The 57121-nt window shown below is 66.5% G+C and carries 51 protein-coding genes (1 of these 51 running past the window's edge); 27 read left to right on the top strand and 24 right to left on the bottom strand.

Annotated features, from left to right (window positions below):
• Both rplM and zapE read right to left on the bottom strand, forming a co-directional pair.
• A protein-coding gene (gene rplM / locus ACGTN6_RS12455) for a 50S ribosomal protein L13 (RefSeq protein WP_394591970.1) crosses the window boundary here: on the bottom strand, positions 1–158 show its 5' portion. 271 nt of this gene lie to the left of the window's left edge; only the first 158 of its 429 coding nucleotides appear in the window; it begins with the start codon at positions 156–158; its stop codon lies off the left edge, out of view.
• Positions 159–485: 327 nt separating this feature from the next.
• Positions 486–1652, bottom strand: coding sequence for a cell division protein ZapE (zapE, locus tag ACGTN6_RS12450; protein WP_394591968.1), 1167 nt, complete (start codon positions 1650–1652; stop codon positions 486–488).
• Positions 1653–1856: 204 nt separating this feature from the next.
• Between zapE and ACGTN6_RS12445 the strand changes: the two genes are divergently transcribed.
• A complete protein-coding gene (locus ACGTN6_RS12445) occupies positions 1857–2276 on the top strand; it encodes a Z-ring associated ZapG family protein (RefSeq protein ID WP_394591967.1) in 420 nt (139 codons plus the stop codon).
• A gap of 83 nt (positions 2277–2359) precedes the next feature.
• On the opposite strand, the gene ACGTN6_RS12440 is transcribed toward ACGTN6_RS12445, so the two are convergent.
• Positions 2360–3121, bottom strand: a complete 762-nt coding sequence (locus ACGTN6_RS12440) for a Nif3-like dinuclear metal center hexameric protein (protein WP_394591966.1) — start codon at positions 3119–3121, stop codon at positions 2360–2362.
• Between the two features lie 98 nt (positions 3122–3219).
• On the opposite strand from ACGTN6_RS12440, the gene ACGTN6_RS12435 reads away from it, so the two are divergent.
• Positions 3220–4440, top strand: a complete 1221-nt coding sequence (locus tag ACGTN6_RS12435; RefSeq protein WP_394591964.1) for a Do family serine endopeptidase — start codon at positions 3220–3222, stop codon at positions 4438–4440.
• A 95-nt stretch (positions 4441–4535) separates the two neighbouring features.
• On the opposite strand, the gene hisD is transcribed toward ACGTN6_RS12435, so the two are convergent.
• The 9 genes from hisD to ACGTN6_RS12390 all read right to left on the bottom strand — a co-directional run bounded on the left by hisD (position 4536) and on the right by ACGTN6_RS12390 (position 11401).
• Positions 4536–5858, bottom strand: coding sequence for a histidinol dehydrogenase (gene hisD / locus ACGTN6_RS12430; protein WP_394591962.1), 1323 nt, complete (start codon positions 5856–5858; stop codon positions 4536–4538).
• Positions 5859–5889: 31 nt separating this feature from the next.
• Positions 5890–6543: an ATP phosphoribosyltransferase gene (gene hisG, locus ACGTN6_RS12425; protein ID WP_394591960.1), complete on the bottom strand. Its 654-nt coding sequence runs from the start codon at positions 6541–6543 to the stop codon at positions 5890–5892.
• Positions 6544–6562: 19 nt separating this feature from the next.
• Positions 6563–7825, bottom strand: coding sequence for a UDP-N-acetylglucosamine 1-carboxyvinyltransferase (murA, locus tag ACGTN6_RS12420; RefSeq protein ID WP_394591958.1), 1263 nt, complete (start codon positions 7823–7825; stop codon positions 6563–6565).
• Between the two features lie 13 nt (positions 7826–7838).
• Entirely contained in the window at positions 7839–8093 is a 255-nt protein-coding gene (locus ACGTN6_RS12415; RefSeq protein WP_394591957.1) for a BolA family protein, read from the bottom strand.
• Between the two features lie 196 nt (positions 8094–8289).
• Positions 8290–8628: an STAS domain-containing protein gene (locus tag ACGTN6_RS12410; RefSeq protein ID WP_394591955.1), complete on the bottom strand. Its 339-nt coding sequence runs from the start codon at positions 8626–8628 to the stop codon at positions 8290–8292.
• Positions 8625–9281 (bottom strand): MlaC/ttg2D family ABC transporter substrate-binding protein, encoded by a 657-nt coding sequence (locus ACGTN6_RS12405; RefSeq protein ID WP_394591953.1) that lies wholly within the window; start codon positions 9279–9281, stop codon positions 8625–8627. The genes ACGTN6_RS12410 and ACGTN6_RS12405 overlap by 4 nt, the downstream gene beginning before the upstream one ends.
• Positions 9282–9286: 5 nt before the next feature.
• Complete coding sequence (gene mlaD / locus ACGTN6_RS12400) at positions 9287–9751, bottom strand: outer membrane lipid asymmetry maintenance protein MlaD (RefSeq protein ID WP_394591951.1); 465 nt, start codon at positions 9749–9751, stop codon at positions 9287–9289.
• A 58-nt stretch (positions 9752–9809) separates the two neighbouring features.
• Positions 9810–10592: a lipid asymmetry maintenance ABC transporter permease subunit MlaE gene (mlaE, locus tag ACGTN6_RS12395; protein WP_394591949.1), complete on the bottom strand. Its 783-nt coding sequence runs from the start codon at positions 10590–10592 to the stop codon at positions 9810–9812.
• On the bottom strand, positions 10589–11401 hold the full coding sequence (locus ACGTN6_RS12390; protein ID WP_394591947.1) for an ATP-binding cassette domain-containing protein: 813 nt from the start codon (positions 11399–11401) through the stop codon (positions 10589–10591). The genes mlaE and ACGTN6_RS12390 overlap by 4 nt, the downstream gene beginning before the upstream one ends.
• A gap of 234 nt (positions 11402–11635) precedes the next feature.
• On the opposite strand from ACGTN6_RS12390, the gene ACGTN6_RS12385 reads away from it, so the two are divergent.
• The 10 genes from ACGTN6_RS12385 (at position 11636) to ACGTN6_RS12340 (ending at position 18711) form a co-directional block, all read left to right on the top strand.
• Entirely contained in the window at positions 11636–12622 is a 987-nt protein-coding gene (locus ACGTN6_RS12385; protein WP_394591945.1) for a KpsF/GutQ family sugar-phosphate isomerase, read from the top strand.
• A 14-nt stretch (positions 12623–12636) separates the two neighbouring features.
• Positions 12637–13194 carry a KdsC family phosphatase gene (locus tag ACGTN6_RS12380; RefSeq protein WP_394591943.1) on the top strand — a complete coding sequence of 186 codons (558 nt, stop codon included), beginning with the start codon at positions 12637–12639 and terminating at the stop codon, positions 13192–13194.
• Between the two features lie 4 nt (positions 13195–13198).
• A complete protein-coding gene (gene lptC / locus ACGTN6_RS12375) occupies positions 13199–13783 on the top strand; it encodes an LPS export ABC transporter periplasmic protein LptC (RefSeq protein WP_394591941.1) in 585 nt (194 codons plus the stop codon).
• Positions 13780–14310: a lipopolysaccharide transport periplasmic protein LptA gene (lptA, locus tag ACGTN6_RS12370; protein ID WP_394591939.1), complete on the top strand. Its 531-nt coding sequence runs from the start codon at positions 13780–13782 to the stop codon at positions 14308–14310. Before lptC ends, lptA begins: the two co-directional genes overlap by 4 nt.
• Complete coding sequence (lptB, locus tag ACGTN6_RS12365) at positions 14307–15032, top strand: LPS export ABC transporter ATP-binding protein (RefSeq protein ID WP_394591937.1); 726 nt, start codon at positions 14307–14309, stop codon at positions 15030–15032. Before lptA ends, lptB begins: the two co-directional genes overlap by 4 nt.
• A 153-nt stretch (positions 15033–15185) precedes the next feature.
• Positions 15186–16586, top strand: coding sequence for an RNA polymerase factor sigma-54 (locus tag ACGTN6_RS12360; RefSeq protein WP_394591935.1), 1401 nt, complete (start codon positions 15186–15188; stop codon positions 16584–16586).
• 112 nt (positions 16587–16698) lie between these two features.
• Positions 16699–17010: a ribosome hibernation-promoting factor, HPF/YfiA family gene (gene hpf, locus ACGTN6_RS12355; protein ID WP_183389724.1), complete on the top strand. Its 312-nt coding sequence runs from the start codon at positions 16699–16701 to the stop codon at positions 17008–17010.
• Positions 17011–17016: 6 nt separating this feature from the next.
• On the top strand, positions 17017–17502 hold the full coding sequence (locus ACGTN6_RS12350) for a PTS sugar transporter subunit IIA (RefSeq protein WP_394591933.1): 486 nt from the start codon (positions 17017–17019) through the stop codon (positions 17500–17502).
• 32 nt (positions 17503–17534) lie between these two features.
• Positions 17535–18437 carry an RNase adapter RapZ gene (gene rapZ, locus ACGTN6_RS12345; RefSeq protein WP_183389726.1) on the top strand — a complete coding sequence of 301 codons (903 nt, stop codon included), beginning with the start codon at positions 17535–17537 and terminating at the stop codon, positions 18435–18437.
• Positions 18438–18441: 4 nt separating this feature from the next.
• Complete coding sequence (locus ACGTN6_RS12340; protein ID WP_394591930.1) at positions 18442–18711, top strand: HPr family phosphocarrier protein; 270 nt, start codon at positions 18442–18444, stop codon at positions 18709–18711.
• A gap of 216 nt (positions 18712–18927) precedes the next feature.
• Here ACGTN6_RS12340 and pmbA read toward each other — a convergent pair whose 3' ends face one another.
• A complete protein-coding gene (gene pmbA / locus ACGTN6_RS12335; protein ID WP_394591928.1) occupies positions 18928–20268 on the bottom strand; it encodes a metalloprotease PmbA in 1341 nt (446 codons plus the stop codon).
• A gap of 127 nt (positions 20269–20395) precedes the next feature.
• Here pmbA and yjgA point away from each other — a divergent pair, with 127 nt between their 5' ends.
• Entirely contained in the window at positions 20396–20899 is a 504-nt protein-coding gene (yjgA, locus tag ACGTN6_RS12330) for a ribosome biogenesis factor YjgA (RefSeq protein WP_394591926.1), read from the top strand.
• 140 nt (positions 20900–21039) lie between these two features.
• Here the strand turns inward: yjgA and tldD are convergent, their stop codons facing one another.
• The 7 genes from tldD to ACGTN6_RS12295 all read right to left on the bottom strand — a co-directional run bounded on the left by tldD (position 21040) and on the right by ACGTN6_RS12295 (position 31263).
• The gene (gene tldD, locus ACGTN6_RS12325) at positions 21040–22494 is read right to left on the bottom strand and encodes a metalloprotease TldD (protein ID WP_394591925.1); all 1455 of its coding nucleotides are present in this window, start codon (positions 22492–22494) and stop codon (positions 21040–21042) included.
• Positions 22491–26348 (bottom strand): YhdP family phospholipid transporter, encoded by a 3858-nt coding sequence (locus tag ACGTN6_RS12320; RefSeq protein WP_394591923.1) that lies wholly within the window; start codon positions 26346–26348, stop codon positions 22491–22493. The genes tldD and ACGTN6_RS12320 overlap by 4 nt, the downstream gene beginning before the upstream one ends.
• A gap of 4 nt (positions 26349–26352) precedes the next feature.
• Complete coding sequence (rng, locus tag ACGTN6_RS12315; RefSeq protein ID WP_394591921.1) at positions 26353–27816, bottom strand: ribonuclease G; 1464 nt, start codon at positions 27814–27816, stop codon at positions 26353–26355.
• Between the two features lie 68 nt (positions 27817–27884).
• Positions 27885–28481: a Maf family protein gene (locus ACGTN6_RS12310; RefSeq protein WP_394591920.1), complete on the bottom strand. Its 597-nt coding sequence runs from the start codon at positions 28479–28481 to the stop codon at positions 27885–27887.
• 14 nt (positions 28482–28495) lie between these two features.
• Positions 28496–28984, bottom strand: coding sequence for a rod shape-determining protein MreD (gene mreD / locus ACGTN6_RS12305; protein WP_394591918.1), 489 nt, complete (start codon positions 28982–28984; stop codon positions 28496–28498).
• On the bottom strand, positions 28984–29862 hold the full coding sequence (gene mreC, locus ACGTN6_RS12300; RefSeq protein WP_394591916.1) for a rod shape-determining protein MreC: 879 nt from the start codon (positions 29860–29862) through the stop codon (positions 28984–28986). The genes mreD and mreC overlap by 1 nt, the downstream gene beginning before the upstream one ends.
• 363 nt (positions 29863–30225) lie before the next feature.
• Positions 30226–31263: a rod shape-determining protein gene (locus ACGTN6_RS12295; protein WP_016854442.1), complete on the bottom strand. Its 1038-nt coding sequence runs from the start codon at positions 31261–31263 to the stop codon at positions 30226–30228.
• A 159-nt stretch (positions 31264–31422) separates the two neighbouring features.
• On the opposite strand from ACGTN6_RS12295, the gene gatC reads away from it, so the two are divergent.
• From gatC to ACGTN6_RS12270, 5 genes are all read left to right on the top strand, one after another.
• A complete protein-coding gene (gatC, locus tag ACGTN6_RS12290) occupies positions 31423–31710 on the top strand; it encodes an Asp-tRNA(Asn)/Glu-tRNA(Gln) amidotransferase subunit GatC (protein ID WP_394591913.1) in 288 nt (95 codons plus the stop codon).
• A 51-nt stretch (positions 31711–31761) separates the two neighbouring features.
• Positions 31762–33222 (top strand): Asp-tRNA(Asn)/Glu-tRNA(Gln) amidotransferase subunit GatA, encoded by a 1461-nt coding sequence (gene gatA / locus ACGTN6_RS12285; RefSeq protein WP_394591912.1) that lies wholly within the window; start codon positions 31762–31764, stop codon positions 33220–33222.
• On the top strand, positions 33222–34688 hold the full coding sequence (gene gatB / locus ACGTN6_RS12280) for an Asp-tRNA(Asn)/Glu-tRNA(Gln) amidotransferase subunit GatB (RefSeq protein ID WP_394591910.1): 1467 nt from the start codon (positions 33222–33224) through the stop codon (positions 34686–34688). The genes gatA and gatB overlap by 1 nt, the downstream gene beginning before the upstream one ends.
• 52 nt (positions 34689–34740) lie before the next feature.
• Complete coding sequence (locus ACGTN6_RS12275; RefSeq protein ID WP_394591908.1) at positions 34741–35292, top strand: cupin domain-containing protein; 552 nt, start codon at positions 34741–34743, stop codon at positions 35290–35292.
• Positions 35293–35440: 148 nt separating this feature from the next.
• Positions 35441–35650, top strand: a complete 210-nt coding sequence (locus ACGTN6_RS12270; protein WP_183389367.1) for a tautomerase family protein — start codon at positions 35441–35443, stop codon at positions 35648–35650.
• Between the two features lie 99 nt (positions 35651–35749).
• On the opposite strand, the gene ACGTN6_RS12265 is transcribed toward ACGTN6_RS12270, so the two are convergent.
• Genes ACGTN6_RS12265 through ACGTN6_RS12255 form a run of 3 tightly spaced genes read right to left on the bottom strand, consistent with a single transcriptional unit; the run spans position 35750 to position 39476 of the window.
• Positions 35750–37261, bottom strand: coding sequence for an aldehyde dehydrogenase (locus ACGTN6_RS12265; RefSeq protein WP_394591906.1), 1512 nt, complete (start codon positions 37259–37261; stop codon positions 35750–35752).
• Positions 37258–38661 carry an aspartate aminotransferase family protein gene (locus ACGTN6_RS12260; RefSeq protein ID WP_394591904.1) on the bottom strand — a complete coding sequence of 468 codons (1404 nt, stop codon included), beginning with the start codon at positions 38659–38661 and terminating at the stop codon, positions 37258–37260. The genes ACGTN6_RS12265 and ACGTN6_RS12260 overlap by 4 nt, the downstream gene beginning before the upstream one ends.
• Positions 38662–38702: 41 nt before the next feature.
• The gene (locus ACGTN6_RS12255) at positions 38703–39476 is read right to left on the bottom strand and encodes a gamma-glutamyl-gamma-aminobutyrate hydrolase family protein (RefSeq protein WP_394591902.1); all 774 of its coding nucleotides are present in this window, start codon (positions 39474–39476) and stop codon (positions 38703–38705) included.
• Between the two features lie 259 nt (positions 39477–39735).
• Between ACGTN6_RS12255 and ACGTN6_RS12250 the strand changes: the two genes are divergently transcribed.
• Both ACGTN6_RS12250 and ACGTN6_RS12245 read left to right on the top strand, forming a co-directional pair.
• Entirely contained in the window at positions 39736–41112 is a 1377-nt protein-coding gene (locus ACGTN6_RS12250; RefSeq protein ID WP_394591900.1) for a glutamine synthetase family protein, read from the top strand.
• A gap of 230 nt (positions 41113–41342) precedes the next feature.
• On the top strand, positions 41343–42833 hold the full coding sequence (locus ACGTN6_RS12245) for a Na+/H+ antiporter NhaC family protein (RefSeq protein WP_394591898.1): 1491 nt from the start codon (positions 41343–41345) through the stop codon (positions 42831–42833).
• A 56-nt stretch (positions 42834–42889) separates the two neighbouring features.
• On the opposite strand, the gene ACGTN6_RS12240 is transcribed toward ACGTN6_RS12245, so the two are convergent.
• Positions 42890–43951, bottom strand: coding sequence for a substrate-binding domain-containing protein (locus ACGTN6_RS12240; RefSeq protein WP_394591896.1), 1062 nt, complete (start codon positions 43949–43951; stop codon positions 42890–42892).
• 130 nt (positions 43952–44081) lie between these two features.
• Here ACGTN6_RS12240 and ACGTN6_RS12235 point away from each other — a divergent pair, with 130 nt between their 5' ends.
• The 7 genes from ACGTN6_RS12235 to ACGTN6_RS12205 form a co-directional block, all read left to right on the top strand.
• A complete protein-coding gene (locus ACGTN6_RS12235; RefSeq protein WP_394591894.1) occupies positions 44082–44576 on the top strand; it encodes a formate dehydrogenase subunit gamma in 495 nt (164 codons plus the stop codon).
• Entirely contained in the window at positions 44573–46129 is a 1557-nt protein-coding gene (locus ACGTN6_RS12230; RefSeq protein ID WP_394591892.1) for a formate dehydrogenase beta subunit, read from the top strand. Before ACGTN6_RS12235 ends, ACGTN6_RS12230 begins: the two co-directional genes overlap by 4 nt.
• Positions 46126–48999, top strand: coding sequence for a formate dehydrogenase subunit alpha (gene fdhF / locus ACGTN6_RS12225; RefSeq protein ID WP_394591890.1), 2874 nt, complete (start codon positions 46126–46128; stop codon positions 48997–48999). Before ACGTN6_RS12230 ends, fdhF begins: the two co-directional genes overlap by 4 nt.
• Positions 48996–49838 carry a formate dehydrogenase accessory sulfurtransferase FdhD gene (gene fdhD, locus ACGTN6_RS12220; protein ID WP_394591888.1) on the top strand — a complete coding sequence of 281 codons (843 nt, stop codon included), beginning with the start codon at positions 48996–48998 and terminating at the stop codon, positions 49836–49838. The genes fdhF and fdhD overlap by 4 nt, the downstream gene beginning before the upstream one ends.
• Positions 49839–49848: 10 nt before the next feature.
• Entirely contained in the window at positions 49849–50091 is a 243-nt protein-coding gene (locus tag ACGTN6_RS12215) for a formate dehydrogenase subunit delta (RefSeq protein ID WP_394591886.1), read from the top strand.
• Between the two features lie 237 nt (positions 50092–50328).
• A complete protein-coding gene (locus ACGTN6_RS12210; protein WP_394591884.1) occupies positions 50329–51318 on the top strand; it encodes a helix-turn-helix transcriptional regulator in 990 nt (329 codons plus the stop codon).
• A 211-nt stretch (positions 51319–51529) separates the two neighbouring features.
• A partial coding sequence (locus tag ACGTN6_RS12205) for an MBG domain-containing protein (protein WP_394591882.1) occupies positions 51530–57121 on the top strand: 5592 nt, incomplete at its 3' end.

Genomic DNA, 57121 nt, shown 5'->3' with positions numbered 1-57121 from the left:
TAGTCGCCGGTGTCAACGTGCGGGGTGTATTCCGGCTTGTGCTTGCCACGCAGGCGGCGAGCGATCTCGGTGGCCAGACGGCCCAGAGTCTTGTCCGCAGCGTCGACGACGTACCAGTCGCGCTGGACGGACTGCGGCTTGGCAGTAAACGTCTTCATGGGTGAATCACCAAATCGATGTATTGGGTCTTGCCCGCCTCGGCGGTTCGGACCATCCCTATTCTTCTTGGTTGTCATCCGGGGACAACAACGGTCGAGCGCGCGAATTCTACACGCCCTACTCCGCCAGGACAATGCTTTCCGCCCCAAGGCAGGAATCCCTTGCACAAAAACGCTCAAGCCAACATCTGAAAAGTCGAAAAGTCAGCGAGCGAAGGCTAGACAAGGCAAAAATCAGCGAGAAGCCGGAGTTTACTGGCCGTAAATGAGGACTTCGAGCTGATTTTTAACGCCGTATAGCCGAGCGCAGCGACTTTCGTGCACCGGCTAGGGCTTGTGCGGCAGTGCCAGGTACTCATGCGACTGCATCTCCTGCAGCCGCGACAGGGTGCGCTGGAACTCGAATTCCAGCTTGCCGTCGCGATAGAGCCGCTCGGCCGGGGCCTCGGCGGACATCAGCAGCTTGACGCCGCGGTCGTAGAATTCGTCGACCATGTTGATGAAGCGCCGGGCCTGGTCGTCACTCTTGCCGTCCATGCACGGCACGTTGGAGACCAGCACGCTGTGGTATTCGCGGGCCAGTTCGATGTAGTCGTTCTGGCTACGAGGCCCGTCGCACAGCTCGCGAAACTCGAACCACACCACGTCGTCATGCAGCCGCCGACTGTGCAGTACCCGGTGATTGATCTCGATCGGCGCCTCGGCTTCGCCCTCCTGACCGGCGATCTCGCGAAAGCTGCGCGCCAGCTCGGTCTCTGCAGCCTCGTCCAGCGGAGCATGGAAGATCTCGGCGCGCTCCAGGGCTCTCAGCCGATAGTCGATGCCGGAATCGACATTGACCACCTCGCAGTGCCGTTCGAGCAGGTCGATGGCAGGCAGGAAACGCGCGCGCTGCAGGCCGTCCTTGTAGAGCTCGGCCGGCACGATATTGGACGTCGTCACCAGCACCACGCCGCGGGCAAACAATGCCTCCAGCAGATTGGCCAGGATCATGGCGTCGGTGATGTCCTTGACGAAGAACTCGTCGAAGCAGATCACCCGGGCCTCGGCGGCGAACTTGTCGGCCACCAGCGTCAGAGGATTACGCTCGCCCTTGTAGTGTTCGAGCTCGTTGTGCACCCGCTGCATGAAGCGATGGAAATGGGTGCGCATCTTCTCGGGAAACGGCAAGGCCTCGAAGAAGGTGTCCACGAGATAGGTCTTGCCCCGGCCCACGCCGCCCCAGAAGTAAAGCCCGGCCACCTCGGGCAACACCGGCTCGGCAGGCTTATCCTGCCTGCCGAACAGCCCCGCCACTCGCGACTTCAGCCCCTTGCCCGTACTCGAGGCCCGAGGGGTGGGGCACGGGCGGTCAACCAGCTCTTCGAACAGGCGCTGGAGATGCGCCACGGCCTGCTCCTGGGCGGGATCATACTGGAAGTCGTCGCGCTCGAGGTCGGCACGATAGCGACCCATCGGTGTGGTCGGCGCGGCGCGTTCTGAGGCAGTCGGCATCCTGTGACTCTCGCTCATGGACATGGGGGGCGATGGTCCTCGGCATCCGGTGAAAGGGAGGATTATACGCGCCGACACGGCACTTGGCATCGCCGGCCGGTCGTTGACCCCGCCGTCCGCCTCGGCCCTATAATGGGCGCGCCGGTTCGCCCGGTGATGTTGCCGGCGTGGACGTCGGGCCGATCGATCGCTCAGGAGAATGATGTGGAACTAAGCAATATCAATTGGATGCTGGGCGCTGCCTGCCTGCTGGCCGGCATCGGCCTCGGCGTATTGGGCTATCACCTGCTGAACGCCGGCGCACGCAATGCACAAAAGCTGCGCCAGCGCCTCGCCGAACGCGACCGCCAGTTGACCGAACTACGTGACGGCGTCGGGGAACATTTCGAGCGCCTCGGCAATCTCGCTGAAGGCCTGCAGCAAGAAGTCAGCGAGGCCAGGACACGCCTGGACGTCGGCGCACCACGACGCCCCGAACTCGACCCGAGCCCGGCGGTAGCACCAAGCGACAGCGACAATGACGTCGCCGCCCCACGCGACTATGCCGACGGCAATCGCGGCACCCTGTCCGAAGATTTCGGCCTCAAGTCCGGCGACGCCGCTCCCCAGCCGCCACGCTACTGAGGTGCCGCCTGCTCTAGAAATGCCGACGCCGCCCGCTGCCTAGCCGGCCACGGGCGGCGTCGACGTGTCCGCCCCCAAATCCGTCAGGCGGGATTGTCGATATCCACGAAGCGATGCTCGATCCCGTACTCATCGGCCAGCCGCGCACCCAACGCCTGTACACCGTACCGCTCCGTGGCATGGTGGCCCGCCGCCAGGTAATGAATGCCTAGCTCGCGGGCCAGATGCGTGGTGCGCTCCGAGATTTCACCCGAGATGAAGGCATCAGCACCGGCCGCCGCAGCCTGGGCGATCATGTCCTGGGCGCCGCCAGTGCACCAGGCCACACGACGAATCTCGCCGCCCTCCGGCGCCTCGACCAGCAGCGGCGCGCGCCCCAAACGCTCACCGACGTGCTCGGCCAGCGCCGCAGCCCCCATCGGCGCGTGCGGCGCACCGAGCCAGATCAACCCTTCGCCGAGTTCGCCGTCGGCACAACCGTCGGCGGTGAACCCCAGCCGCTCGCCGAGGGTGGCGTTGTTGCCCAGCTCGGCATGAGCATCCAGCGGCAGATGATAGGCCAACAGGCCGATATCATGGCGCAACAGGGTCGCCAGCCGCCGGCGCTTCATGCCGGTGATGGCAACCGGCTCGTTCTTCCAGAAGTAACCGTGGTGCACCAGCAACAGGTCGGCCTCCCAGGCCACCGCCTCGTCGAGCAGCGCCTGGCAAGCGGTGACGCCGCTCATCACCCGGACGACGCGCTCACGGCCTGCGACCTGCAATCCATTGAGGGTGTAGTCCTTGAAACGCTCGGGCGACAGCAGCCGATCACAGGCCGCCACCAGTTCCGCGGATGTCGTCATGAAGCCTCCGGACGGTTGACGCATGCAATGTTACAATCCGTGCATTCTAACCGGCGTCCTGCCACCCCGCGACCACGCATCAGAAGGAAGCCCGCCGCATGCGACGCGCCCTCCCCTATCTCTGGCCCATCCTGATCGGCCTGCTGCTGGCCATCGCGCTGCTGAACGCCTTTCCACGGCTCATGGGTCGCCAGGCGGCCCCGCCCGAAAGCCCACCTCCCGAGGCCACCCCCACGGCGCAGACAGTCGAGCGCCCAGCGCCCACTCTGCGCGAAGCCCCTCCTCTGGAGCGAGGCCAGGGCAAGGTCAGCTATGCCAAGGCAGTGGATCAGGCCGCCCCGGCAGTGGTCAACGTCTACTCCTCACGGGTAGTGGAACGCGACAGCCATCCGCTGATGTCGGACCCCTTCTTCCGCCAGTTCTTCGGTGACGATGCGCCCAGCCGGCAGCGCATGTTGTCCAGCCTGGGGTCCGGGGTCATCGTCAGCGAAGACGGCTACGTGCTGACCAACCACCACGTGATCCGCGGCGCCGATCAGATCCAGGTGGCGCTGCGCGATGGCCGCGAAACCCTGGCCGAAGTAGTCGGTACCGACCCCGAGAGCGATCTCGCAGTGCTGCGCATCAATCTCGACGACCTGCCGGTCATCGAGCTTGCCGACTCAGACCAAGCGGCCATCGGCGATGTCGCGCTGGCCATCGGCAACCCCTTCGGGGTCGGCCAGACCGTGACCATGGGCATCATCGGCGCGACCGGCCGCAGCCACTTGGGGCTCAACGCCTACGAAGACTTCATCCAGACCGACGCCGCCATCAATCCAGGGAACTCCGGTGGCGCCTTGATCAACCCGGAAGGCGCCCTGGTGGGCATCAACACCGCCATCTTCTCCCGCTCCGGGGGCTCTCAAGGCATCGGCTTTGCCATTCCGGCCAACCTGGCGCGCAACATTCTCGAGGAGATCGTCACCCAGGGCCGGGTGGTTCGCGGCTGGCTGGGCATCGAGGCCCAGGAGCTCAATCCCGAACTCGCCGCCTCCTTCGGCCTCGAGGCGCCCACTGGAGTCATCATCGCCGGCGTCGTGCCGGGCGGCCCCGCGGACGCCGCTGGCCTGCAGCCGGGCGACGTACTGCTCGAGGTAGACGGCCGGCCCATCCTCGATCCGCGGCAGACCATGGGCGACATCGCCGAGGTGACGCCGGGAAACGACCTGCCGGTCACGGTGGTGCGCGGCGGCGAGACCCGCCAGGTCAGGCTAAAGGTCGCCGAACGCCCCACGCCATCGCGCCCCCTGTCGGTCGAGGAGAACGAGTCGCCCTGAGCGCGCCCTTCCACTCTTCCATTCGCAACGAACGCGGCCCCGTCAATGACGGGGCCGCGTTCGTTCATGCGCCTGGCAAGGTCGAGAGAGAAATCTCAGTCGCGGATGCGATACTCTGCGCTGCGGGCATGCGCGGTCAGCGACTCACCCCGCGCCATCACCGAGGCCGTGCGACCCAGCGCCGAGGCGCCTTCGGCAGAGCAGCCGATCAGCGAGGAACGCTTCTGGAAGTCGTAGACGCCCAGCGGCGACGAGAAGCGCGCCGTTCCCGAGGTCGGCAGCACATGGTTGGGGCCAGCACAGTAATCGCCCAGCGCCTCGGCGGTATAGCGCCCCATGAAGACCGCGCCAGCGTGGCGCACCTCGGGCAGCCACGCCTCGGGATCGGCCACCGACAGCTCCAGGTGCTCCGGGGCGATGCGATTGAGCAGCGCGACCGCCTCGCCGCGATCGCGGCAGCGGATCAGCGCGCCGCGCTCGGAAAGCGACGTTCGGATGATCGCCTCGCGCTCCATGGTCGGCAGCTGACGCGCCATCGACTCGGCGACCGCCTCCAGGTGGGCATCGTCCCAGCTCACCAGGATCGACTGGGCGTCCTCGTCGTGCTCGGCCTGGGAAAACAGGTCCATGGCTAGCCAGTCGGGGGCGGTACCGCCGTCGGAAACCACCAGGATTTCCGACGGCCCGGCGATCATGTCGATGCCGACCTGGCCGAACACCGCCCGCTTGGCGGTAGCGACGTAGATGTTGCCGGGGCCGACAATCTTGTCCACCCGCGGCACCGTTTCGGTACCGTAGGCGAGCGCGGCCACCGCCTGGGCACCGCCAATGGTGAAAACGTGATCGACGCCGGCCAGGTGGGCGGCAGCCAGCACCAGCTCGTTGAGCACACCGTCCGGGGTCGGCACTACCATGACGATCTCGCGCACGCCGGCCACGTGGGCGGGCAGCGCGTTCATCAGCACCGAAGAGGGATAGGCAGCCTTGCCGCCCGGCACGTAGATGCCGGCCCGATCCAGCGGCGTGACCTGCTGGCCGAGCACGGTGCCATCGGCCTCGGTGTAGGACCAAGACTCGGACTTCTGGTGCTCGTGATAGCGACGCACTCGCTCGGCGGCCGTGGCCAGCGCCTCGCGCTGGGCCTCAGGCAGCCCCTCGAAGGCCTGGCGCAGGCGCTCGGGCCCCAGGGTCAGCTCGGCCATACTCGACGCCGAAAGGCGGTCGAAGCGATTGCTGGCCTCGACCACGGCGGCATCGCCGCGGGTCTTCACGGCCTCGAGAATGTCGGCGACGCGGCGCTGGACCTCGTCATCGGACACGCCCTCCCAGGCCAACAGGGCATCGAGGCGCGCCTCGAAGTCGGCGTCCGCGGTGGACAGACGCGCGATTTCGAGGCCGCCGGCGGAAGCTTCACTCATCACTATTCCTTCCTCCAGGGGGTACGGCCGTTCAGGCCAGCGCCTCGCTGCGACGCCCCTCCACCGCCTCGCGAAGGCGGGCGATCAGCGGCTTGAGACGCTCGTGCTTCATGGTCATGGCCGCCTTGTTGACCACCAGCCGGGTGGTGATCGGCGCGATCAGTTCGCGCGGTTCCATACCGTTGGCGCGCAGGGTGTTGCCGGTATCGACGATGTCGACGATCTCGTCGGCCAGGTTCATCAGCGGTGCCAGCTCCATGGCGCCGTAGAGCTTGATGACCTCGGCCTGGATGCCCTGCTCGGCATAGTAGCGCTTGGCGACGTTGACGAACTTGGTGGCTACCCGCCGACGTGCGTGGGCCGGCTCGGCGCCGCTCACCCCTGCCGTCATCAGCTTGCAGCCGGCGATCTCCAGGTCCAGCGGCTCGTAGAGTCCCTCGGCACCGTGCTCGAGCAGCACATCCTTGCCGGCCACGCCCACATCGGCCGCGCCGAGCTGAACGTAGGTGGGCACGTCGGTGGCGCGGATCACTACCAACTTGACGTCCGGCAGGTTGGTGTCGAACAGCAGCTTGCGGCTGGCCCCCAGATCTTCGGCGGGGGTGATGCCGGCCTCGGCCAGCAGCGGCAAGGTCTCGTCGAGAATACGGCCCTTGGAGAGGGCCAGAATCAGTTGCTTGCTCATGGTCTCGCCTGTTGTCGGCTCAGCCCGGAATGCGCCGTATCTTGGCCCCCAGCAGCTGCAGTTTTTCCTCGATGCACTCGTAGCCGCGATCGATGTGATAGATCCGATCGACCAGGGTCTCGCCTTCGGCCATCATCGCCGCGATCACCAGCGACGCCGAGGCGCGCAGGTCGGTGGCCATGACCGGCGCCCCGGACAGGCTCTCGACCCCGGTAATCACCGCGGTGTTGCCCTCCAGCGCGATGCGGGCACCCATGCGATTGAGCTCCTGAACGTGCATGAAGCGGTTCTCGAAGATGGTCTCGACCACCCGAGCGGTGCCTTCCGCTACGGCATTCAGGGCCACGAACTGGGCCTGCATGTCGGTAGGAAAGGCCGGATAGGGCGCGGTACGCACGTTGACTGCCTTCGGACGCTGGCCATGCATGTCCAGCGCGATCCAGCCCTCGCCGGTGGTCACGCTGGCACCGGCCTCCTCCAACTTGGCCAACACCGCCTCGAGGATGTCGGCGCGGGTGTTGCGCACCTTCACCTTGCCTCGCGACAGCGCCGCGGCCACCAGGAAGGTGCCGGTCTCGATGCGATCAGGCATCACGTCATGCTCGGCGCCGTGCAACCGCTCGACGCCCTCGACCACGATAGTGTCGCTGCCGTGGCCACGGATCCGCGCGCCCATCTTGATCAGGCACTCGGCCAGGTCGACCACTTCCGGCTCGCGGGCGGCATTCTCCAGAACCGTGGTGCCATCGGCCAGCGCCGCGGCCATCAGCAGATTCTCGGTGCCGGTGACGGTGACGGTGTCGAAGAAGATGGTTGCCCCCTTGAGGCGACCGTCGACGCGGGCACGGATGTAACCGCCTTCAACGCGGATGTCGGCGCCCATGGCCTCGAGGCCGCGGATATGCAGATCGACCGGCCGGGAGCCAATGGCACAGCCGCCGGGCAGCGACACGTCGGCCTGACCGAAATGCGCCAGCAACGGGCCAAGCACCAGTATCGAGGCACGCATCTTTTTGACCAGCTCGTAGGGGGCGTGACAGTCCGTCACCTGAGCGCCGTTGAGCTGGATACTCATGCGCTCGCCCATCACCGGCTGCACGCCCATGTGGCCTAGCAGTTCCAGCGTCGTGGTGATGTCCTGCAGGTGCGGCAGGTTGCCGATGGTCACCGGCTCGTCGGCCAGCAGGGTGGCGCAGAGAATCGGCAGGGCGGCGTTCTTGGCACCGCTGGCCCAGACTTCGCCATCGACGGGGCCATTGCCGGTAATGATCAACTTGTCCATGATGCCTCGGGCCTCAGACCCCCTGATTCTCGGCGGCGCTCTGCCACTGTTCGGGGGTGTAGGTCTTGATGGTCACGGCATGCAGCGCGCCGGAAGCGATCTCGTCGGACAGCGCGCCATAGATCAACTGCTGGCGCTTGACCCGGGACAGTCCTTCGAAGACCTCGCCGACGGCGACCACCTGGAAGTCGCAGCCCTCACCCTGGATATGGAATTCGCAGCCATCGAGTCGGCTCTCGAGCAGCGCCTTGACCTCTGTGGGATGCATCGAACCCTCGCTTGAATTGGTTGATCCGTGAAAGCGCCACCGCACTGCGATGGCGGGACGAACAGGCCGACCATGGTAATGAAAAGCGACGCCGTTGGCGACGTGCGCGTTGGCGACGTGCGCGTTGGCGACGTGCGCGTTGGCGACGTGCGTGTGGTGAAGGGTGCACGAGGGACACCCCCTCGCGCCGCACGCGCTAGGCTTCGGCCGGCACTTCCACCGGCAGTAGGCTGTCGAGGCCGGCCACCTGGGTCAGGCGGGCCAGCGGCATGGAGAGCCGAACCGCCTCGAGTTCGAGCTGACTCGCCCGGCTTTGACGCGTCCATTCCAGCAGCACGCTGATCGCCGCGCTGCTCACCCGATCAACCCCGCCAAGATCGAAGATCACCTGGCTGCCCGGCGAGCACTCAGCCAGCCAGCGCCTACCGGCCGCAGCCATCTCCGCAGCGCCGTCGAAGTCGACTTCGCCGGACACCGCCAGCACTGTGCCCTCGGCCTCCAGGCGATTGGTGCCGTTCTCCAGCAACAGGCTCATCCCTCGCCGCCCTGCTCCAGCTCCTCGACGGCAAGTTCCGGGGCCCAGCCGTCTATCACGGCGTCGTAGTCGCGATTCCGATCACGCATGGCCTCGTCGAACTGATTGCGGAAGGTCAGCCCCAGATTGATGCCGTTGACGATGACGTTGACCACCCGCCACTGCCCGTCATCCAGGCGTAGGGTATAGCTCACCGGATAGACGGTGCCGTCGTTGGCTACCACTTCCATGGCCACGCTGGCCTGGTCCTCGTAGCGCGAGGCTTCCTGGTTGTCGAGTACGCGCACCTCTTGATAGTCGAACGTCACCAGCCCTTTGGCATAAGTATCGATCAGCGTCTGACGGAAGGTGTCGACGAAACGCGAACGCTGCGCGGGGGTGGCATTGCGGAAATAGCGCCCCATGACGCTGGCGCCGATGTAGCGAAAATCGGCCACGTCCGCAAGGCTTTCATCAACGATCACCTCGAGCTCGTCGGGGTGCTCTCTGAAATAAGTATCACGACCTTCGATGCGCCCCATCAATTGGTTGACGCTGTCGCGAATCATTTGCTCGGGCGACTGTGCCTGAGCCAGTGCCGGCAGTGCCGTCGCCCAAAGGGCCAGGATCGTCAGGATCCCGGCCAGGCGGGGGAATAGCGTCGTCGCTCTCATCGTCTTCACTCCTTGACCATGTTGGACACGAATTGCTGGATCAACTCCTCCAGCACCAGGGCGGACTGGGTGTCGCGGATACGATCGCCATCGGCCAGCATCTCGGGCGCGCCGCCTACCGACAGCCCCACATACTGCTCGCCGAGCAGCCCCGAGGTGAGAATCGCCGCGGTGCTGTCCTCGGGCAGCGCTTCTTCCAGGTCGGCGTCCAGCCTCATGACCACTCGGGCGTCATACCATTCCGGGTCGAGCTCGATACTCTCGACCCGCCCTACGGTAACCCCGGCCATGGTGACTCGGGCCCGGGGCTTGAGCCCTCCCACATTGGCGAAGTTGGCCTCCAGGCGAAAGTCACCGCCGGGAGGCTCGAGGCTCAAACCGCTGACCCTCAAGGCGAGGAACAGCAGCCCCAGGATGCCGGCCAGCATGAACAGGCCAACTCCTAGCTCCATCGTCTTGCTGCGTTTCATTCCATGTCTCCACAAGTCCACGACGGCCCGCAGCCGCCGACGTTACCCTGTTCGCTGCTCAGGAAAGTCCACCGAACATCAGGGCGGTCAGCACGAAGTCCAGGCCCAGCACCGCCAGCGAGGCGTACACCACAGTACGGGTCGTGGCCCGAGCGATGCCTTCCGAGGTCGGCACCAAGGCATAGCCCTGGTAGACCGCAATCCAGGTCGCCACCAGTGCGAACACCAGGCTCTTGATCAGGCCGTTGAGCACGTCATCGGCAAAATCCACGCTGGCCTGCATGTTGCCCCAGTAAGAGCCTTCGAAGACACCCAGCCACTTCACTCCCACCAGCTCGCCGCCCCAGATGCCGATCACGCCGAAGCCGATGGTCAACAGCGGCAGAGCCACGAAGCCCGCCCAGAGGCGCGGTGCGACCACCCGACGCAGCGGGTCGACACCGATCATTTCCATGCTGGTGAGCTGCTCGGTGGCCTTCATCAAGCCGATCTCGGCGGTCAGCGCCGACCCGGCACGGCCGGCGAACAGCAGCGCCGCCACCACCGGTGCCAACTCGCGCAACAGCGACAGCGCGACCATCTGGCCCAGCGCATCCTCGGCACCGAAATCAACCAGAATGGTATAGCCCTGCAGCCCCAGCACCATGCCGATGAACAGGCCCGAAACCAGCACGATGGCCAACGACATCACGCCCACAAAATGCATCTGGCGCAGCCACAGCCGCACCCCTTCGGCGCTGGGCACGCCGACGGCCGACTGGACGAGCAGGATGGCCGCCTGGCCAAGCCCCTCGGTGACGTTGCAGCCCATGCGCCCCAGGCGCTGGAGCAGAGCGATCATCGTGGCCCTCCCGTGCCCAGCAGGTCGTCATAGAAGTCCATGGCGGGATAGTGAAAAGGCACCGGGCCATCCGGCTCGCCATGGATGAACTGGCTGACTCGCGGGTCGCGATCCACGTCGAGCCCCTGCGGCGTCCCCTGGGCCATCACCCGGCCGTCGGCAATCACATAGACATAGTCGGCGATGGACAGCGTCTCCTTGATGTCATGAGACACCACCACGGCGGTCAGCCCGAGCGCGTCGTTGAGGCGCCGGATCAGCTGAACCAGCACGCCCATGGAGATGGGATCCTGACCAACGAAAGGCTCGTCGTAGAGGATCAGTTCCGGATCGAGGGCGATCGCCCGCGCCAGGGCCACGCGCCGCGCCATGCCGCCGGAGAGCTCCGATGGCATCAGCGTGCGTGCACCGCGCAGGCCCACCGCCTGGAGCTTCATCAACACCAGGTCGCGGATCATCGACTCGGGCAGATCGGTATGCACGCGCAGCGGAAAAGCCACGTTTTCGAACACATCGAGATCCGAGAACAACGCCCCGCTCTGGAACAGCATGCCCATCCGTCGACGCAGTCGGAACAGCGCCTTGCGCGACAATGCATGCACTTCCTCTCCGGCGATCCACACACGTCCCGCATCGGGAGTGAGCTGCCCACCGATCAACTTGAGCAGGGTCGTCTTGCCGGTACCACTGGGCCCCATGATGGCGGTGATCTTGCCACGCGGCACCACCATGTCGAGGCCGCGGAAGATTTCCGTCTCTCCGCGGGCGAAGCGCAGGCCCTCCACTTCAATGAGGGGGGAATCGGTCATCCGTTGGTATTCCTCCGAGATTATCGAACATCGTATCCTAACCGGGCGTCACGGCGCCAGCGCCACGCCATGCCGGCTTGCGTCAGAGGCGCGCAACGGGTTCAATAGTCGCCGTTTCATCATCGCCACCATCTCGACCGGGCGGAAATCTCGCCGATCCGATCGCAGCCACCGGCACGCCCCATGTCTACCCGCCCCTTGAGCCCAGCCCAGCAACAGGCAACAATCACTGCCATGACAGACGAACTCCCCTCCTCCAGCGTCCTGCTGGCCAGCGCCGAACGCACCCTGCGGCTGGAGCAACAAGCCATCGGTGCGCTCATCGAACGCCTGGACGGCGACTTCGAGCGCGCCTGCGAACTGATCCTGGCTTGCCGCGGCCGAGTCGTGGTCACCGGCATGGGCAAGTCCGGCCATGTCGGCGGCAAGATCGCCGCCACCCTCGCCAGCACCGGCACCCCGGCCTTCTTCGTACATCCCGGCGAAGCCAGCCACGGCGATCTGGGCATGATCACCCGAGGCGACGTGGTGCTGGCGCTGTCCAATTCCGGCGAGACCGCCGAAGTCACCGCCCTGCTACCGCTGCTCAAGCGCCTCGGCACCCCATTGATCAGCATGACCGGGCGCGCGGGCTCGACGCTGGCCCGCCACGCCGAGGCCCACCTGGATGCCGGTGTCGAGCGCGAAGCATGCCCGCTTGACCTGGCGCCTACCTCCTCTACCACGGCGGCCCTGGCCCTGGGCGACGCCCTGGCCGTGGCGCTGCTGGAGTGTCGCGGCTTCACCGCCGAAGACTTCGCCCTATCGCACCCCGGCGGCAGCCTTGGCAAGCGCCTGTTGCTGAGGGTCTCGGACCTGATGCACCAGGGCGACCGCCTGCCACGCGTCGCCCTCGGCAGCCCGCTGCGCGATGCCCTGCTGGAGATCACTCGTCAAGGCCTCGGCTTCACCTGCGTGATCGCCCCATCGGGGCGCCTGGCGGGCGTCTACACCGACGGCGACCTGCGTCGCACCCTGGACCAGCACAGCGACCTGTCCGAACTGACGGTGGACCAGGTCATGACCATCCCCGGCAAGCGAGTCTCACCCGACACTCTCGCCGCCGAGGCGGTTCGCCTCATGGAAGACAACCGCATCACCGCCCTGGCCGTAGTGGATGAAGACGGCCACCCGGTGGGTGCTCTGCACATGCACGACCTGCTGGCCAGCGGCGTGATCTGACCCAAGGAGACCCCATGACCCTCGACGCCCCTTTGATGGACCCGCAACTGGTCGACCGACTGCGCCACGTGCGGCTGCTGGCCATGGACGTGGACGGCGTGCTGACCGACGGCCGCCTCTACTTCCAGTCCGACGGCGGCGAGATCAAGGCCTTCCATACCCTGGACGGCCATGGCATCAAGCTGGTGCAGCGCGCCGGCATCCAGGTGGCGCTGATCACCGGCCGCGACTCCCCGATGGTCAGCCGGCGGGCCGCCGCACTGGGAATCCAGCATCTCCATCAGGGCGTAGAGCATAAGCTGCCGGTGCTTCGCCAGCTGTGCCAACGGCTCGGACTGACCCTCGCCCAGACCGCCTATTGCGGCGACGACATGCCCGACGTGGCTGCCATCCGCCAGGCCGGCGTCGGCATCAGCGTCCCCGGCGCGCCGAGCTACATTCGCCAGCAGGCCGACTGGGTCACCGGGCGCGAAGGCGGTTTCGGCGCCGTGCGCGAAATCTGCGATACCCTGCTGCAGACCCAGGGCCACTGGGACGCCGTGCTCGACACCTATCTCCACGGCCAGGCCTGAGGCAATGCGCCTGCCTCGCCCCGGTTTCCGCACCTGGCTGTTCCTGCTGCTGCTCGCCCTGGGCGGTGGCCTGGCGCTGCTCGACCAGCGTCCGGAACCTCCCCGCGGCCCGGTGCCCCAGGACGAGGCTGGCGAGCCCGACTACTACCTGGAGGACGTTCACCTGACGCGCTTCGATGTCCAGGGCCGCCCCCATCAGCAGTTGACGACGCCGCGCCTGGTCCACACCCCCTCTGACGACGTCACCCGCCTGGTCACCCCGGACGCCCGACTGCACGACGACGCTGGCCGCCTGTGGCTGGCAGCGGCCGAGCGTGGACGCCTAGATGCTGGTGGCAATCCGCTGATCCTGGAGGGGCAGGTCCGTCTGACCGCTCCCGAGGAACGCTGGCGACTCGAGACCGAACGTCTTCACTACGACGCCGATGCCGGACACGCCTGGAGCGATACCCCGGCGCGGCTGAGCCAGCCTCCCCAGTGGATGCGCGGCGAGCGCTTCGACGCCTGGCTCGATGACAACCGCGCCCGACTGACCGACAATGTGCGCGGCCACCACCCGCCGGACATCCAGGAGGATCCCGAGCCATGACGCGACCGCCTTTCGCTTCGCTGCTGGTCCTGACGCTACTTGCCACCACGCTGGCCACTTCTGCGGCACAGGCCCTCGAGGGCGATGCCAGCGCCCCCATCCAGGTAGAAGCCGATCGCCTGGACCTCGACGACCGGGCCGGCACCGCCGTCTATCAGGGCGACGTGAACATTCAGCAAGGCAGCATGCAGTTGACCGGCGATCGCGTCGAGATCCAGCGCAACGCCGCCGGCCAGCTGACTTCCGCCACCGCCACCGGCCAGCGCGCCTACCTGGAGCAGAAGCCCGCCCCCGACCAGCCACTGGTCCGGGCCTGGGGGCGCACGGTGGTCTACCACGTGGCCGAACGCCGCATCGAATTGATCGACCAGGCCGAGCTTCACCAGGGCGGGGACACCTTCGACGGCGGCTACCTGGAGTACTTCCTCGACCGCCGGGTCGTTCAGGCCCGCGCCGATGCCGAGGGCGTCGACGAGCGCCAGCGAGTGCGCATGACCCTGGAGCCGGAACAGCAGGACGGCCAATGAAGACCCTGAGCGCCCATCATCTGGCCAAGAGCTACAAGCGTCGCCGCGTGGTCCATGACATCAGCCTGGAGATCCGCCAGGGTCACATCGTCGGCCTGCTGGGCCCCAACGGCGCCGGCAAGACCACCTCCTTCTACATGATCGTCGGCCTGGTACGGGCCGACGCGGGGCAGGTCTCCATCGACGACCACGACCTCTCGGGCAGCGCCATGCACGAGCGGGCACGAGCCGGTATCGGCTACCTGCCCCAGGAAGCCTCGATCTTCCGCAAACTGTCGGTTGCCGACAACATCATGGCGATCCTCGAAACCCGCCGCGATCTCGGCCGTCCCCAGCGCCGCGAACGCCTCGAACAACTGCTCGAGGACTTCCACGTCACCCATATTCGCGACAACCTGGGCATGAGCCTGTCCGGCGGCGAGCGGCGACGGGTGGAGATCGCCCGAGCCCTGGCCACCGAACCTGACTTCATCCTGCTCGACGAGCCCTTCGCCGGCGTCGACCCCATCTCGGTAGGCGAGATCAAGGGCATCATTCGCCAGCTCAAGGCCCGTGAGATCGGGGTGCTGATCACCGATCACAACGTCCGCGAGACACTGGACATCTGCGACGGCGCCTACATCGTCGGCGACGGCCAGATCATCGCCAAGGGCGACACCGAACAGATCCTGGCCAACCAGCGCGTACGCGACGTCTACCTCGGCCAGGACTTCCGACTCTAAGCTCAACAGCTTCGCAAGTCACTGATATAGCGTCGCCAAGCGACGACGGGCATGCCAATTGCCATTGGCATGCTAATTGCTTCATCAACACTTGCATGGCGCCATCCGGGGCACTAGGGTAGGAAACTCTTCGCCGGAGGAGTGGAACCATCCATGGCCATGAAGGCATCCCTGCAACTGCGCGTCGGCACCCAACTGACCATGACGCCCCAGCTGCAACAAGCGATCGGCCTGTTGCAGCTCTCGACCCTCGACCTCCGTCAGGAAATCCAGCAGGCGCTGGAAGCCAATCCCATGCTGGAGCTCGAGGACGATTTCGGCGAACAGGCGGTCGGCGAGACCCCGGAAGACGACTGGTCCGACGAGATTCCCGCGGAACTCTCCGTGGACAGCGACTGGTCGGACACCTTCCAGGATGCCGGCGGCAGCGGCGAAGCCCCCGACTTCGAGCGTCAGGCCGCCGGCCAGAGCCTGCAAAGCCATCTCGGCTGGCAGTTGGCCATGAGCGACCTCGATGAGCGCGAGACACGCATCGCCGAGAGCCTGATCGACGCGGTCAACGCCGACGGCTATCTGGATCAGCCGCTGGACGAGCTGCGTGACGGCCTGCGTGCCCAGGGCCTGGCAGGGCTCGCCACCCGCGAGGTAGAAGCGGTGCTGATGCGCCTGCAGCAGTTCGAGCCCACCGGGGTCTTTGCCCGGGATCTACGCGAGTGCCTGATGCTGCAGCTCGCCACGCTACCCGATGACACGCCACTACTTCCCCAGGCCAGGCGTCTGGTGCGTCAATTCCTGGAGGCCCTGGCCGGTAACGATCGTCGCCTGCTCAAGCGACGCCTGGGGCTCGACGACGACGCCCTCGACCGTGTCATCACCCTGATTCGCGGCCTCGATCCACGACCGGGCAGCGCCTATGCGGGCGACGACAACGACTACGTGATTCCCGACCTGGTCGCTCGCCACACGCCACAGGGCTGGCGCATCGAACTCAACCCCGAGGCCATGCCGCGGCTGCGTATCCAGCCCGACTATGCCGCCCTGATCCGCCGCGCCGACAAGAGCGACGACAACCAGTTCCTCAAGGACCATCTCCAGGAGGCTCGCTGGCTGATCAAGAGCCTGACCAGCCGCAACGACACCCTGCTCAGGGTCGGACGCGAGGTGATGACCCGCCAGATCGACTTCCTCGAACAGGGCGAGGAGGCGATGAAGCCGCTTATCCTGGCCGACATTGCCCAGGCGGTGGAGATGCACGAATCGACCATCTCGCGAGTGACCACCCAGAAGTTCATCCATACCCCGCGCGGCGTATTCGAGCTCAAGTATTTCTTCTCGAGCCAGGTCGGAGACGGCGAGGATGCCCACTCCAGCACCGCCATCCGCGCCCGTATTCGCAAACTGATCCAGGACGAGCCGTCGCGCAAGCCACTGTCCGACAGCAAGCTGGTCGAACTGCTCGCCGAGGAAGGCATCGAGGTGGCCAGGCGTACCGTCGCCAAGTACCGCGAGGCAATGCAGATCCCCTCGTCCAGCCGGCGAAAGCGTCTCGGCTGATACCACGGGGAGACTCCCCAGAAGGGCGTGGAAAAGCGCCTGGCGCGGGGGGTTTGCACGGCACCAAAAAGGGTTACAATCGGATCACCACCCAAGGAGCAAGGAGCGTGTCATGCAAGTCAACCTCACCGGCCACCATGTGGAACTGACCGATCCCCTGCGTGACTACGTGCAGGAGAAGCTCACGCGCCTCGAGCGCCATTACGACAACATCACCACCGTGCAGGTCACGCTCTCCGTCGAAAAGGAACGTCAGCAGGCCGCCTGCACCCTGCATGCCGCCGGTGCCGATCTACACGCCGAGGCGATGGACGGCGACATGTACGCTGCCATCGACGCCCTTGCCGACAAGCTGGACCGCCAGTTGGTCAAGCACAAGGAAAAAACCCAGGCCCGCGCCCAGGGCGCCGCAAGCGTCCGCTGAGCTGCCATGTCTCTCGAAGCCATCCTGCCCCCGGAGCGCACCCTGTTCGGTGTGCCCGGGGGAAGCAAGAAGAGGGTGCTGGAATTCTTCAGCACCTTCATTGCCCAGAACACTCCGAGCCTCGACAGCCAGGAGGTCTTCAGCCGGCTGATCGGTCGTGAGCGCCTCGGCAGTACCGGTATTGGACATGGGGTCGCCATCCCCCATTCCCGCAACCCGCACTGCAAGGCCCCCATCGCCGGCTTTCTCAAGCTCGCCGAACCGGTCGACTTCGATGCCATCGACGGCGAGCCCGTTGACCTGGTATTCGTCCTGTTGGTCCCTGAAGAGGCCGATGATGCTCATCTCGCCCTGCTCGGCCAGGTGGCCAGCGTGATGAACGACGCCGAAACTCGCAGCGCACTACGCCGGGCCGACAGTCAGCGAGCGCTCCACGACTGCCTTCTTGAGGCCATTCGACGACAGGCCCCGGCCGCCAACGGGCGCAGCTGAGCCCCGCGTCCGCCCCGACCAGGAGATCCGTCATGCAACTCGTCATCATCAGCGGACGCTCCGGCTCCGGCAAGTCGATTGCCCTGCAAGCCCTGGAAGATCTCGGCTTCTATGCCATCGACAACCTGCCGGCCATGCTGCTGGGCCCGCTGGTAGACGAACTCAGCAGCGGCCAATCTCTGCGCAGCGCCATCGCGGTAAGCATCGACGCCCGCAACCTGCCCCACGCCCTGGAGCGATTTCCGTCGCTGCTCGAGGACGTTCGCGCCCGCAACATCCATTGCCAGGTCATCTACCTGACCACCGACGCCCGGATTCTTCTGGAACGCTATTCCGCTACCCGTCGCCGCCATCCCCTGACCCGGGACAGCGAGATGACGCTGGCCGAAGCGATCGATAGAGAAGAGGAAGCGCTGACCGAGATCCGCGACCTTGCCGACCTCTTGATTGATACTTCACGACTCTCGGTACACGATCTGCGCGGTCGCATCACCGACCAGGTCGCCGGTCATCGTCGCGAAGGCCTGACGCTGACAGTGGAGTCGTTCGGCTTCAAGCGCGGCGTGCCCCTGGATGCCGACATCGTGTTCGATGCCCGCTGCCTGCCCAATCCCTACTGGGACCCGCGCCTGCGCGATGCCACCGGTCGCGACGCCAGCGTCATCGACTTCCTCGAGGGCTATCCGATAGTCGACGAGATGGCCGACGACATCCTGGCCTGGGTCGAACGCTGGTTGCCTCGCTATCGCGCCAGCCAGCGCAGCTACCTGACGGTGGCGATCGGCTGTACCGGCGGACAGCATCGTTCCACCTACCTGGCCGAGCGTCTGGCCCACCGTCTGGCCGCGACTCATGCCGGCGTGCGGCTCCGCCACCGCGAGCTGAGCCTGCAACTCACCCTTCCCGCCCCGAACGACGACGCCGAGGACCGCTAGTCACGTGCCCAGACGCAAGCTGACCCTGATCAACAAGCGCGGCCTGCACGCCCGCGCCGCCACCCGCCTGGTACAGTGTTGCCAACCCTTCGTGTCGCAAGTCACCGTCTACCACGGTGAGCAGCAAGCCGATGCAGCCAACATCATGGCACTGCTGATGCTCGCCGCCCCCTGCGGCACCGAGCTGACACTGGAAGCCGACGGAGAAGATGGCGAGGCAGTGCTCGATGCGCTGGAAGAACTGTTCGAGGCACGCTTCGACGAAGAGGCCTGAGAGCTGGAAGCTGGAAGCTGGAAGCTGGAAGCTGGAAGCTGGAAGCTGGAAGCTGGAAGCTGGAAGCTGGAAGCTGGAAGCTGGAAGCTGGAAGCTGGAAGGCAGCGTATAACGAACCGCCCCTATGGCAAGTGCCTAGGGGCGGTTTTTCTTCGAGCTTCCAGCTTACGCCCGCGGAGCGGGCGATCTTCCGGCTTATAGCGGGCGAAGCCCGGCTTACCCGCCCGCGACCGTCATCTCGTCGATCAGCCAGCTGCCGGTATGGATGCTGCCCCGGGTATCGGTATCGTCACCGACTCCCACCAATCCCTTGAACATCGCTTCCAGGTTGCCGGCAATGGTGAACTCCTCCACCGGATGTTGGATGCGTCCGTTCTCCACCCAGAAGCCCGCCGCACCACGCGAGTAATCACCGGTGACGCCGTTGACGCCCTGCCCCATCAGTTCCGTGACCAGAACCCCGCGATCCATGCGCGCTAGCAGTGCCTGCTGCGACTCGAGCGGTGCGGTGAGACGCAGGTTGCGCGCGCCGCCGGCATTGCCGGTGGTATCCATGCCCAGCCGCCGTGCGCTGTAGGCGGACAGTAGGTAGCTCACCAGCTGTCCCTGATTGATGAAGACGTTGTCGCGGGTTTGCACGCCGTCGCCGTCGAAGGGGCTGCTTGCCATACCCCCGATCAGCATCGGCTTCTCCTGCAGCGAGAACCACTCCGGAAATAGCGTATCGCCTAGCCGGTCGCAGAGAAACGAGGACTGCCGGTAGAGCGCACCGCCGGCGATGGCCCCGAGCAAGTGGCCGACCAACCCCGACGCCAGGCTCGGATCGAACAGCACCGGCATTCGACCAGTGGCCGGGCGCTGCGCGCCGAGACGGCGCAAGGTACGCTGCGCGGCGCTCTCGCCCACCGCCTCGGGGGCCAGCAGCTCGCGAGCATCGCGGGCGCTCGTGTAGTCGTAGTCGCGCTGCATGCCATGCTCGTCTTCGGCGATCAGCATGCAGGACAGCGAGTGGCGGCTGCCGCGCTGGCTGCCGAGGAAACCGTGGCTGTTGGCATAGACCCGTACGCCCTCGCCGCTGGACAGCCCGGCACCATCGGAGCTCTTGATGCCGGCCATGCCTCGGCCGGCGGCCTCGCAGGCTAGCGCAATATCGATCGCCTGCTCGGTGGAAAGCGCCCAGGGATGGTGGACGTCGAGGTCCGGCAGCTCGCGTGCCATCAGCTCGGCCGGAGCGAGCCCGGAAGCGGAATCCTCCCCGGTGTGGCGGGCGATTGCCAGGGCCTTCTCGACCACGTCCTTGATCGAGGCCTCGGAGGCGTCAGTGGATGAGGCACTCCCCTTGCGCTGTCCGACGTAGACGGTCACCGCGATACCTTGATCCCGTGACAGCTCGACGGTTTCCACCTCACTCTCGCGCACATTGACGCCCATGCCCTGGTCGACGCTCGCGCCCACCTCGCAGGCATCGGCACCGAGCCGGCGGGCCAACGCCAGGGCCGCCTCGGCGCGGGTTTCCAGCAGCGACTGCTGGGCGACGGCATCGAAAGCCTGTGTCATCGTCTTGACTCCTCACTCGACCGGCCCAGAGGCCGATACACAACATGGTCGTTTGGCCAGCCCGCCGCGACGGGCTGGTATACTGGGCCCATTCCCACGCCCCGATGTTCAGAATTCAGGACGCCACATGACCCAGGATGATGTCTCTTCAGCCGACGAACGGCCCAGCAAGTCGCAGCTCAAGCGTGAAATGCACGCCCTCCAGGAACTCGGCGAACGGCTGATCGCCATGCGCGAGGCCGAACGCGCCCGCTTCCCCCTCTCCGACGACCTGCTGGCGGCGATCGAGGAGACCGGCCGCATCCGCGCCCGTGAGGCCCGCCGCCGCCACATGCAGTACGTCGGCAAGCTAATGCGTCGTGAAGACCTCGAGGGCATCCAGGCGGTGTTCGACGAGATGGACCGCGAGCAGCTGCGCCGGGACCACGCCTTCCATCGCCTGGAACAGTGGCGCGACCGCCTCATCGAGGAGGACGACGCCCTCGAAGCCTTCATCGCCGAGTTCCCCGACGTCGACCGCCAGGCCCTGCGTCAGCTGATCCGCAACGCCCGCCGCGAGCGCGCCCAGGACAAGTCGCCGACCAACGCCCGCCGGCTGTTCAAGCTGATCCGCGAGACCGCAGAACTCTGAGGCGGCGAGCCACGGGCCTCGGGCTGCGAGCATAAATCAAGACTGGCTGCCCGAAGCCCGAAGCTAGGGTTTCTCTTCCAGCTTCCAGCCGCGAAGCGGCGCTCTTCCAGCTTCCAGCTTCCAGCTTCCAGCTTCCAGCTTCAGGACTGGGTGCCCCCCACGGTCAGCTCATCCAGCTTCAGCGTCGGCTGGCCGACGCCCACCGGCACGCCCTGTCCTTCCTTGCCGCACACGCCGATGCCGGTATCCAGCTCCAGGTCGTGGCCGATCATCGACACCTGGCCCATGGCCTCCGGCCCGTTGCCGATCAAGGTAGCGCCCTTGACCGGGGCGGTGATGCGACCGTCTTCGATCAAATAGGCCTCGCTGGCCGAAAACACGAACTTGCCCGAAGTGATATCCACCTGGCCGCCGCCGAAGCTCACCGCGTAGAGGCCGCGGGTGACACTTTTGATGATGTCGGCGGGGTCGTCCTGGCCGGCGCGCATGTAGGTGTTGGTCATGCGCGGCATCGGCAGATGGGCGAAGGACTCGCGACGCGCGTTGCCGGTCGGCGCCATGCCCATCAGCCGGGCGTTGAGCTTGTCCTGCATGTAGCCGGTGAGGATGCCATCCTCGATCAGGGGGGTGCACTGGGTAGCCGTGCCCTCGTCATCGACGGACAGCGAGCCACGCCGGTCGGCCAGGGTGCCATCGTCGACCACGGTCACGCCAGGGGCCGCCACGCGCTGCCCCATGCGACCGGCGAAGGCCGAGCTGCCCTTGCGGTTGAAGTCGCCCTCCAGGCCGTGGCCCACCGCCTCGTGGAGCAGGATGCCCGGCCAGCCGGCGCCCAGCACCACTGGCATCTGGCCGGCCGGGGCGTCCACGGCGTCAAGATTGACCAGCGCCTGGCGCACCGCCTCCTTGGCGAAGCGCTCGGCGACATTCTCGTCACGCAGCCGGGACATCGGATAGCGGCCACCCCCGCCGGCGCTGCCGCGCTCGCGACGGCCGTCGCGCACCGCGATGACGCTGACGTTGAAGCGCACCAGCGGGCGCACGTCGGCCGCCAGAGTGCCGTCGCTGGCGCGCACCAGTACCACTTCATAGACACCGGTCAGCGAGGCGCTGACCTGGCTCACCGAGGGGTCGGCAGCCCGGGCGACGCGGTCAGCCTGCTTGAGCATGGCGACCTTGTCATCGGCCGAGAGACCAGCGAGCGGATCGACCCCCACATAGCGAGCCGTTGGCGCCGCCAGCACCTGGGGGGCGATCGACAGGCGCTTGCCGCTACGCACGATGCCGGCGGCGGTGCGGCCGGTCTCGGCCAGGGCGTCCATGGTGATCTGATTGGAGTAGGCGAAGCCGGTCTTCTCGCCGGCCAGGGAGCGCACGCCGACGCCGCCGTCGATGTTGTAACTGGCCTCCTTGACCTCACCGTCCTCCAGCACCCAGCCCTCATGCCAGCTGCGCTGGAAGTACAGGTCGGCATAGTCGATGCCGGCGCCCATGGCGTGGCCGAGGCCGGCGTCCAGGGCATCGAGATCGAGCCCGCCGGGCGTCAGCAGCGCCTCGGCGGCCTGATCGAGCAGGGGTTGCGTATGTGATGTCATTCGGCACTTTCCAGAGCAATGCGCGGTGAGGCCCATGGCCCCTCCACGCGATAGTGAATTCGGGTCACGCGGTCGAGGGCATCACCGAACAGCTTGTCGGCAATGAACAGCGCCCCGCCGACTACCGGCGCCCCGGCGATCACCGCCGCCAGCGGCAGATTGTTGCTCACCGGAAGTGTGACGCCGAGACGCTGGTCGAGTTCTCGCCGCGCCAGGTCGACGCTGCCCTCCAGGGTGAAGCGAGTGGCCGGGCCGTCGATCTCCACCGGCCCTCGCGTCTCCAATATCCCACCATACAGGGTCGCATCGCCGTTGACACGATCGAAGGCGGTGCCCTGCCCGGTGACGTCGGAGAAATCCAGGGTCAGGCGGCGCAGCAGGTTGTCCACGTTGAGCAGGCCGACCACCCGCGCCGAGGGCGACTCCAGGTTGACGAAGCGGCCATCGCGCAATGCCACCTCCAGGTTGCCTCGGGAGCGCGCCAGGGCGAACTGCCAGGGCGCGCCGGGCCAGGCCAGCTGGCCGTCGACCCGCGTCTCGGCGTTGCGAATGGCCACCGGCTGGCCGAGCGCCTCCAGGGCAGTGCCCAAATCGCGGCCGTCGACGTCCAGCCGCGCCCGGGTCAGGCTGGCCTCGGGGCCGGTGGCCTCCCAGATCAAGTTGCCGCGGGCCTCGATCTCGCCCAGAGTCAACGCCAGCGGATCGATCACCAGTCGATCCGGCTCGGCACGCCACTGGGCGTTCAGCGGGCCGAAGGGCCGGCCCTGATAGCGCAGCTCGTCGATGCTCAGCCGCCCCGCCGGCAGCTTGCCGAGCGAACCCGGGATGACGGCCGGCGTCGGCGGCACCTCAAGCTCGTCGAGCAGCCGTCCACCGCCCTCGGAGGCCTCGGTATCGGCCGGCAGCAGTCCATCGAGGCGCAGGCTGGACAGCGACAGGTCGAGGGGACGCGCCAGGTCCGGCCGATACTCGAGGCGGCCGGCCAGCAGGCTGCCATCCAGCGCCAGCTGCCAGCCGCCGGCCACCGGTTCGCCTTCGGCGATCAACGAGCCCAGGCAATGATCGTCGACGCTCACGCAGTCGGTATCCAGGGTCAGATGCGCGATCGCGCCGCCGGCCCCCGACGCCTCCTTACCCACTCCCTGGGCCAGCGGCGCCAGGGCGCGCCCCCAGTCCGCTACCACCAGGCGCGGCAGGTAAGCCTGCAGCGACCAGCCGGGCTCGCTCGGCCAGGTCGTGGGCGCCTCGCGCCCCAACCAGGCTTGCCCCTGGCCACCGCGCTCGGGGCGCCAGCGCCAGCCCAGGGCATTGCTCAAACGGCCCGACCAGGCGCCAGCCTCGCCAAGCGCAAAGCGCAAGCGCAGGTCACGGGACGCACCCGCCGCCTTGCCCAGCGGCGACGGCAAACCAATGGCCAGGCCATTGAGATTGCTACGTAGGTTGAGCGTCGGCGAGTCAGCCTTCATGTCGACATCGCCCTGCCAGTCGAGCCGTCCGGACAGCAGTTCACCGGCGCCGGCCGGCGCCCCCAGCTCGGTGAGCGCCTCGGCCTGGGCGGTGCCCGAGAGGTCGACGCGACCTTCGCCGGTGGCCAGCTCGGCCCGGATGGGGCCGCCGAGCAGGCGCCCCTCGAGGCGACCTTCGAGCGCCCCTTCTTCCCCGTGCTGGTGCCAGGCCAACGGCCCTGCTAGGTCACGAAGGGTCAGCCCGCTGGGCCCGTGCGTCAGGCGAGACAGGTCGGTATCGCCCTCGATATCGAGACGCAGCGACTCGGGATCATCCAGCGACAGCGCCAGGTCGAGGTCGGCATCGAGGCGGCCTTCACCCTGCCAGTCCTCGGCCGCTTCGATGCCGTCGACCGGCAAGGCGGCCAGATAGCGCGACAGCGCCGCTGCATCGGCCTCGAGCGGCCCTTTCACCGACAGTTGCTCGCCTTTCAGTTGCACCTCGGCGTCGCGGGTCAGGACGCCGAGGCTCTCGGCGCGATCCACCTCTGCGCTGAGCGTATCGTCGCGCAGCTTCAAGTAACCGGTCACGCCATCCAGTGCCGGCCAGCCATCGGCAAAGGGCAGCCGCCCCTCCTCTACCGCCAGGTCCAGGTTCAGCGTCGGCTCGACGGCCGGCAGCTCCCCCTCGGACTGGCGCAGCGGCGCATGAAGCCGCAACGATCCTTGCGGCACCCGCCCAGCCAAACCGCCGGCCAACCAGTCGGCAAGCTCCGGCGTCTCCTCGCGCAGCAGCACCATGGGCAACCAGTCGGTCAGCGGTCGCGAGCGGGCATCCACCTCACGGAAGTCCAACGTCAGGCCGAAGCCACCGCGCTGAGGGCCACCCATCGAGAGGCCAAAACCTCCCGTCACCTCGGCGCCGCGCCAGCCGACCGCAAGCCCCTGGCCGCTGACGAAGCTGCGCGGGCCTTCATACCCCCAGCTCACTTCGCCGCCGGCATGCGAAAGCGACATCGGCGCCTCGAAAATCTGCGGAAAGGCCAGCTCGGTACCATCGCCGCCGACGAAGCGCACCCGCCCGTGATTGCCGTCGGCCTCGAGCCACAGATCCAGCGGCCCGCCGCCCGGCGCCTGCTGCCAGGGATCGACGACCACCTGGCTGGCACTGACGCGTGCGCGCCATTCGCCCTCCCGATAGCCGAGCCCCATGGCATTCACTCGCCCTCTCGGCGCGAGCGACGCCAGGCTGCGATCCAGTGCCTCGGGCAACGGCAGGCGCGTCCGCCAGGCCGCCAGGGCGGCGAGGTCGAAAGGCCCGGTGGTGAGCCACCAGTCGCGCGCGTCACCCTCCAGGTACCAGTCACGCGGCAAGGGGCGCCCGCCGGCCGAGGCCTCGGGGCCGGCCACCTTGCTCGCATCCCCATGTATCCAGGCCTGCCAGTCGTCGGCGCCCGCTTCGCGACGCCACTGGCCACGCAGCGTGGCATCTTCTAGCACGATGCCGGGCGCCTCGGCAGCATCCTGGGCCTGGCGAAGGGCCACGCGCGGGGCGCTGACATCGAGCCGCGCATCGGCCAGTCGGCCGTGGGTCCAGCGCCCCCAGAGTCGAGCGGTACCCTCCATGTCGGCGAAGTCCGGCAGCGCCTCGACGCCAAACAGCGATGACAGGCCGGTGAGACTGTCGAGGCTCATGTTCGCCTGCAAGGCAGCGCCGAAGTCGTCGAGCCCGCCTTCGCCCGGCACCAGTTCCATGACCACCGTGGCGGCTTCGCCGGGGCGACCGCGCAGGCGCATCTGCCCTTCAAGATGGGTACGGCGCGCATCGCCGACCATCAGCAGCTGCGGTGCCTCGAGCACCGCCTGGCGCTCGCGGCCATGAAGCACGACCTCGAGATCCTCGGCCCAAGCGCGCTGGCGGAGCAGCACGCCGACCCAGAAGTCCAGGCGCGCGAGATCGAATTCGCTGTCGGGGATCAGCTCGGGGGGAACGTCGGCGGGCTCCGGCCAGCGCCATCGGCCGTCCTCAGCCTGATAGAGGTGCAGGGTAAGGCCGGACAGCCGCGCATCGGCCACCACCGGCATGCCGTCGCGCAGGCTGGCGGCGGCATCGAGCCTCAGCCTGGCGCCGCTCAGCTCGAGCAGCGGACGCTCGCCACCGTCAGGGCCCGCCCGCAGCGACAGACCATACATCTCGAGCTCGGGATCGAGACCGGCCAGTTTGCCGTCGATACCGTCGAGACTTACCGCGGCGTCAAAACGCGCCGACAGCAGCGCCTCCAGGCGCGGCGTAAGCTGGTCGGCCTGGCCGAGCAGCAGTCGCAGCACCAGCGTCAGCAGCGCCACCAGGGTGAGCGCCGCCGCCAGCAGCGTCAGGGACCAGCGGATAACCAGGCGGATCGGCGACATGGGCTCACATCAGCACGATGTCGTACTGCTCCTGGGAATAGTGGGATTCGACCTGGAAGCGAATGGTCTTGCCGATGAATTCCTCCAGGTCGGCCACCGCCGCGGACTCCTCATCGAGCAGCCGATCGACCACCGACTGGGCGGCCAGCACCGTGTAGGTCTCGGCGTTGTAGGCACGTTCCTCGCGCAGGATCTCGCGGAAGATCTCATAGCACACCGACTCAGGCGTCTTGAGGGTTCCACGGCCGTGGCAGGACGGGCAGGCCTCGCACAGCGTCTGTTCCAGACTCTCCCGGGTGCGCTTTCGCGTCACCTGCACCAGGCCCAGTTCGGTGATCCCGGTGCACTTGGTCTTGGCATGGTCGCGTTCCAGCGACTTTTCCAGCATCCGCAGCACCTGGCGCTGGTGCTCCGGGTCTTCCATGTCGATGAAATCGATGATGATGATGCCGCCAAGGTTGCGCAGCCGCAGCTGACGAGCGATGGCGGTGGCGGCCTCGAGGTTGGTCTTGAAGATGGTTTCCTCGAGATTGCGATGCCCCACGTAGCCACCGGTATTGACGTCGATAGTGGTCATCGCCTCGGTAGGATCGATGACCAGGTAGCCGCCGGACTTGAGCTGCACCTTGCGCCCCAACGCCTTCTGGATCTCGTCCTCGACGCTGAACAGGTCGAAGATCGGTCGCTCGCCGGCGTAGTGCTCGATGCGCTCCACTGCCGCGGGCATGAACTCCTCAGCGAACTCGAGCAGCTTGACGTGGTTCTCCCTGGAATCGATGCGCACCTTCTCGATGTCGTCGCGCATCACGTCGCGCAGGGTGCGCATGAACAGTGGCAGGTCGTCATAGATCACGCTGGGGGCCGAAGCCGTCACCTTGCGCTCGCTGACCTTGCGCCACAGCCGCAGCAGGAAGTACATGTCACCGGCCAGCTCCTCCTGGCTCACCCCTTCGGCAGCGGTGCGCACGATGAAGCCGCCGGTGATCTCGATGGTCTGCTCGGCCTGGGCGGTCTCGATGAGTTCGCGCAGTCGCTCACGTTCGCGCTCGTCCTCGATGCGCTGGGACACCCCGTTGTGCGGTGAGTCGGGCATGTAGACCAGATAACGCGACGGCACCGAGAGATGGGTGGTCAAACGCGCGCCCTTGGAGCCGATCGGGTCCTTGGTGACCTGCACCACCAGCGACTGCCCCTCATGAAGCAGTTGAGCGATGGAAACCTGTTCGTCGGCCGGGGTGCCCGGCGGCATCACCTCATGAGCATGGATGAAGGCGGCCCGCTCCAGGCCGATGTCGACGAAGGCGGCCTGCATGCCCGGCAGCACGCGGACCACCTTGCCCTTGTAGATATTGCCGACGATACCGCGGCGTCTGGCCCGCTCGATGAAGGCCTCCTGCAGCACGCCGTTCTCTACCACGGCGACGCGGGTCTCCATCGGGGTCAGGTTGATCAGTACTTCACCGCTCATGCGGAAATCCTTGTCCAGAGGAAACTCGTGGCATTATGACATAGCCCTGACTTAGCGTGACTCGTTGCTCAGCTCTCGGACCACAGGGGCACGCCCTGGCGAGTCAACAGCGCTGCAGTCTCGAACAGCGGCAGCCCGACCACCGCCGAATGACTGCCCTCGAGGCCTGACACGAAGATTGCCGCGCGCCCCTGGATCGCATAGCCACCGGCCTTGTCGGCAGGCTCTCCGGTCGCCCAGTAGGCGGCGATTTCGGCGTCTTCGATCACGCGCAGCGCCACCTGGGTGGGCACGCAGACGCTCAACATACCGGCCGGCCCGACGACCGCCACCGCCGTCAACACCCGATGAGCGCGACCGGACAGCGAGCGCAGCATGGCGGCGGCGTGATCACGGTCGCGCGGCTTGCCGAGGATCGCGCCATCGCACACCACGGCGGTGTCGGAACCCAGCGTCGGCAGCCTCGCGCCCACCGCACCGGCCCGCGCCTTCTCCTCGGCCAGGCGCAGCACATAGGCCTCGGGCGCCTCACCGGGGCACGGCGTCTCGTCGATCTCCACCGGGTGCACTTCGACCGGCACGCCTATCGACGCCAGCAGCTCGCGGCGACGCGGCGAGACGGAGGCCAGGCGGATCAGCGGTGTGTCACTCGTTTCATGCAACATGCGGGCCTCCGGACTCAGTTCTTGGCAGGGCGGCGCCGAAAGACGCTGAACAGGGTGGTCAGCCAGGGCCACAGTAGCGCCCCGATCACCGAGGGCAGCAGGAAGGAGAGATGAATCGCGAAAGGGCCCAGCAGAGTCCTGAGCCACTGTTCCACTAACTGCACCGTGCCCAACAGCACTAGAATCAATACCGCCTGCTGGAACAGCGAGTAAGCCCGGAAACGGGGATAGACCAGCGCGCACAGGAAGGCCAGCAACGATAACAGCAGAGCGTTTTGCCCGAGCGGTGCACCTTGAAGGAGATCCAGCAGGACCCCCAGCACGAAGCCGTGGAAGACCCCGACACGCTGCGGCACCTTCATGCACCAGTAGATCAGCATCAGGCCCAGCCAGTCCGGCCGCCAGATCTGCCAGCCGTCCGCCAGGGGCATCACTTGCAAGCACAGCGCCAGCAGCAGAGTCAGCCAGATCCAGGGCAGGCTCGCCTCGTAACGTGTCGCCATCAGTCGTCCTCCTCGACGGGCCCAATCACCTGCCGGGCGGCCTCGATCGCGATTGGATCGAGCGGCACTTGCCAGCCGCCGCGCCCCAGGGCCTCGGGCGGTTCCGGCGGGAACAGCAGCAGGAAGTGGCGAGCACGCTGCAGCTGGGCCACCGGACGAGCGTCAACCCGTGCGAAGGGTTCGCCCGGGTCGTGCACCACGGCGGTGACCCGCGCCACCGGGTAACCCGCCGGGAAGCGGCCCGCCAACCCTGAGGTCAACAGCAGGTCGCCCTCACGAATATCGGCGGTATCGGGCACGTGCAGGACGCTCAGGGTGTCGTACTGGCCGGTACCCTGAATGATGAAGCGCAGGCCGTTACGGTTGACCTGGATCGGCAACGCATGACTGGCGTCGGCCACCAGCAGCACTCGGCTGGCATAGGCCGACACCGAGGTCACCTGACCCACCAGCCCCGCGGCATCCATCACCGGCTGTCCGACGAACACGCCGTCACGACGACCGCGATCGATCACCATGCGATGACTGAAGGGATCCGGATCCAGCGACAGCAGCTCAGCGGTGATGTAGGGGATATCACGCTCGCGAGCGGCATCGAGCAGCTCGCGCAGCCGAACGTTCTCGGCGGTCAGGCTGGCCATGCGCTGAACCCGGTGCGAGAGCGTCAGGATCTGTTCGCGCAGCTGGCGATTCTCGTCCAGCAGTTCGCGCTGGTCCGAGAACGCCAGAGCCGCCCAGTTGAGGGCATCGCTTGGCAGGCTGACCAACCACTGGATGGGGGCCACCAGGGTGGACAGCTGGGCCCGCACGGGCTCCATGCGCGTGAAACGCAGATCGGCGAACATCAGGGTCCCGGCGAGAAGCGCGCACAGCAGCATGCGATAGCCCGGCACCGATCCATGCGAGAACAGGGGTTTGATGGCGTCCTCTCCCTATCTTCTTTCCGGCGTCGGCCTCATGCCGCGACGCATTGGCACGGCCATCGATAGGCCTCCGCCCGTCCTCACCGTATCTTGTTCCCGCGGGAGAGCGCTGATGTATGTCGCGAGCGATGAGAGGCTGGCGCCTAGCCTGGCCGCCGCCGGAGCACAGCGCCCGGATGTAGCCTGCCACATGAGACCGGGCCGTCGTGCCGGCACAGCCAGCGGCCAGGATGGTTAGGCTCGTTCCTGACGAACCTGCGCATTTCCCACCTCCCTGTGGGTCATCGAGCGCAGCAATGAAATCAGCGCTTTCCCAGGTCAGTCGCTGGAGAGCAACTCGAACGTATGCTGGTCGATCATCTCGAGTGCCTTGCCGCCGCCGCGGGCCACGCAGGTCAGCGGATCCTCGGCGACCACCACCGGCAACCCGGTCTCCTCGGCAATCAACTTGTCGAGATCGCGCAGCAGCGCACCGCCGCCGGTCAGCACCAGGCCGCGCTCGGCGATATCGGAGGCCAGCTCGGGGGGCGACTGCTCGAGCGCGCTCTTCACGGCAGCGACGATGGAGCCAAGGGTCTCCTGCAGCGCATCGAGGATTTCGTGGGAATTCAGGGTGAAGCTGCGCGGAATACCCTCGGCCAGGTTGCGGCCACGCACGTCGATCTCGCGCAGCTCGCCGCCGGGATAGGCGCAGCCGATCTCTTCCTTGATGCGCTCGGCGGTGGACTCACCGATCAGGCTGCCGTAGTGGCGGCGCACGTAGGCGATAATCGCCTCATCGAAGCGGTCGCCACCGACGCGGATGGATTCAGAGTAGACCACGCCATTGAGCGAGATGATGGCGATCTCGCTGGTGCCGCCGCCGATGTCGACGACCATCGAGCCCTGGGCCTCCTCGACCGGCAGGCCGGCGCCGATCGCCGCGGCCATCGGCTCCTCGATCAGGAACACCTCGCGGGCCCCGGCACCCTCGGCGGACTCCTTGATGGCACGACGCTCCACCTGGGTCGACATGCAGGGCACACAGACCAGCACCCGCGGGCTGGGCGTCAAAAAGGTACTCTGATGGACCTTGCGGATGAAGTACTGCAACATCTGCTCGGTAACGGTGAAGTCAGCGATGACGCCGTCCTTCATCGGCCGGATGGCGGTGATGTTGCCGGGGGTGCGACCGAGCATGCGCTTGGCGTCGGCGCCCACCGCAGCCACGCTGCGCATGTTGCCGGACTGGCGAATCGCCACCACCGACGGCTCGTCGAGCACGATGCCACGCCCGCGGACATAGATCAGCGTATTGGCCGTCCCCAGGTCGATCGACAGATCGCTGGAAAACAGCCCCCTCAAACGTTTGAACATGAAGTCGTTACCTAGTGCAGACCGGGAACCCTGTGCGGGGGCAAACCGTATCACTGCACCCCACGGGCGGCAAGCGCCACGCCACCGGCCCTGCCCGCCAAGCCGCGAATGTGGTACCTTCTGCGGTCTTTTCCCCCACCCTTTCGAGGACATCCGATCATGGCGCTTGAACACGCAGACGTTCTCAGGGCCGCCCATCTGGCCCGACTCGGCCTGGACGAGGGTGAGGCCGACCGCTATCTCGACGACCTGGGCCGCATCCTGGAGATGGTAGACCAGCTGCAGTCGCTCGACACCGATGGCGTCGACCCTCTGGCCCATCCGCTGGACGCCACCCAGCGCCTGCGCGCCGACGAGGTCACCGAGGGCGATCAGCGCGAGACCTTCCAGCGCTGTGCGCCAGCGGTGGAAAATGGCCTCTACCTGGTGCCGCGGGTCGTCGAATGACCGCCTCCTCTTTTCTTCGTCAATGACATGTCATCACGGAGCCCCGGCCCCATGCACGACCAGACACTGACCGGACTCGCCGCCGCCCTGGCCGCCGGCGAGTTCTCCAGCCGCGAGCTGACCGAGCACCTGCTCGCGCGCATCGAGCGCCATGACGGCGCCCTCAACAGCTTTATCACCGTCACCGGCGAACAGGCCCTGGCCGCCGCCGATGCCGCCGACGCCGCCCGTGCCCGCGGCGAGGCCGGCCCGCTGACCGGCTTGCCGCTGGCACTGAAGGACATCTTCTGCACCCAGGGCGTGAAGACCAGCTGCGGCTCGAAGATGCTCGACAACTTCACCGCGCCCTACGACGCCACGGTGGTCGAGAAGCTCGCCGCCGCCGGCACCGTGAGCCTCGGCAAGACCAACATGGACGAGTTCGCCATGGGCTCCTCCAACGAGAACAGCCACTACGGCCCGGTCAAGAACCCCTGGGATCTCGCCGCCGTGCCCGGCGGCAGCTCGGGCGGCAGCGCCGCCGCGGTGGCCGCCGGCCTGGTGCCGGCGGCATTGGGCACCGACACGGGCGGCTCGATCCGCCAGCCGGCGTCCTTCTGCGGGATCACCGGCCTCAAGCCCACCTATGGCCGCGTCTCCCGTTACGGCATGGTGGCCTACGCCTCGAGCCTCGACCAGGCCGGGCCCATGGCCCGCTCGGCCTCCGACTGCGCCCACCTGCTCAGCGCCATCGCCGGCCACGACCTGCGCGACTCCACCAGCGTGGCGCGCGGCGTGCCGGACTACGTCGAGGGCCTCGACGCGCCGCTGTCCGGCCTCAAGATCGGCCTGCCCAAGGAGTACTTCGGCGACGGCCTGTCCGCCGAGGTGGAAAGTGCGGTGCGCGAGGCGATCAAGGTCTATGAATCGCTCGGCGCCACGGTGCGCGAGGTCAGCCTGCCGCATACCCACTATGCGATCCCGGCGTATTATGTGATCGCCCCGGCCGAGGCCTCCTCCAACCTGTCGCGCTACGACGGCGTGCGCTTCGGCCATCGCTGCGAGAATCCGAGCGACCTGATCGACCTCTACAAGCGCAGCCGCGCCGAAGGCTTCGGCGAGGAGGTCAAGCGGCGCATCCTGATCGGCACCCACACCCTCTCCGAGGGCTTCTTCGATGCCTATTACAAGCAGGCGCAGAAGGTTCGCCGCCTGATTCGCCAGGACTTCCTCGACGCCTTCGAGGAGGTCGACGTACTGATGGGCCCGGCCTCGCCGACCCCGGCCTTCGACCTGGGCGCCAACAAGGATCCGGTATCGATGTACCTGCAGGACATCTACACCATCGCCGTCAACCTGGCCGGCATTCCCGGCATCAGCGTGCCGGCCGGCTTCGCCGGTCGGCGCCCGGTAGGCCTGCAGATACTGGGCACCCACTTCGCCGAAGCCCAGCTACTCAACGTCGCCCACCAGTTCCAGCAGGCCACCGACTGGCACCTGCGCCGTCCCGACCTCGCCGAGGAGACCGCCTGATGCAATGGGAAACCGTGATCGGGCTGGAGGTCCACGTCCAGCTCGCCACCCGCTCCAAGATCTTCTCCGGCGCCTCCACTGCCTTCGGCGCCGAGCCCAACACCCAGGCCTGCGCCGTCGACCTGGGCCTGCCGGGCGTGCTGCCAGTGCTCAACGAGCAAGCGGTGGCCATGGCCGTACAGTTCGGCCTGGGCATCCACGCCGAGATCCCCGAGGTCTCGGTGTTCGACCGCAAGAACTACTTCTATCCGGACCTGCCCAAGGGCTATCAGACCAGCCAGATGTACGAGCCGATCGTCGGCCCGGGCGAGGTCGAGATCCTGCTCGACGACGGCGAGAGCAAGCGCATCCGCGTGCACCACGCTCACCTCGAGGAGGACGCCGGCAAGTCGCTGCATGAGGACTTCCACGGCATGACCGGCATCGACCTCAACCGCGCCGGCACGCCGCTGCTGGAGATCGTCTCCGAACCCGACATGCGCAGCGCCAAGGAGGCGGCGGCTTACCTGAAGGCGATCCACTCCATCGTCACCTATCTCGGCATCAGCGACGGCAACATGGCCGAGGGCTCGATGCGCTGCGACGTCAACGTCTCGGTGCGCCCAAAGGGCCAGGAGGCCTTCGGCACTCGCGCCGAAATCAAGAACGTCAACTCCTTCCGCTTCGTCGAGCGCGCCATCGAGTTCGAGGTAGAGCGCCAGATCGAGCTGCTCGAGGACGGCGGAAAGGTGGTCCAGGAAACTCGCCTCTACGATCCCGAAGCCGACGAGACCCGCAGCATGCGCACCAAGGAGGAGGCCAACGACTACCGTTACTTCCCCTGCCCCGATCTGCTGCCGGTGGTGCTCGACCAGGCCTACGTCGACCATCTGCGCGGCAACCTGCCGGAGCTGCCGGCCGCCAAGCGCGAGCGCTTCCAGAGCGAGCTCGGCCTGTCCGCCTACGACGCCGGCGTGCTCTCGGCGAGCCGCGCCATGGCCGAGTACTTCGAACGGGTCCACGAGGTCTGCGGCGACGCCAAGCAGGCCGCCAACTGGGTCCAGGGCGAGCTGTCCGGCGCGCTGAACCGCGAGGGCCTGGCCATCGCCGACAGCCCGGTCTCGGCAGACCAGCTCGGCGGCCTCATCGTCCGAGTGATAGACGACACCATCAACGGCAAGGCCGCCAAGCAGGTCTTCCAGGCGCTGTGGAACGGCGAGGGCGGGAGCGAAAACAATAGCGCCGACGCCATCATCGACGCCAAGGGCCTCAAGCAGGTCACCGACACCGGCGCCATCGAGGCGATGATCGATCAGGTCATCGCCGACAGCCCGGCCCAAGTGGCCCAGTACCGCGACGCCGAACCCGACAAGCGCGGCAAGATGATCGGCTACTTCGTTGGCCAGGTGATGAAGGCCTCGCGCGGCACCGCCAATCCCCAGCAAGTCAACAAGCTGCTCAAGGAAAAGCTCGACGCCCTGTGCTGAGCACATCGGGCGGGCCTCACCGGCTCGCCCCGTCGACTTCAGAGGACGACCCATGGCAGAAGATGTCGGCGCGCGACTGCGCGCCCTGCGCAACCTGAGGGGCATCTCCCAGCGCGAGCTGGCCAAGCGCTGCGGCGTCACCCACTCCAGCCTGTCGCTGATCGAGCAGGGCAAGGTCAGCCCCTCGGTGAGCTCGCTGAAGAAGATCCTCGACGCCATTCCCATGAGCGTCGGCGACTTCTTCACCATGGACCTGGAGAGCCGCGACCAGGTGTTCTACTCGGCCGACGAACTGGCCGACGTGGGCACCGGCGACGTGATCTACAAGCTGGTGGGCGGCAACCGGGCGACCCGGGCGCTCAACTTCATGGTCGAGACCTATCCTTCGGGCGCCGACACCGGCCGCGAGATGATCGCCCACCAGGGCGAGGAAGCCGGCGTGGTGCTGGAGGGCGAGATCGAGATCACCATCGGTGCCGAGACCCGCGTGCTTGGCCCCGGCGAGGCCTACTACTTCGACACCAACGTCCCCCACCGCTTCCGCAACGTCGGCGAGGTCGCCTGCCGACTGGTCAGCTGCGCCACGCCCGCCCGCAGCTTCTGACACTCCCGGGCCGCGCCTAACCATCGCCACAGGCCGGCCCTACCCGGCCTCTCTACACCAACGCTCCTCGCTACCGGCATCTGCTTTGACAGCCATCGTTGCCGATGGGACTATTTGGAAACATTTTCCAGACATTTGAGGAGTGCCCATGCCTATCGTCAACATCCAGCTGATCGAAGGCCGCAGCGCCGAGCAGAAGGAGGCCTTGATCGAGAAGGTCACCGCCGCCTGCGTCGACAGCATCGACTGCACGCCGGAGAGCGTGCGAGTAGTACTCTCCGACGTGGCGATTCAGGACTTCGGCCTGTGCGGCGAGTCGGTCGCCAAGCGCCGTGCCGCCAAGGAAACAGCCTCCTGACCGGTCGCCCCTCCAGCGCAAAAAAGCCGGCCGCGGCGAGCCGTGGCCGGCAAGTCGAGGGGAACCTTTCCCCATCAGTGCTCGAGTCGCAGGCGCCCGTCAGGGCGCCAGGGTCATCCATACGCTCTTCAGATCGGAGTACTCCTCCAGCGAGTGGTGGGACTTGTCGCGGCCGTTGCCCGACTGCTTGACGCCGCCGAAGGGCACCGTCTGGTCCATGTCCGCCCAGTTGTTGACGAACACCTGCCCCGAGCGCAGCCGGCGCGTGACGCGCATGATGCGGTCGATGTCCTGGCTCCACAGCCCGGCCGCCAGGCCGTAGTCGCTGTCGTTGGCCAGCCGCACCGCCTCGTCCTCGCTGTCGAAGCCGAACACCGACAGCACCGGGCCGAAGATCTCCTCGCGGCCGATCGCCATGGCGTCGGTGACGCCGTCGAACACCGTCGGCGGAATGAACAGCCCCTTGCCCTCGATCGCGGTGGCCTCGCCGCCGGCGCGCAGGGTCGCGCCCTCCTCCACGCCGCGACGAATGTACTCGAGGATGCGGGCATGCTGGGTGTCATCGACGATCGCGCCCATAAAGCTCTTCGGGTCCAGCGGGTCGCCGGGCTGCATGCGCTCGGCGGCGGCCAGCACCTTGTCGACGAAGGCCTCGCGGATCGAATTCTCGACCAGCAGCCGCGAGCCGGCGATGCACACCTCGCCCTGGTTGTGGAAGATCGCCCCGGCGGCGTGTTCGGCGACCTTGTCCAGATCCTTGCAGTCGGCGAACACCAGGTTCGGGCTCTTGCCGCCGCACTCCAGGAACACCTTCTTGAGGTTCGACTGGCCGGCGTACTGCATCAGCTGTTTGCCGACCCCGGTGGAGCCGGTGAAGGCCAGGCAGTCGACGTCCATCGACAGCGCCAGCGCCTTGCCCACGGTGTGGCCGAAGCCCGGCAGCACCTGGAACACGCCCCGCGGCAGGCCGGCCTCGCGGGCCAGGCTGGCCAGGCGCAGCGCCGACAGCGGCGACTTCTCCGAGGGCTTCAAGATGACGCTGTTGCCGGCGGCCAGCGCCGGAGCGATCTTCCAGGCGGTCATCATCAGCGGGAAGTTCCACGGCACGATGGAGGCCACCACCCCCAGCGGCTCGCGCAGCACCAGGCCCAGGGCGTCGTTGCCGGTGGGCGCGACCTCGCCGTAGAGCTTGTCGATCGACTCGGCGTGGTGGCGCAGGCAGCCGATGGCGCCGGCCATGTCGCCCAGCGAGCTCGTCACCGGCTTGCCCATGTCCAGGGTGTCGAGCAGCGCCAGCTCGTGCTGGTGGGCCTCCATCAGCGCGGCGAGCCTGAGCAGCACGGCCTTGCGCTGGCCCGGGGCCAGGCGCGACCACTCGCTGCCCTCGAAGGCGCGCCGGGCGGCCGATACCGCCGCCTCGGCGTCGGCGGCATCGCAGCTCGCCACCTCGGCAAGCACCTCACCGGTGGCCGGATTGATGGTGGTCAGGGTCGCGCCGTCGGCGGCGTCGACGAAGGCGTCGTCGATATAGGCGCGGGTCTCGAGGCCTCGCTCGATCAGCGAGGCGGCCAGCGCCTGCCAGTCGGCGCGGGTCGTCGGGGCGGGGCTCATGCGCGAATCTCCTCTCGTGGGGCGGCGTCGGTCACCACATGTTCGGCCAGGCGCCGTGCGGTCTCGTCGAGCGCCTGGCGGGCCAGGCGCACCAGCTCGTCGATCTCGTTGTGGGTGATCACCAGGGGCGGCGAGATGATCATGGTATCGCCCACCGAGCGCATCACCAATCCGGCCTCGAAGCACAGGTCGCGACACAGATTGCCGGCGGACAGCGACTTGTCGAAGCGCGTGCCGGCGGCCTTGTCGGCGACCAGTTCCAATGCGCCCATCAGGCCCAGTGAGCGCGCCTCGCCGACGATGGGATGTTCGGCAAGCTCCGCCCAGCGCCGGGCCAGGTAGGGCCCCAGGTCCTCGCGCACGCGATCCACCACGCCCTCGGCCTCGAGCAGCTCCAGGTTCTTGAGCGCCACGGCCGCGCAGGTGGGATGCCCCGAGTAGGTGAAGCCGTGGAAGAACTCGCCGCCCTCCTCGATCAGGGTATCGGCCACCCGGTCGCCGACCAGCACGCCGCCGATCGGCAAATAGCCCGAGGAGAGCCCCTTGGCGATCGGCATCAGGTCCGGCTCCAGCCCGAAATGCTGGCTGCCGAACCACTCGCCGAGACGACCGAAGCCGCAGATCACTTCGTCGGCAACCAGCAGGATGTCGTACTTGGCCAGCACCTCCTGCACCGCCGGCCAGTAGCTTGCGGGGGGCATGATGGCGCCGCCGGCGCCCTGTACCGGCTCGGCAATGAAGGCGGCGACGTTCTCCTCACCGAGCTCGAGAATCTTGTCTTCCAGCGCCGCGGCGCACTGGCGGCCGAAGGCCTCCGGCGACAGGTCGCGCCCCCGCCCTTCACCAAACCAATAGGGCTGAGCGACGTGGGCGATCTCGGGCACGCAGGGCCCACCCTGGTCATGCATGGGTGCCATGCCGCCGAGGCTCATGCCGGCCACGGTGGAGCCGTGGTAGCCGTTCTCGCGACCGATGATCCAGCGCTTGCCGGGACGGCCCTTGAGCGCCCAGTAACGCCGCACCATTCGCAGCACCGTATCGTTGGCCTCGGAGCCCGAGCCGGTGAAGAAGACATGATTGACGTGTGCCGGGGCGAGCTCGCAGAGCTTCTCGGCCAGCTTGAGCGCCGGCGGATGGGTCGTCTTGAAGAAAGTGTTGTAGTAGGGCAGCTGCTCGAGCTGGGCCGTCGCCGCCTCCACCAGCTCCCGGCGGCCGTAGCCCAGGTTCACGCACCACAGCCCGGCCATGCCGTCGAGGATCCGATGCCCTTCGCTGTCATGGATGTAGACGCCTTCGGCGTGGGTGACGACTCGGCTGCCCTCCTCGCCCAGCGCCTTGAAGTCGGTGAACGGATGAAGGTGATGGGCACGGTCGCGGGCCTGGTATTGCGGTGTCTGCATGATGATTCTCCTTGATGACACGCCGGTGGGGGCGCGGCCGATCAGGCCGGGATCGCGGTCGAGGCACCGACGTGCGCATGGTCGCGGCAGGCCTCGGCGAAGCCGCGAAAGATGGCGTCATAGAGCGGATGCTCACGAGGCTGCCACTCGGGGTGCCACTGCACGGCCAGGGTGAAGCCTGGCGCATCGGTCACCGAAATGGCTTCGACCAGTCCGTCCGGCGCCTGGGCCTCGGCGGTCAGGCCCTCGCCGAGACGGTCGATGCCCTGCTGGTGCAAGGAGTTGACCCGCGACACGGGCTCGGCATACAGCGCCGCCAGGCGCCCGCCGGGGCGGATCGACAGTTCGTGCACCGGGGCGTACTGTGCCGCCCGCTCACCCGCCGGCTCGCGGTGATCGAGCATGCCGGGTACGTCCTGCACCGCCTGGTGGAGGCTGCCGCCGAAGGCCACGTTGAGCTCCTGGAAACCGCGGCAGATGCCCAGCAGCGGCAGGCCGAGATCCAGCGCCGCCGGCACCCAGGCCATGGCGGCGGCATCGCGATGGCGATCGTCTCGGGTATTCTCGGGGGCACGCTCGGCGCCGTAGCGGCCCGGCTCCACGTTGGTATAGCTGCCGGTCAGCACCAGGCCGTCCAGGCGCGACAGCAGCGGCGTCACGCCGGCGGCGTCGAGATCCTCCCAGACGGGCAGGATGATCGGCTCGAGCCCATAGTCGCGCAGGGCGCTCAGGTACTTGTCGGTGACCATATGGGCGGGATGCCCCTCCACCTCGCGGCGACAGGCGATCACTCCCACCAGGGGTCGGCTCTGCATGGCAGCCTCCTCAAACGGCATGACAGGGAAGTTGTTATGGTTTGCTCAACATAACTCGGTTGATTAATCTTGCCAACCCACCAAAGATGTAGATGCCATATAACTCACACCAAATATCTGATTTTTAACATCTAAATCTCTAAAAACCAGAGCTGAAGACGCCCCTTCATGCCAACCTGGCCGTAAAAAATTTGACAACAAATACGAACACCCTCAATGATGACAGCCATGCCAACGTCCGAAGGAAACAGGTGTCATCATGCCCTCTCACCCCGCCGACGAAGCCCGTGATTTCCTGGCGCGTCACCCCGACGTCGCCAGCATCGACCTGCTGATCAGCGACCTCAACGGCGTGATGCGCGGCAAGCGCATCCCCCGCGACAATCTGGAAAAGGCCTACGAGAACGGCGTCAACCTGCCGGCCTCGGTGTTCGCCCTGGACATCCTCGGCAACACGGTAGAGGCCACCGGCCTGGGGCTGGACACCGGCGACGGCGATCGGGTCTGCCGCCCCGTGCCGGGCACCCTGATGACGACACCCTGGCTGCGCCAGGGACGTCAGGCCCAGCTGCTGATGACCATGGAAGACAGCGACGGCAGCCCCTACCCCATCGATCCGCGCCAGGTCCTCAGCGGCGTGCTCGAACGCCTGCGACGCGGCGGCCTCAATCCGGTGATTGCGGTGGAGCTTGAGTTCTACCTGGTCGACCGTGCGCGGGATGCGCTGGGCATGGCTCAGCCGCCCTGTTCACCGGCCAACGGCGAGCGCGCCACCCACAGCCAGCTCTACTCGATCAGCGAGCTCGACGAGTACGCGGACTTCCTCGAAGACATCCACAGTGCGGCCGAGGCCCAGTCCCTGCCGCTGGACACCGCCCTGAAGGAGTGCGCACCGGGGCAGTTCGAGATCAACCTGATCCACTGCGACGATGCCCTGGCGGCCTGCGACAGCGCCGTGCTGCTCAAGCGTCTGATCAAGGGCGTCGCCCTGCAGCACGGCTTCGAGGCCACCTTCATGGCCAAGCCCTATGGCGACGAGGCAGGCAACGGCACCCATGTGCATATCAGCCTGCTCGACGAGAGCGGCCACAACGTCTTCGCCGCCGAGGACGGCGACCCGCTGGGCACCCCGGCGCTCAAGCACGCGGTGGCCGGGCTGCTGGAAACGATGCCCGCTTCCATGGCGCTGTTCGCCCCCAACCTCAACTCCTTCCGCCGCTTCCAGCCGGGGCTCTACGTGCCCATGGCACCGACCTGGGGCTTCGACAACCGCTCGGTGGCGGTGCGCATCCCCTCCGGTCCCAACGTTGCGCGGCGCCTCGAGCACCGCGTCGCCGGCGCGGACGCCAATCCCTACCTGCTGGTGGCGACCCTGCTGGCGGCCATCGACCACGGGCTGCGCCAGCAGTTGACACCCCCGGCGGCGATCACCGGCAACGCCTACGATCAGGTCGCCCCCAGCCTGACCAACAGCTGGAGCCAGGCCCTGACCCTGCTGGAAGACAGCGACGCGCTCACCGAGGCCCTGGGCCCTGAGTTCCTGCACGTCTTCCTCGCCAACCGCCGCGCCGAGCGCGACCAGGCCATGCAGGCAGTGAGCAAGCTGGAGTACGACTGGTATCTGCGCCACGTCTAGGCCGTGACCGCCGCCCCGGGTCGGCCCGACGCCGCTCCGGGGACGTCAACGCCGTCCTCCGTCTGGCCATCCGCCAGACCCCATCGAGAGAACATCGACCGCGGGAAGCCCAAGGGCTTCCCCAGGGCCCCGGCGTGCCCGCGCCGGGCCACCGACAACGACCCGAGGCCCCTCCGGGCCTGCCGCGACTCACAACACCACAACGTCACAACACCAAAACGGAGGTCGTCATGAGTGCCCCCCAACCCTCGCCACATCCCTTTTCGCCCTCTCTGCCCGCCCGCGACGGCACCGGCCGCACCTTGCTGCTGGTGCTCGCCGTGCTGGCCACGGTCGGCGTCCTGACGCTGACCCACGAGCCGGGCAGCGACTTCGGCTGGGCCAGCCTGGTGCCCTCGCTGATCGTGCTGGTGGTGGCCATCGCCACCCATCGCACCCTGGAGGCACTGGCCATCGGCGCGCTGTCCGGGCTGGTCATGCTGCAGCCGGAAGACTTCGTCGGCGAGCTGGCCGACATCTCGCTGTCGGTGATGATGAACGAGACCATCGCCTGGCTGATCCTGGTCTGCGGCCTGATGGGCGGCTTCATCGCCATGCTCGAGAAGTCCGGTTGCACCCTGAGCTTCAGCCACTTCATGACCCGGCTGGTCAAGACCCGTCGCCAGTCGATGCTCAGCACCGCGGCACTGGGCGTGCTGATCTTCATCGACGACTATCTCAACGCCCTGGCCACCTCGGCGGCCATGAAGCGCCTCACCGACCGCTTCGGCGTGTCCCGCGAGAAGCTGGCCTACATCGTCGATTCCACCGCGGCGCCGATCTGCATCCTGGTGCCGATCTCCACCTGGGCGGTGTACTTCGCCGAGCTGCTGGAGACCAACGGCGCCACCGAGGGACCGGGCATGGGCCTCTACATCGCCTCCATCCCCTTCATGCTCTACGGCTGGGTGGCCATGGGCCTGGTGCTGCTGGTGGCCAGCGGCAAGCTGCCCGACCTGGGCCCGATGAAGGCCGCCGAAGCTCGCGCCCGAGCCGGCCAGCCGATCCCCGACGGCGCCCCTGACGCGGCGCTGGACGACACGACGCCGACCCAGTCGCCGTGGCGCGGCGTGTTCAACTTCGTAGCCCCCATGGCGGTGCTGATCGGCGCCAGCGCCTACTTCGAGATCGACCTGCTCAAGGGCGTGATGGTCGCTACCCTGTTCACCCTGGTGCTCTATCTCGTTCAGCGCCTGGCCACCTTCGCCAGCCTGATGGACGGCATCATGGACGGCTTTCGCACCATGATGCTGCCGCTGGCCATCGTCGCCGTGGGCTTCGTGCTGCGCGAGGTCAACGACCAGCTCGGTATGACCCAGTTCATGATCGACGCCCTCGCGCCCTACCTGACGCCGGCGTTGCTGCCCGCCCTGGTGTTCGTTTCCATGGCCGTGGTGGTGTTCGCCACCGGCTCCTCCTGGGGCGTGTTCGTGATCTCGATCCCCATCGTAGTGCCCATGGCCCAGCACATGGACGCGCCGATGCCGCTGGTGGTGGGCGCCCTGCTGTCGGCCTCGAGCTTCGGCAGCCATGCCTGTTTCTTCTCCGACTCCTCGGTGCTGTCCTCCCAGGGCAGCGGCTGCCTGCCGATGCAGCACGGCCTGACCCAGTTCCCCTACGCGCTGCTCGGCGCCCTGGTCACCGCCGCCGGCTTCCTGGCACTGGGCTACGCCCTGACCTGAATCCGGTCCAGAGCCTCGTCTCTCCCGTTGCGCGGCGCCCCGGCGCCGCGCTTTTTTCAGTCCGGCAGCAGCGCCTCGACCCCCTCCACCTCACCGCAGCGATCCGGCGAATAGCCCGGCAGCTCGGCCACCGCCGCCTGAAAGGCCTCCCCGGCCAGCACCTGGCACAGCGACTTGAGCTTCGGCTCGGCCAGGCTGCGACGGTGGCAGACCAGCAGATAGTCCTCCAGCGCCAGCGGCACGAACTCGAGGCCGAAGCGCCGCGCCGCCGCCTCCACGCCGAAGCCCGCATCCGCCATCCCCGCGGCGACATAGGCCGCCACCGCCGAATGGGTGTATTCCTCCAGCTCGTAGCCACGAATCCGCTTCGTCGAGAGCCCGGCATCCGTGAGCAGCCCGTCCAGCAACGCCCGGGTGCCAGACGCCACCTGGCGGTTGATGAAGCGCAGCTCGTCCCGCACCAGGTCCGTTAGCCCCTTCACGCCCAGCGGATTGCCCGGCGCCACCATCAGTCCCTGGCGACGGGTGATAAAGCGCAGGACGCGATAACTCCGCGGCTTCAGCAGGTCGCGATACTCCCGGCTGACCCGGCGGCCGACCTCTCCGTGGGGCAGGTGAAAGCCGGCCAGGTCGCAGGCGCCGCGATGCAGCGCCGCCAGGGCCTCGCGCGGGCTGCAGTACTGCAGGTCGAGGCGCAGTTCGTCGAGGTGTTCCGGCAGCAGCTCGACGGCATAGCCATGGCTGGCATGCAGCCTCAGCACCGGCCTGACGCCCTCCAGGGTCTGCTGGATGGCCAGGTTGAGCTCCGACCCCAGGCTCTCCAGCTGGGGCCCGAGCCGGGCGATCACCCGCTGTTCGGCCCACAGCAGCTTCTCGCCCAGCGGCGAAAGCCGCGCCCCCTTGCCCCGCTCCAGCTCGACCAGCGCAATGCCGAAGAACTCCCCCCACTTGTTGAGCAGGTTCCAGGCATGACGATAGGAGATGCCGACGGTCTCGGCGGCCCGGGTGAGCTTGCCGTGCCGGTGTACCGCCTCGAGCAGGCCGAACAGCTTGGGATCGAGTTGGTTGCCGGTCTCGTCGCTGAAGTACCAGGCCGGCGTGATGCGGATACGCTTCATGTGAAGAAAGTTTCATATTTTGCCATCGAGATACCAATGCTAGCTTTATACGCACCGTGACGCACGCCCCTTCCATAATATGAACAAGCGTGCATAACCAGCCAGCACTACAACGAACCAGGGGGACTCGATGAGCGATTCCCGTGAGTGGACGCCCCAGGCGATCCAGGCCGAGATCGACGCCCTGAAGCACAAGCCCGGCGCCCTGCTGCCGATCCTGCACGCCATCCAGGACCGTCTCGGCTTCGTGCCCGAGGAAGCGGTGCCGATCATCGCCGAATCGCTGGGCCAGACCCGCGCCGAAGTGCATGGCGTGATCAGCTTCTACCACCACTTCCGTACCTCACCGCCGGGTCGCCACGTAGTTCAGGTCTGCCGCGCCGAAGCCTGCCAGTCGGTGGGCGCGCGCGCTCTGGAAGCCCACGCCAAGGCCAGCCTCGGCGTCGACTTTCACCAGACCACCGCGGATCGCGACATCACCCTCGAGGCGGTCTACTGCCTGGGCAACTGCGCCTGTGGCCCCTCGATTCGCGTCGATGACGAGGTTCGAGGCCGGATCACGCCAGAGGCCTTCGACGCCCTGGTCGACGAACTGCGCACCCAGCCCCTGGAGGTGATCGGATGAGCATCCGCGTCTTCGTTCCCTGCGACACTACCGCCCTCTCCCTGGGCGCCGACGCCGTGGCCAAGCGCCTGGAGCGCGAGGCCGAGAGCCGCGGTCTCGCGCTGACCGTGGTGCGCAACGGCTCCCGTGGCCTGGCCTGGCTGGAGCCGCTGGTCGAGGTCGAGACCCCGGCCGGCCGGGTCGCCTTCGGACCGGTCACGCCCGGCGACGTGCCGGCACTGCTCGATGCCGGCCTGCTCGAGGGCCACGACACCCACCCGCTGGCCCTGGGCCCCACCGAGGCGATCCCCTACCTGGAGCGCCAGCAGCGCCTGACCTTCGCCCGCATCGGCGTGACCGACCCGCTGTCGATCGCCGACTACCTGGCGCACGACGGCTTTCGCGGCCTGGAGACGGCGCTGACCCGCGAGCCTCAGGACATCGTCGAGGAGGTCAAGGCCTCCGGGCTGCGCGGTCGCGGTGGTGCGGCTTTCCCCACCGGCATCAAGTGGCAGACAGTGCTCGATGCCCCGGCGGACCAGAAGTACATCGTCTGCAACGCCGACGAGGGCGACTCCGGCACCTTCGCCGACCGCCTGGCAATGGAATGCGATCCCTACATGTTGATCGAGGGCATGGCCATCGCCGGGCTCGCGGTCAACGCCACCCAAGGCTACATCTACCTGCGCTCCGAGTACCCGCTGGCCAAGCGGATCCTCGATGCCGCCATCGTCCGCGCCGAAGCGGCCGGGTATCTCGGCGACGACATCCGCGGCAGCGGCCGCGCCTTCCGCCTGGAGGTGCGCCTGGGCGCCGGGGCCTACATCTGCGGCGAGGAGACCTCTCTGCTGGAGAGCCTCGAGGGCAAGCGCGGCCTGGTGCGCTTCAAGCCGCCGCTGCCGGCCATCGAGGGGCTGTTCGGGCGGCCCACCGTGGTCAACAACGTGCTGTCGCTGGCCGCCGTGCCCTTCATCCTCGCCGAGGGCGCCGAAGCCTACGCCGGTCATGGCATGGGCCGCTCCCGAGGCACCCTGGCGCTGCAGCTGGCGGGCAACGTCAAGCGCGGCGGCCTGGTGGAGCTGGCCTTCGGCACTACCCTGCGCACGCTGATGGAGGAGTTCGGCGGCGGCACCGCCAGCGGCCGGCCGCTGCGCGCGGTACAGGTCGGCGGCCCACTGTGCGCCTACCTGCCCGAGAGCCAGTGGGACATGCCGCTGGACTACGAGACCTTCGCCGGCGTCGGCGCAGGCGTCGGCCACGGCGGCGTGGTGATGTTCGACGACAGCGTCGACATGGCCGAGCAGGCGCGCTTCTCGATGGAGTTCTGCAAGGAAGAGTCCTGCGGCAAGTGCACGCCCTGCCGTATCGGCTCGACCCGCGGCGTGGAGGTCATCGACCGCATCCGCGCCGGTGAGAACCGCGACGCCAACCTCGCGCTGCTCGGTGAGCTCTGCGAGACCATGGAAGACGGTTCGCTGTGCGCCATGGGCGGCATGACGCCCTTCCCGGTGCAGAGCGCCTTGAAACACTTCCCCGACGACTTCCAGCGCGCGCCGGAAGGAGACCGCTCATGATTCAGCACTTCGATCCCCGCCAGCACGACAGGGACCTCGGTACTCCGCCACCCTCCCCGGTCGCCGACGCGGCACCGGTGAGCGTCGAGATCGACGGCGTGGCCATCAGCGTGCCGGAAGGTACCTCGGTGCTGCGCGCCGCGGCCCTGGCCGACATCAACATTCCCAAGCTGTGCGCCACCGACAACCTGGAAGCCTTCGGCTCCTGCCGGCTGTGCGCCGTCCAGGTCGAAGGCCGGCGTGGCACGCCCGCGGCCTGCACCACTCCGGTGGCCGAGGGCATGAAGGTCACCACCCAGAACGAGCGCCTGGCCCGGCTGCGCCGCAACATCATGGAGCTGTACATCTCCGACCACCCGCTGGACTGCCTGACCTGTCCGGCCAACGGCGACTGCGAGCTGCAGGACATGGCCGGCGCGGTGGGCCTGCGCGAGGTGCGCTACGGCTTCGAGGGCGAGAACCACCTGGCCGCCGAGACCGACCACTCCAACCCCTACTTCAGCTTCGATCCGAGCAAGTGCATCGTCTGCTCGCGTTGCGTGCGGGCCTGCGAAGAGGTGCAGGGCACCTTCGCGCTGACCATCGACGGCCGCGGCTTCGACTCCAAGGTCTCAGCCGGCCAGGACGAGGCCTTCATGGACTCCGAGTGCGTGTCCTGCGGCGCCTGCGTCCAGGCCTGTCCGACCTCAACGCTGATGGAGAAGAGCGTCATCGATGCCGGCCAGCCCGAGCACAGCGTGGTCACTACCTGCGCCTACTGCGGCGTGGGCTGTTCCTTCGAGGCCCAGATGAAGGGCGACCAGCTGGTGCGCATGGTGCCCTACAAGGGCGGCGACGCGAACCACGGCCACTCCTGCGTCAAGGGCCGCTTTGCCTTCGGCTACGCGACCCACCCGGATCGCATCACCACGCCGATGATCCGCGATTCCATCGACCAGCCCTGGCGCCCGGTCGAGTGGGACGAGGCGATCACCTTCGCCGCCAAGCGCCTCACGGCGATCCAGGACCAGCACGGCCGCGAGAGCATCGGCGGCATCACCTCCTCGCGCTGCACCAACGAGGAGACCTACCTGGTGCAGAAGCTGATTCGCGCGGCCTTCGGCAACAACAACACCGATACCTGCGCCCGGGTCTGCCACTCGCCCACCGGCTACGGACTGAAGACCACCCTGGGCGAGTCCGCCGGCACCCAGACCTTCGACTCGGTGATGCAGGCCGACGCGATCATCGTGATCGGCGCCAACCCCACCGACGCCCACCCGGTATTCGGTTCGCTGATGCGCAAGCGTCTGCGCCAGGGCGCCTCGCTGATCGTCGCCGACCCGCGGCGCATCGACCTGCTCAAGACGCCGCACCTCGAAGACGCTCAGCACCTGCCGCTGCGCCCGGGCACCAACGTGGCGCTGGTCAACGCCCTGGCCCACGTGGTGGTCACCGAGGGCCTCGAGGACCACGACTTCATCGCCAAGCGCTGCGACACCGAGGCGTATCGCGCCTGGCGTGACTTCATCAGTGAGCAATGCCACTCCCCGGAGGCCACCGAGGCGACCACCGGCGTACCCGCCGAGGCGGTGCGCCGCGCCGCGCGCACCTACGCCACCGCCGGCAACGGCGCCATCTACTATGGCCTGGGCGTCACCGAACACAGCCAGGGTTCGACCATGGTAATGGGCATCGCCAACCTGGCGCTGGCCACCGGCAACATCGGCCGCGAGGGCGTGGGCGTGAACCCGCTGCGTGGCCAGAACAACGTGCAGGGCTCCTGCGACATGGGCTCCTTCCCCCATGAGCTACCGGGCTACCAGCACGTTGCCGACGTCGCGGCCCGCGGCCGCTTCGAGGCCGCCTGGGGCGTGGCGCTCGACGACGAGCCGGGCCTGCGCATCCCCAACATGTTCGATGCCGCCATCGAGGGCACCTTCAAGGCGCTCTACGTGCAGGGCGAGGACATCGCCCAGTCCGATCCCAACACCCAGCACGTGGAAGCCGCGCTGTCCTCGCTGGAGTGCCTGATCGTCCAGGACATCTTCCTCAACGAGACCGCCAAGTACGCCCACGTGCTGCTGCCGGGCTCGAGCTTCCTGGAGAAAGACGGCACCTTTACCAACGCCGAGCGACGCATCAACCGCGTGCGCAAGGTGATGCCGCCGCTGGCCGGCAAGGCCGACTGGGAGGTCACCGTCGACCTGGCCCGCGCGCTGGGCTATCCGATGGAGTACACGCACCCGTCCGAGATCATGGACGAGATCGCCCAGCTGACGCCGACCTTCGCCGGCGTCAGCTACGACAAGCTCGACGAGCGCGGCAGTCTCCAATGGCCCTGCAATGCCGAGCATCCCGACGGCACCCCGACCATGCACGAGGTCGACTTCCCGATCGGCAAAGGCCGCTTCGCGATCACCGAGTACGTGGCCACCGAGGAGCGTGCCAACCGTCGCTTCCCGCTGCTGCTGACCACCGGGCGGATCCTCTCCCAGTACAACGTCGGCGCCCAGACCCGACGCACCGACAACCAGGTGTGGCACGACGAGGACGTGATCGAGCTGCATCCCTCCGACGCCGAGGTACGCGGCATCAAGGACGGCGACTGGCTGGGCATCACCAGCCGGGCGGGCCAGACGGTACTGCGCGCGCGGCTCAGCGAGCGCATGCAGCCCGGCGTGGTCTACACCACCTTCCACCACCCGGGCAGCGGCGCCAACGTAATCACCACCGACAGCTCCGACTGGGCCACCAACTGCCCCGAATACAAGGTGACCGCGGTGCAGGTGGAGAAGGTCAGCCGGCCCTCCGAATGGCAGCGCCGCTTCGACGAAGTCGACCGCCAGCAGCGCGAATACCTGGCCACGGCCCGGGAGGCGGCATCATGAACCGTCGCCCGGCGGCAAGCGCGGCGCTCCCCGTGGTGCATCATCGCGTCGAGGAGCACCGTGGCGCGTCGGGCTGGTATCGCGACGACGCCGAGGACGCCCTGGCTCTCGAAGTACCGGTGGCGCTGGTCTACAACGGCATCTCCCACGCGGTGATGATGGCCAGCCCCACCGACCTGGAGGACTTTGCCCTGGGCTTCAGCCTCACCGAGGGCATCATCGCGCACCCCCACGAGTGCTACGACCTGGAGCTGCAGGAAGACACTCGCGGGCTGACGGTCCAGCTGACGATCGCCAGCCAGCGCGAGGCAGAGCTCAAGGAACGCCGCCGCAGCCTCGCCGGTCGCACCGGCTGCGGACTGTGCGGCACCGAGGCGCTGGACCAGGCGATCCGTCCGATTCCGGCGGTGCAGGCGCCGGCACTGACCGACGCCGCCATCCAGCGGGCCCTCGGGGAACTGGCCGAGCACCAGGCGCTGCAAGCGGCCACCGGCGCCAGCCACGGCGCCGCCTGGTGCGACGCCGACGGCCGCATCCGGCGGGTACGCGAGGACGTGGGCCGCCACAACGCCCTGGACAAGCTGATCGGCGCCGTGGCCCGCGCGGGCGGGCCAAGCAAGGACGGGTTCGCTCTGGTCTCGAGCCGGGCCAGCTACGAAATGGTGCACAAGAGCGCCAGCGCGGGCATCGGCGCCCTGGTGGCCGTCTCGGCGGCTACCGCACTGGCGGTGGAGCAGGCCCGCGAGGCCGGCCTGCTGCTGGTCGGCTTCGCCCGCCCCGGCCGCCACCTGGTCTATCACCGCCCCACCGGCACGGCGCCGGTGCGGGCTCACGGTTGAGGAGTCGAGTATGTCGCACGATCAAGGCCAGACGCTGGTGCACATGGTCAACCAGATCGCCGCCAACCTGAGCGGCGGCCGCGAGACCGCAGAGACCGTGGAAGGCGTCTGCACCCACCTGGAGAAGTTCTGGGCCCGGGCCATGAAACAACGCATCGTCGCCAGCCTCGACGAGCCCGACAGCGGCTTGTCGCCGCTGGCTCGCCAGGCCGTGGCGCGGCTGGCCGAGCGTCAGACCGCCAAGGCCGGCTGACGCCCCGCGCACGAATCGGCACCGCAAACACGGTACATACAAGGGCCGCCCCAACCGGGGCGGCCCTTCACGTTCTCAAGGAAACACGCAGACACGCCAATCTGCCATACCGGGATCCGTGCATGGAACACAACGCAACCGATTAATCATTTGATCAATGAGCCGTCCCCCGCCGGAGTGGCAACATGCCATGGATTACATTAATCTGGCAGCCACTCCAAATAACATAAAAAGCTTATGAAACAGTCAAGCACAGGGATCGACAATACGAATCTTTATGCGCAATGGGACTTTACCGGGCAAGAATTCCCTCTTCCTGAAGGGGCCGGCTCTGGGTGCATAATGAGGACATCGCTGGCACACGGCGCCACGATCTATTACTCCGAATACAGGGTGATCAAGGATTGCACCCTGGAAATCCAATCCTCACAAGACGACCTGGGAGACCTGCTTTGCACTCTGGTCTTACTATCCGGAAAATTGACACTGGCAATGCCATCGGGATACATCCAGGAGCAAGACGCTGATCACTCACTGATTTTTCGCGTATTCGAAGAAGGAACACGATTCCACCTGCCCGGCAATCAAGTCATCAGGCATCTTGGCGTGTCTATCCCCCTGGAAAGCCCTTGGCTGATAGAAGACGATATTCGCGCCTTGATTACCCCCTTCCTGAAGGCAAAGGAAAGAGATCTCATCACTCAACTTCCCCTCGGAAAAACCACCAGACAGTGGGCAGCAGACCTTTTTCTGCATGCATCTGAGGCACCTTACCCCACGGTAGCACTGCATCGGGAAGGCCTCGCCAAATGTTACCTTTCCAGCCTGTTGCGAGACTATGACGCTTCAAGAAACCAGGCCTCAACGAGCATCGACGAGCCTTCGGAATGGGAATTGAAGACATATGCAGCAGCCTGCGAATACATCAGAAAAAACCTGGGCAAGAGCCTGAACACCAGAGCAATGGCAAATAAGTTTGGTATCAGCCGCACCAGATTTAACGAATTATTCGTCATCCTCCAAGGCCACTCTGCCAGCAGTTACATAAGACACCAAAAACTCACAGAGGCAAAACGCCTTATCGAGTATGAAGGCGCACCGATCAAGGTGGCCGCCCATGCCGTTGGATACCATCATGTCAGCAATTTCACACGTGCTTATCGGCAATATTTCGGCGGAACACCATCCACGAGCCGTCATGGAAACATCAGCGAATCGTCAAGCTGACGGCAGAAGAAACACCGACGCTTGAAATGATTCTTACCGGGCACACGCGGCACTTACACGAGGTGTGACGCTTGACGAGGCCCACAGATCTTACGAAATGATAACCTTTGGAGAAAATGATAACTGAGTAGTGTGGCCATTGGCGGCTCGACATGACTAACCTTGTCAACTTCAAAAGGAATAAAACACCACAAGGGATCGAGACGCCGCCATGAACCACACCTACCGTACCGTCTGGAATGCCGCCAGGGGCAACTGGCAGGCCGTGGGAGAAAACGTCCGGAGCACGGGAAAAAGCCCTGCCAGCCGCCGCTCGGCCCGCCCGCTCAGTTGGCCAGTTGGCGGTCTGGTGCTGGTAACCCTCCCCGCGCTCGGCTCGGAGTTACCCAGCGGCGGGCAGATCGTCGGGGGTGCCGGCAATCTCGATCGCCAAGGCAACAGCCTGACCATTCGACAAGACAGCCAGAACCTGGCCATCGAGTGGGACGACTTTTCCATCGCAGAACATCACCGTGTGGACTTCGTTCAGCCCAAAGGCGATTCGGCCGCGCTTAACCGAGTGACCGGCGACAACGTTTCCGACATCCGTGGCGCCCTCTCCGCCAACGGCCGAGTGTTCCTGATCAACCCCAACGGCATCTCGTTCTCCTCCACCGCCCGAGTGGATGTCGGCGCACTGGTGGCCTCCACGCTGGATATCTCCACCGAAGACTTCATGGCGGGGCGCTATACCTTCGAAGGCGGTAGCGGCAATGCGGTCATCAACCATGGCAGTATCACCGCCGCCGAGGGCGGCCATGTAGCGATGATCGCCGCCGAGATCATCAACACCGGCAGCATCGACACCCCGCGGGGCAGCACCCTGATGGGCGCGGGCAGCCGGGTCACCCTCGATCTCGGCGGGCCGCTCAAGATCGAGGTGGAAGAAGCCGCACTGGAGACCCACATCGAACAGGGCGGGGCCATTCGCGCCGACGGCGGGCGGGTCTACCTCACCGCCCGCGCCGCCAATGACCTGGCCAGCAGCGTCATCAACCACACCGGCATTACCGAGGCCCGCACCCTCGCCAGCGGTGAGAATGGCGAAATCATGCTGATGGGCGATATGGACTCCGGCAGCGTGCAGGTGGCCGGTACGCTGGATGCATCGGCCCCCACAGGCGGCGACGGCGGCTTTATTGAAACCTCCGCCGCCCGCGTGCAAGTGGCCGACGGCAATACCGTGACCACCCACGCTGGCAACGGTGACACCGGCACCTGGCTGATCGACCCCAAGGACTTCACCATCGCCGCCAGTGGCGGCGACATGACAGGCCAAACGGTAAGTGACGCACTGGCCAGCAACGATTTCGAAATCGAAACCGCCACCATGGGCACGGATGGGGGGAATGGCGACATTCTGGTCACCGATGAGGTGAGCTGGAGCAGCACCAACACCCTGACCCTGAATGCCGAACGCAATATCGAGATCAACCGTGAAGTGAGTGTCAACGGTGGCGGGACTCTAGCGTTGCAGTATGGGCAGGACAGTCCAGCGTCGGGCAACACTGCCAGTTATTACGTCAATGCACCAGTCAACCTTGCCAGCACCAGCCACTTCAGCACGTTGCAGGGCAGCGATGGCACAGCGATCGACTACACCATCATCACCGACCTCGGGGCGGAGGGCTCCAGTAGCGGTACGGATCTGCAGGGTGTTCTTGGCGACCTCTCGGGCAACTATGTGCTCGGCAGCGATATCGATGCCAGTGCCACGGCAACTTGGACAGAAGGCTTTGCGCCACTGGGCAGAGCGGCTTATGGCCGTACCTTTACCGGTCGGTTCGATGGTTTGGGGCATACCATCGACGGTTTGGTATCTACGCCATCCAGCGGCATCTTCGGCTCGGACAATGTCGCACTGTTTGGGGCGACAAACAGCGGCGCTGAGATTCGTAATATCGGGTTGGTCGACGTACAGGTCACGGGCAGGAATCAAGTCGGCGCACTGGTGGGGGATGCTTATAACACCACCATTGATAACAGCTACGCGACTGGGCAAGTGAATGGTGAGCAAAATGTTGGCGGTTTGGTCGGTTACACCACCGGCGTCGACATCAGCAACAGCTTCACCGCTGCCGACGTTGAGTTGAGCGGTAACTTTGGCGGAGGCCTGATCGGCAACGCCTGGAACAGCGAGATTCGCAACAGTTATACCTCCAGCAGCGTAACAGGCGCATCGCAACTTGGCGGACTGATAGGAAGATCACAAACCACCACGATTGCAGATACCTACGCCGTCAGCACCGTCACCGGCACAGGTAACGACCTGGGAGGCCTGGTCGGTGAACTGAACGGTGGCACGGTCGACCGGAGCTACGCCGCCGGACGGGTAACCGGCACGAGTAATGGGGGCTTGATTGGCTATGGCTGGAACGGAGAGACCGTACAGAACAGCTTTTACAGCATTGACGGCACAGGGCAAACCTCATCCGCCGGAGGATCTGGCCTGTCCGGGGTCGAGATGCAGCAAATGGATGACTTCCTGGCAGCCAACTGGGACATCGACGCCCAGGGCGGTACCGGCAGCGTCTGGCGCCTCTATGAGGGCCATACTACCCCGCTGCTGCGCAGCTTCCTCACGCCGCTGACGGTGCTGCCGGAGTACGACGGCAGCGGTGCTCACCAGACGGATATCAGCGCCGCCGCGGACAATGCGCTGAGTGATCCGCGGATTTCTGGTAGCCAAACCAACACCGCACTGACCCTCACCGGCAGCGCCAACAGCGGCGAATACCTGGCCAGCCTGGACCTCGACGGCCTCTATTCCGGCCAGCAGGGGGTCGACCTGATTGGCGGTGAGCGAATCATCACCGACGGCAATGTGGCCAATGCCGGCGATATCGCCCTGACCAACGGCATCAGTTGGGACACCGGCACCCTGCGCATCGACACAACGGGCAATATCACCAACATCGGCGCCATTCAGGGCGGCGTAAACAGTGTCTTCCACCTGGTGGATGGCAACTGGCAACAGCACGCCGCCAGCCTGCCCACCTTCGCGGTGAACGACTTCCGGCTCAAGGAAGACACCGCCAGCTTCCTGCGCGCCTCTGGTGGTAACGGTACAGCAACTGACCCCTACCAGATCGGCGATGTGTACGGCTTGCAAGGCCTGGAATCCTACACGCTGCTGGGCAGCGATTTCACTCTGGCCAGCGATATCGGCGCCAGCGTCACGGTTAATTGGCATGCGGGTGCCGGGTTTGATCCTATTGGTACCCTCTCAAACCGCTTCAGCGGCAGCCTCGACGGCCAGGGTCATGTGATTGACGGTCTGACCATCGACCGGCCAGGAGAGGACTATGTGGGCTTGCTGGGGAGGTCGAACGGTGCCGAGCTGCATAATGTCGGGTTATCAGATGTCAGCCTGACGGGGGCCAGTGCTGTGGGATCTTTGGTAGGAAACACGACTAATACGTCTATCGAGAACAGCTATGCACACGGGGGGCAACTAACGGCGATAGAATATGGGGCTGGCGGGCTGGTTGGGTCCGGGGGGGATGGTGTTATCCAAAACAGCTACGCGGATGTGGCGGTACTGGCGGAGGCAGATGGTTTCGGTTCCGGGGTTGCGGGTGGGCTTCTCGGCGCCGGAAATATAGATATCAGCAACAGCTATGCCCGTGGCGATGTCAGTAGCCCTGCAGCGCAGGTGGGGGGGCTGGTGGGCCAATATAATGGTGGCACCATCACCAACAGTTATGCCACCGGCCAGGTGAACGGCGGCAGCGCCGTCGGCGGCGCCATTGGAAATCTGATAAGTTCGGCTGCGCTCAGCCAAGTGTTCTGGAATCAGGATACCAACACCGACCTCACTGGCGTGGGCAACGATGCGGCGGCAACCGGCGTAACCGGCAAGAGCCTGACCGACCTGCAAACCCTACAAACCTTCACCGACGCGGGCTGGGACATCGACGCCCAGGGCGGCACCAGCAGCGTGTGGCGTCTCTACGAAGGCCACACCACGCCGCTGCTGCGCAGCTTTCTCACACCGCTGACGGTGGCCGTCGATGATGCCAGCACCACCTACAACGGCACCGTGCAGACCGGCCCGGGGAGCTGGAGCGCAAGTGGTCCCCACGACAGCAGTCTGATCCTCGGCACCGCCAGCATCACCGGTGGCGGCCGGGATGCCGGCAGCTATGGGATTGCTCTCGATGGCCTGTACTCAGGCCAGCAGGGCTATGACCTGATCCTCAACGATGGCAGCCTGACCATCGATAAGGCGAACGCCACCGTCACCGCCAATAGCGACACCGTGACCTACAACGGTGGCAGCCAAAGCGTCAGCGGCTTTACCGCCAGCGGCCTGGTGGGTGGCGAGGACGAAGGCGTCCTTACCGGCGTGACCACCACGGGTGGTAGCGGCAAAGATGCGGGCACTTACACGCACACCGCCAACGGCAGCGACGGCAACTACGCCCTCACCTTTATCGACGGCAACCTGACCATCGATAAGGCCGCCGCCACCGTCACCGCCAATAGCGACACCGTGACCTACAACGGCGGTGCGCAAAGCGTGAGCGGCTTTACCGCCAGCGGCCTGGTCGGCAGTGAGGACGAAAGCGTCCTTACCGGCGTGACCACCACGGGTGGCAGCGGCACCAACGCCGGCAGCTACGTGCATACCGCCAACGGCAGCGACGGCAACTACGCCCTCACCTTTATCGACGGCGGCCTGACCATCGACAAGGCGAACGCCACCGTCACCGCCAATAGCGACACCGTGACCTATAACGGTGGCAGCCAAAGCGTCAGCGGTTTTACCGCCAGCGGACTGGTCGGCGGTGAGGACGTAGGTGTACTTAGCGGCGTCACCACCAGCGGTGGCACTGGTACCGATGCCGGCAGCTACGTGCATACAGCCAACGGCAGCGACGGCAACTACGCCCTCACCTTTATCGACGGCGGCCTGACCATCGATAAGGCGAACGCCACCGTCACCGCCAACAGCGATAGCGTGACCTATAACGGCAGCGTCCAGAACGTCAGCGGCTTTACCGCCACCGACCTGGTGGGTGGCGAGGACGAAAGCGTGCTCGCCGGTGTCACCACCAGCGGCGGCAGCGGCAAAGACGCGGGCACTTACGCTCACACCGCCAGCGGCAGCGACGGCAACTACCTGCTGACCTTCGTCGACGGTGAGCTGACCATCGACAAGGCCGCCGCCACCGTCACCGCCAATAGCGATACCGTGACCTATAACGGTGGCAGCCAAAGCGTCAGCGGCTTTACCACCAGCGGCCTGGTCGGCGGTGAGGACGAAAGCGTGCTCAGCAGTGTCACCACCTCGGGCGGCAGCGGCAAAGATGCGGGCACTTACACGCACACCGCCAACGGCAGCGACGGCAACTACGCCCTCACCTTTATCGACGGCAACCTGACCATCGATAAGGCCGCCGCCGCCGTCACCGCCAATAGCGACAACGTGACCTACAACGGCAGCAACCAGAGCGTCAGCGGCTTTACCGCCAGCGGCCTGGTCGGCGGCGAGGACGAAAGCGTGCTCAGCAGTGTCACCACCTCGGGCGGCAGCGGCAAAGACGCGGGCACTTACGTGCATACCGCCAGCGGCAGCGACGGCAACTACGCCCTCACCTTTATCGACGGCAACCTGACCATCGATAAGGCGAACGCCACCGTCACCGCCAATAGCGACACCGTGACCTACAACGGCAGCAACCAAAGCGTCAGCGGCTTTACCGCCAGCGGCCTGGTCGGCGGTGAGGACGAAAGCGTGCTCAGCAGTGTCACCACCTCG

It is taken from the genome of Halomonas sp. B23F22_20 (assembly GCF_043496985.1).
Classification (GTDB): Bacteria; Pseudomonadota; Gammaproteobacteria; order Pseudomonadales; family Halomonadaceae; genus Halomonas.
Note: the sequence above shows the minus strand (reverse complement) of the source record. Positions and strands in the feature narration are given on the sequence as shown.

Excerpts from the sequence above, each read along its gene's own strand:
- mreC (WP_394591916.1), bottom strand. The coding sequence starts at position 29,862 with ATGCTGCTGTGCGCGCTTCTCGCCGGGACCCTGATGTTCGCCGATCTG.
- ACGTN6_RS12260 (WP_394591904.1), bottom strand. The coding sequence starts at position 38,661 with ATGCAGACACCGCAATACCAGGCCCGCGACCGTGCCCATCACCTTCAT.
- ACGTN6_RS12415 (WP_394591957.1), bottom strand. The coding sequence starts at position 8,093 with ATGCATCCCACAGAGGTCAAGGCGCTGCTCGAGAGCCGACTCGATGGC.
- ACGTN6_RS12250 (WP_394591900.1), top strand. The coding sequence starts at position 39,736 with ATGCCCTCTCACCCCGCCGACGAAGCCCGTGATTTCCTGGCGCGTCAC.
- ACGTN6_RS12240 (WP_394591896.1), bottom strand. The coding sequence starts at position 43,951 with ATGAAGCGTATCCGCATCACGCCGGCCTGGTACTTCAGCGACGAGACC.
- pmbA (WP_394591928.1), bottom strand. The coding sequence starts at position 20,268 with ATGACACAGGCTTTCGATGCCGTCGCCCAGCAGTCGCTGCTGGAAACC.
- ACGTN6_RS12435 (WP_394591964.1), top strand. The coding sequence starts at position 3,220 with ATGCGACGCGCCCTCCCCTATCTCTGGCCCATCCTGATCGGCCTGCTG.
- mlaE (WP_394591949.1), bottom strand. The coding sequence starts at position 10,592 with ATGATCGCTCTGCTCCAGCGCCTGGGGCGCATGGGCTGCAACGTCACC.
- ACGTN6_RS12310 (WP_394591920.1), bottom strand. The coding sequence starts at position 28,481 with ATGTTGCATGAAACGAGTGACACACCGCTGATCCGCCTGGCCTCCGTC.
- ACGTN6_RS12235 (WP_394591894.1), top strand. The coding sequence starts at position 44,082 with ATGAGCGATTCCCGTGAGTGGACGCCCCAGGCGATCCAGGCCGAGATC.
- ACGTN6_RS12210 (WP_394591884.1), top strand. The coding sequence starts at position 50,329 with ATGAAACAGTCAAGCACAGGGATCGACAATACGAATCTTTATGCGCAA.
- fdhD (WP_394591888.1), top strand. The coding sequence starts at position 48,996 with ATGAACCGTCGCCCGGCGGCAAGCGCGGCGCTCCCCGTGGTGCATCAT.
- ACGTN6_RS12390 (WP_394591947.1), bottom strand. The coding sequence starts at position 11,401 with ATGACCGATTCCCCCCTCATTGAAGTGGAGGGCCTGCGCTTCGCCCGC.
- ACGTN6_RS12275 (WP_394591908.1), top strand. The coding sequence starts at position 34,741 with ATGGCAGAAGATGTCGGCGCGCGACTGCGCGCCCTGCGCAACCTGAGG.
- ACGTN6_RS12380 (WP_394591943.1), top strand. The coding sequence starts at position 12,637 with ATGACCCTCGACGCCCCTTTGATGGACCCGCAACTGGTCGACCGACTG.
- ACGTN6_RS12350 (WP_394591933.1), top strand. The coding sequence starts at position 17,017 with ATGTCTCTCGAAGCCATCCTGCCCCCGGAGCGCACCCTGTTCGGTGTG.
- ACGTN6_RS12410 (WP_394591955.1), bottom strand. The coding sequence starts at position 8,628 with ATGAGCCTGTTGCTGGAGAACGGCACCAATCGCCTGGAGGCCGAGGGC.
- fdhF (WP_394591890.1), top strand. The coding sequence starts at position 46,126 with ATGATTCAGCACTTCGATCCCCGCCAGCACGACAGGGACCTCGGTACT.
- tldD (WP_394591925.1), bottom strand. The coding sequence starts at position 22,494 with ATGACATCACATACGCAACCCCTGCTCGATCAGGCCGCCGAGGCGCTG.
- murA (WP_394591958.1), bottom strand. The coding sequence starts at position 7,825 with ATGGACAAGTTGATCATTACCGGCAATGGCCCCGTCGATGGCGAAGTC.
- ACGTN6_RS12230 (WP_394591892.1), top strand. The coding sequence starts at position 44,573 with ATGAGCATCCGCGTCTTCGTTCCCTGCGACACTACCGCCCTCTCCCTG.
- rapZ (WP_183389726.1), top strand. The coding sequence starts at position 17,535 with ATGCAACTCGTCATCATCAGCGGACGCTCCGGCTCCGGCAAGTCGATT.
- mlaD (WP_394591951.1), bottom strand. The coding sequence starts at position 9,751 with ATGAAACGCAGCAAGACGATGGAGCTAGGAGTTGGCCTGTTCATGCTG.
- gatB (WP_394591910.1), top strand. The coding sequence starts at position 33,222 with ATGCAATGGGAAACCGTGATCGGGCTGGAGGTCCACGTCCAGCTCGCC.
- ACGTN6_RS12405 (WP_394591953.1), bottom strand. The coding sequence starts at position 9,281 with ATGAGAGCGACGACGCTATTCCCCCGCCTGGCCGGGATCCTGACGATC.
- ACGTN6_RS12245 (WP_394591898.1), top strand. The coding sequence starts at position 41,343 with ATGAGTGCCCCCCAACCCTCGCCACATCCCTTTTCGCCCTCTCTGCCC.
- hisG (WP_394591960.1), bottom strand. The coding sequence starts at position 6,543 with ATGAGCAAGCAACTGATTCTGGCCCTCTCCAAGGGCCGTATTCTCGAC.
- ACGTN6_RS12360 (WP_394591935.1), top strand. The coding sequence starts at position 15,186 with ATGGCCATGAAGGCATCCCTGCAACTGCGCGTCGGCACCCAACTGACC.
- ACGTN6_RS12385 (WP_394591945.1), top strand. The coding sequence starts at position 11,636 with ATGACAGACGAACTCCCCTCCTCCAGCGTCCTGCTGGCCAGCGCCGAA.
- gatC (WP_394591913.1), top strand. The coding sequence starts at position 31,423 with ATGGCGCTTGAACACGCAGACGTTCTCAGGGCCGCCCATCTGGCCCGA.
- gatA (WP_394591912.1), top strand. The coding sequence starts at position 31,762 with ATGCACGACCAGACACTGACCGGACTCGCCGCCGCCCTGGCCGCCGGC.
- lptC (WP_394591941.1), top strand. The coding sequence starts at position 13,199 with ATGCGCCTGCCTCGCCCCGGTTTCCGCACCTGGCTGTTCCTGCTGCTG.
- ACGTN6_RS12255 (WP_394591902.1), bottom strand. The coding sequence starts at position 39,476 with ATGCAGAGCCGACCCCTGGTGGGAGTGATCGCCTGTCGCCGCGAGGTG.
- ACGTN6_RS12295 (WP_016854442.1), bottom strand. The coding sequence starts at position 31,263 with ATGTTCAAACGTTTGAGGGGGCTGTTTTCCAGCGATCTGTCGATCGAC.
- ACGTN6_RS12270 (WP_183389367.1), top strand. The coding sequence starts at position 35,441 with ATGCCTATCGTCAACATCCAGCTGATCGAAGGCCGCAGCGCCGAGCAG.
- ACGTN6_RS12440 (WP_394591966.1), bottom strand. The coding sequence starts at position 3,121 with ATGACGACATCCGCGGAACTGGTGGCGGCCTGTGATCGGCTGCTGTCG.
- hisD (WP_394591962.1), bottom strand. The coding sequence starts at position 5,858 with ATGAGTGAAGCTTCCGCCGGCGGCCTCGAAATCGCGCGTCTGTCCACC.
- ACGTN6_RS12265 (WP_394591906.1), bottom strand. The coding sequence starts at position 37,261 with ATGAGCCCCGCCCCGACGACCCGCGCCGACTGGCAGGCGCTGGCCGCC.
- ACGTN6_RS12215 (WP_394591886.1), top strand. The coding sequence starts at position 49,849 with ATGTCGCACGATCAAGGCCAGACGCTGGTGCACATGGTCAACCAGATC.
- rng (WP_394591921.1), bottom strand. The coding sequence starts at position 27,816 with ATGAGCGGTGAAGTACTGATCAACCTGACCCCGATGGAGACCCGCGTC.
- lptA (WP_394591939.1), top strand. The coding sequence starts at position 13,780 with ATGACGCGACCGCCTTTCGCTTCGCTGCTGGTCCTGACGCTACTTGCC.
- hpf (WP_183389724.1), top strand. The coding sequence starts at position 16,699 with ATGCAAGTCAACCTCACCGGCCACCATGTGGAACTGACCGATCCCCTG.
- mreD (WP_394591918.1), bottom strand. The coding sequence starts at position 28,984 with ATGGCGACACGTTACGAGGCGAGCCTGCCCTGGATCTGGCTGACTCTG.
- lptB (WP_394591937.1), top strand. The coding sequence starts at position 14,307 with ATGAAGACCCTGAGCGCCCATCATCTGGCCAAGAGCTACAAGCGTCGC.
- zapE (WP_394591968.1), bottom strand. The coding sequence starts at position 1,652 with ATGCCGACTGCCTCAGAACGCGCCGCGCCGACCACACCGATGGGTCGC.
- yjgA (WP_394591926.1), top strand. The coding sequence starts at position 20,396 with ATGACCCAGGATGATGTCTCTTCAGCCGACGAACGGCCCAGCAAGTCG.
- ACGTN6_RS12320 (WP_394591923.1), bottom strand. The coding sequence starts at position 26,348 with ATGTCGCCGATCCGCCTGGTTATCCGCTGGTCCCTGACGCTGCTGGCG.